The sequence below is a fragment of the Cypionkella psychrotolerans genome, from assembly GCF_001294535.1.
GTDB lineage: Bacteria > Pseudomonadota > Alphaproteobacteria > Rhodobacterales > Rhodobacteraceae > Cypionkella > Cypionkella psychrotolerans.
Map to the genome: position 1 here is coordinate 277815 of NZ_LGIC01000065.1, position 56531 is coordinate 334345.

The 56531-nt window shown below is 60.3% G+C and carries 55 protein-coding genes (1 of these 55 only partly in view); 24 read left to right on the plus strand and 31 right to left on the minus strand.

Going from position 1 to position 56531, the window contains the following annotated elements; all coding sequences use genetic code 11:
* From AKV04_RS14530 to chvE, 7 genes are all read right to left on the minus strand, one after another.
* Positions 1-241 carry the start of an aldehyde dehydrogenase (NADP(+)) gene (locus tag AKV04_RS14530; protein ID WP_054007119.1) on the minus strand. The gene continues 1265 nt to the left of window position 1, outside the view, so 241 of the gene's 1506 nt are visible here — the first part of the coding sequence; it begins with the start codon at positions 239-241; its stop codon lies beyond the left edge, outside the window.
* 73 nt (positions 242-314) lie between these two features.
* Positions 315-1226 carry a Gfo/Idh/MocA family protein gene (locus tag AKV04_RS14535; RefSeq protein ID WP_054007195.1) on the minus strand — a complete coding sequence of 304 codons (912 nt, stop codon included), beginning with the start codon at positions 1224-1226 and terminating at the stop codon, positions 315-317.
* Positions 1227-1237: 11 nt separating this feature from the next.
* The gene (araD, locus tag AKV04_RS14540; RefSeq protein WP_054007120.1) at positions 1238-2980 is read right to left on the minus strand and encodes an L-arabinonate dehydratase; all 1743 of its coding nucleotides are present in this window, start codon (positions 2978-2980) and stop codon (positions 1238-1240) included.
* A 7-nt stretch (positions 2981-2987) separates the two neighbouring features.
* Positions 2988-3980, minus strand: a complete 993-nt coding sequence (araD1, locus tag AKV04_RS14545) for an AraD1 family protein (protein WP_054007121.1) — start codon at positions 3978-3980, stop codon at positions 2988-2990.
* Positions 3981-3992: 12 nt separating this feature from the next.
* Entirely contained in the window at positions 3993-5168 is a 1176-nt protein-coding gene (mmsB, locus tag AKV04_RS14550) for a multiple monosaccharide ABC transporter permease (protein WP_054007122.1), read from the minus strand.
* The gene (gene mmsA / locus AKV04_RS14555; protein ID WP_054007123.1) at positions 5168-6697 is read right to left on the minus strand and encodes a multiple monosaccharide ABC transporter ATP-binding protein; all 1530 of its coding nucleotides are present in this window, start codon (positions 6695-6697) and stop codon (positions 5168-5170) included. The genes mmsB and mmsA overlap by 1 nt, the downstream gene beginning before the upstream one ends.
* A 52-nt stretch (positions 6698-6749) precedes the next feature.
* Complete coding sequence (gene chvE / locus AKV04_RS14560; RefSeq protein WP_054007124.1) at positions 6750-7826, minus strand: multiple monosaccharide ABC transporter substrate-binding protein; 1077 nt, start codon at positions 7824-7826, stop codon at positions 6750-6752.
* 143 nt (positions 7827-7969) lie between these two features.
* On the opposite strand from chvE, the gene AKV04_RS14565 reads away from it, so the two are divergent.
* On the plus strand, positions 7970-8914 hold the full coding sequence (locus AKV04_RS14565; RefSeq protein ID WP_054007125.1) for a LysR substrate-binding domain-containing protein: 945 nt from the start codon (positions 7970-7972) through the stop codon (positions 8912-8914).
* A gap of 191 nt (positions 8915-9105) precedes the next feature.
* Here AKV04_RS14565 and AKV04_RS14570 read toward each other — a convergent pair whose 3' ends face one another.
* Positions 9106-9630, minus strand: a complete 525-nt coding sequence (locus AKV04_RS14570) for a gluconokinase (protein ID WP_215905432.1) — start codon at positions 9628-9630, stop codon at positions 9106-9108.
* A 17-nt stretch (positions 9631-9647) separates the two neighbouring features.
* Positions 9648-10397, minus strand: coding sequence for an SDR family oxidoreductase (locus AKV04_RS14575; RefSeq protein ID WP_054007126.1), 750 nt, complete (start codon positions 10395-10397; stop codon positions 9648-9650).
* Between the two features lie 72 nt (positions 10398-10469).
* On the opposite strand from AKV04_RS14575, the gene AKV04_RS14580 reads away from it, so the two are divergent.
* On the plus strand, positions 10470-11384 hold the full coding sequence (locus AKV04_RS14580) for a 2-hydroxyacid dehydrogenase (RefSeq protein WP_054007127.1): 915 nt from the start codon (positions 10470-10472) through the stop codon (positions 11382-11384).
* Between the two features lie 75 nt (positions 11385-11459).
* Complete coding sequence (locus AKV04_RS14585) at positions 11460-12314, plus strand: ParB/RepB/Spo0J family partition protein (protein ID WP_054007128.1); 855 nt, start codon at positions 11460-11462, stop codon at positions 12312-12314.
* A 651-nt stretch (positions 12315-12965) separates the two neighbouring features.
* Here the strand turns inward: AKV04_RS14585 and AKV04_RS14590 are convergent.
* Both AKV04_RS14590 and AKV04_RS14595 read right to left on the minus strand, forming a co-directional pair.
* Complete coding sequence (locus AKV04_RS14590; RefSeq protein ID WP_054007129.1) at positions 12966-13367, minus strand: group II truncated hemoglobin; 402 nt, start codon at positions 13365-13367, stop codon at positions 12966-12968.
* 9 nt (positions 13368-13376) lie between these two features.
* Positions 13377-15746 carry a DUF1989 domain-containing protein gene (locus AKV04_RS14595; protein ID WP_054007130.1) on the minus strand — a complete coding sequence of 790 codons (2370 nt, stop codon included), beginning with the start codon at positions 15744-15746 and terminating at the stop codon, positions 13377-13379.
* Between the two features lie 120 nt (positions 15747-15866).
* Between AKV04_RS14595 and AKV04_RS26225 the strand changes: the two genes are divergently transcribed.
* The 5 genes from AKV04_RS26225 to AKV04_RS14620 all read left to right on the plus strand — a co-directional run bounded on the left by AKV04_RS26225 (position 15867) and on the right by AKV04_RS14620 (position 21792).
* Positions 15867-16709, plus strand: coding sequence for an EamA family transporter (locus AKV04_RS26225; protein ID WP_156317553.1), 843 nt, complete (start codon positions 15867-15869; stop codon positions 16707-16709).
* 85 nt (positions 16710-16794) lie between these two features.
* A complete protein-coding gene (locus AKV04_RS14605; RefSeq protein ID WP_054007132.1) occupies positions 16795-18045 on the plus strand; it encodes a sarcosine oxidase subunit beta family protein in 1251 nt (416 codons plus the stop codon).
* Positions 18046-18054: 9 nt separating this feature from the next.
* A complete protein-coding gene (locus AKV04_RS14610) occupies positions 18055-18342 on the plus strand; it encodes a sarcosine oxidase subunit delta (RefSeq protein WP_054007133.1) in 288 nt (95 codons plus the stop codon).
* A complete protein-coding gene (locus AKV04_RS14615; RefSeq protein ID WP_054007134.1) occupies positions 18339-21236 on the plus strand; it encodes a sarcosine oxidase subunit alpha family protein in 2898 nt (965 codons plus the stop codon). The genes AKV04_RS14610 and AKV04_RS14615 overlap by 4 nt, the downstream gene beginning before the upstream one ends.
* Positions 21229-21792: a sarcosine oxidase subunit gamma gene (locus tag AKV04_RS14620; RefSeq protein ID WP_054007135.1), complete on the plus strand. Its 564-nt coding sequence runs from the start codon at positions 21229-21231 to the stop codon at positions 21790-21792. Before AKV04_RS14615 ends, AKV04_RS14620 begins: the two co-directional genes overlap by 8 nt.
* A 74-nt stretch (positions 21793-21866) precedes the next feature.
* Here the strand turns inward: AKV04_RS14620 and AKV04_RS14625 are convergent, their stop codons facing one another.
* The gene (locus AKV04_RS14625; RefSeq protein WP_054007197.1) at positions 21867-22871 is read right to left on the minus strand and encodes a GlxA family transcriptional regulator; all 1005 of its coding nucleotides are present in this window, start codon (positions 22869-22871) and stop codon (positions 21867-21869) included.
* Between the two features lie 87 nt (positions 22872-22958).
* Between AKV04_RS14625 and AKV04_RS14630 the strand changes: the two genes are divergently transcribed.
* The gene (locus tag AKV04_RS14630; RefSeq protein WP_054007136.1) at positions 22959-23618 is read left to right on the plus strand and encodes a helix-turn-helix domain-containing protein; all 660 of its coding nucleotides are present in this window, start codon (positions 22959-22961) and stop codon (positions 23616-23618) included.
* A gap of 82 nt (positions 23619-23700) precedes the next feature.
* Here AKV04_RS14630 and AKV04_RS14635 read toward each other — a convergent pair whose 3' ends face one another.
* The 11 genes from AKV04_RS14635 to AKV04_RS14685 form a co-directional block, all read right to left on the minus strand.
* A complete protein-coding gene (locus tag AKV04_RS14635) occupies positions 23701-24741 on the minus strand; it encodes a heme-dependent oxidative N-demethylase family protein (protein WP_054007137.1) in 1041 nt (346 codons plus the stop codon).
* A 10-nt stretch (positions 24742-24751) separates the two neighbouring features.
* Positions 24752-25717 (minus strand): PDR/VanB family oxidoreductase, encoded by a 966-nt coding sequence (locus tag AKV04_RS14640; RefSeq protein WP_054007138.1) that lies wholly within the window; start codon positions 25715-25717, stop codon positions 24752-24754.
* Positions 25714-26328, minus strand: a complete 615-nt coding sequence (locus AKV04_RS14645; protein ID WP_054007139.1) for a dimethylamine monooxygenase subunit DmmA family protein — start codon at positions 26326-26328, stop codon at positions 25714-25716. Before AKV04_RS14645 ends, AKV04_RS14640 begins: the two co-directional genes overlap by 4 nt.
* 125 nt (positions 26329-26453) lie before the next feature.
* Positions 26454-27593, minus strand: coding sequence for an aminomethyltransferase family protein (locus AKV04_RS14650; protein ID WP_054007140.1), 1140 nt, complete (start codon positions 27591-27593; stop codon positions 26454-26456).
* 180 nt (positions 27594-27773) lie between these two features.
* The gene (locus tag AKV04_RS14655) at positions 27774-29546 is read right to left on the minus strand and encodes an APC family permease (protein ID WP_054007141.1); all 1773 of its coding nucleotides are present in this window, start codon (positions 29544-29546) and stop codon (positions 27774-27776) included.
* A 213-nt stretch (positions 29547-29759) separates the two neighbouring features.
* Positions 29760-30032, minus strand: coding sequence for a hypothetical protein (locus tag AKV04_RS14660; RefSeq protein ID WP_054007142.1), 273 nt, complete (start codon positions 30030-30032; stop codon positions 29760-29762).
* Entirely contained in the window at positions 30029-30688 is a 660-nt protein-coding gene (locus tag AKV04_RS14665) for a hypothetical protein (protein ID WP_054007143.1), read from the minus strand. The genes AKV04_RS14660 and AKV04_RS14665 overlap by 4 nt, the downstream gene beginning before the upstream one ends.
* 53 nt (positions 30689-30741) lie before the next feature.
* A complete protein-coding gene (locus AKV04_RS14670; protein WP_054007144.1) occupies positions 30742-32169 on the minus strand; it encodes an APC family permease in 1428 nt (475 codons plus the stop codon).
* Complete coding sequence (locus tag AKV04_RS14675; protein WP_054007145.1) at positions 32156-32344, minus strand: hypothetical protein; 189 nt, start codon at positions 32342-32344, stop codon at positions 32156-32158. The genes AKV04_RS14670 and AKV04_RS14675 overlap by 14 nt, the downstream gene beginning before the upstream one ends.
* A gap of 9 nt (positions 32345-32353) precedes the next feature.
* A complete protein-coding gene (locus AKV04_RS14680) occupies positions 32354-32734 on the minus strand; it encodes a hypothetical protein (RefSeq protein WP_054007146.1) in 381 nt (126 codons plus the stop codon).
* Positions 32735-33025, minus strand: a complete 291-nt coding sequence (locus AKV04_RS14685; protein WP_235815647.1) for a hypothetical protein — start codon at positions 33023-33025, stop codon at positions 32735-32737.
* 265 nt (positions 33026-33290) lie between these two features.
* On the opposite strand from AKV04_RS14685, the gene AKV04_RS14690 reads away from it, so the two are divergent.
* The 5 genes from AKV04_RS14690 to AKV04_RS14710 all read left to right on the plus strand — a co-directional run bounded on the left by AKV04_RS14690 (position 33291) and on the right by AKV04_RS14710 (position 38407).
* Positions 33291-34187 carry a class II glutamine amidotransferase gene (locus tag AKV04_RS14690; RefSeq protein WP_054007147.1) on the plus strand — a complete coding sequence of 299 codons (897 nt, stop codon included), beginning with the start codon at positions 33291-33293 and terminating at the stop codon, positions 34185-34187.
* A 2-nt stretch (positions 34188-34189) separates the two neighbouring features.
* The gene (locus AKV04_RS14695; RefSeq protein WP_054007148.1) at positions 34190-34879 is read left to right on the plus strand and encodes a GltB/FmdC/FwdC-like GXGXG domain-containing protein; all 690 of its coding nucleotides are present in this window, start codon (positions 34190-34192) and stop codon (positions 34877-34879) included.
* 7 nt (positions 34880-34886) lie between these two features.
* Positions 34887-36212: an FMN-binding glutamate synthase family protein gene (locus AKV04_RS14700; protein ID WP_054007149.1), complete on the plus strand. Its 1326-nt coding sequence runs from the start codon at positions 34887-34889 to the stop codon at positions 36210-36212.
* A gap of 63 nt (positions 36213-36275) precedes the next feature.
* Positions 36276-37583, plus strand: a complete 1308-nt coding sequence (glnT, locus tag AKV04_RS14705; protein ID WP_054007150.1) for a type III glutamate--ammonia ligase — start codon at positions 36276-36278, stop codon at positions 37581-37583.
* Positions 37584-37693: 110 nt separating this feature from the next.
* On the plus strand, positions 37694-38407 hold the full coding sequence (locus AKV04_RS14710) for a type 1 glutamine amidotransferase (protein WP_054007199.1): 714 nt from the start codon (positions 37694-37696) through the stop codon (positions 38405-38407).
* A gap of 224 nt (positions 38408-38631) precedes the next feature.
* Here AKV04_RS14710 and AKV04_RS14715 read toward each other — a convergent pair whose 3' ends face one another.
* Positions 38632-39975, minus strand: a complete 1344-nt coding sequence (locus AKV04_RS14715; RefSeq protein ID WP_054007200.1) for an NAD(P)-binding domain-containing protein — start codon at positions 39973-39975, stop codon at positions 38632-38634.
* Between the two features lie 227 nt (positions 39976-40202).
* Here AKV04_RS14715 and speB point away from each other — a divergent pair, with 227 nt between their 5' ends.
* A complete protein-coding gene (speB, locus tag AKV04_RS14720; protein WP_054007201.1) occupies positions 40203-41162 on the plus strand; it encodes an agmatinase in 960 nt (319 codons plus the stop codon).
* Here speB and AKV04_RS14725 read toward each other — a convergent pair.
* Together AKV04_RS14725 and AKV04_RS14730 are read right to left on the minus strand one after the other, a co-directional pair.
* A complete protein-coding gene (locus AKV04_RS14725; protein ID WP_054007151.1) occupies positions 41159-41443 on the minus strand; it encodes a DUF1330 domain-containing protein in 285 nt (94 codons plus the stop codon). The two genes, speB and AKV04_RS14725, sit on opposite strands and share 4 nt — an antisense overlap.
* The gene (locus AKV04_RS14730) at positions 41443-42120 is read right to left on the minus strand and encodes a GntR family transcriptional regulator (RefSeq protein ID WP_054007152.1); all 678 of its coding nucleotides are present in this window, start codon (positions 42118-42120) and stop codon (positions 41443-41445) included. The genes AKV04_RS14725 and AKV04_RS14730 overlap by 1 nt, the downstream gene beginning before the upstream one ends.
* A 106-nt stretch (positions 42121-42226) precedes the next feature.
* Between AKV04_RS14730 and AKV04_RS14735 the strand changes: the two genes are divergently transcribed.
* Genes AKV04_RS14735 through AKV04_RS14755 form a run of 5 tightly spaced genes read left to right on the plus strand, consistent with a single transcriptional unit; the run spans position 42227 to position 47070 of the window.
* Positions 42227-42829 (plus strand): amino acid synthesis family protein, encoded by a 603-nt coding sequence (locus AKV04_RS14735; protein WP_054007153.1) that lies wholly within the window; start codon positions 42227-42229, stop codon positions 42827-42829.
* Positions 42801-43619: an alpha/beta fold hydrolase gene (locus AKV04_RS14740; RefSeq protein ID WP_054007154.1), complete on the plus strand. Its 819-nt coding sequence runs from the start codon at positions 42801-42803 to the stop codon at positions 43617-43619. Before AKV04_RS14735 ends, AKV04_RS14740 begins: the two co-directional genes overlap by 29 nt.
* Complete coding sequence (locus AKV04_RS14745) at positions 43616-44548, plus strand: flavin reductase family protein (protein ID WP_054007155.1); 933 nt, start codon at positions 43616-43618, stop codon at positions 44546-44548. The genes AKV04_RS14740 and AKV04_RS14745 overlap by 4 nt, the downstream gene beginning before the upstream one ends.
* On the plus strand, positions 44545-45582 hold the full coding sequence (locus tag AKV04_RS14750; RefSeq protein WP_054007156.1) for an LLM class flavin-dependent oxidoreductase: 1038 nt from the start codon (positions 44545-44547) through the stop codon (positions 45580-45582). The genes AKV04_RS14745 and AKV04_RS14750 overlap by 4 nt, the downstream gene beginning before the upstream one ends.
* 24 nt (positions 45583-45606) lie before the next feature.
* A complete protein-coding gene (locus AKV04_RS14755; protein WP_054007202.1) occupies positions 45607-47070 on the plus strand; it encodes an aldehyde dehydrogenase in 1464 nt (487 codons plus the stop codon).
* Here the strand turns inward: AKV04_RS14755 and AKV04_RS14760 are convergent.
* The 5 genes from AKV04_RS14760 to AKV04_RS14780 all read right to left on the minus strand — a co-directional run bounded on the left by AKV04_RS14760 (position 47067) and on the right by AKV04_RS14780 (position 52118).
* The gene (locus AKV04_RS14760) at positions 47067-47972 is read right to left on the minus strand and encodes a PfkB family carbohydrate kinase (RefSeq protein ID WP_054007157.1); all 906 of its coding nucleotides are present in this window, start codon (positions 47970-47972) and stop codon (positions 47067-47069) included. The two genes, AKV04_RS14755 and AKV04_RS14760, sit on opposite strands and share 4 nt — an antisense overlap.
* Before the next feature lie 7 nt (positions 47973-47979).
* A complete protein-coding gene (locus AKV04_RS14765) occupies positions 47980-48834 on the minus strand; it encodes a MurR/RpiR family transcriptional regulator (protein WP_054007158.1) in 855 nt (284 codons plus the stop codon).
* A gap of 104 nt (positions 48835-48938) precedes the next feature.
* Entirely contained in the window at positions 48939-49931 is a 993-nt protein-coding gene (locus AKV04_RS14770; RefSeq protein ID WP_054007159.1) for a sugar phosphate isomerase/epimerase family protein, read from the minus strand.
* Positions 49932-50052: 121 nt separating this feature from the next.
* Entirely contained in the window at positions 50053-51444 is a 1392-nt protein-coding gene (locus tag AKV04_RS14775) for a sensor histidine kinase (protein WP_054007160.1), read from the minus strand.
* Positions 51441-52118: a response regulator gene (locus AKV04_RS14780; RefSeq protein WP_054007161.1), complete on the minus strand. Its 678-nt coding sequence runs from the start codon at positions 52116-52118 to the stop codon at positions 51441-51443. The genes AKV04_RS14775 and AKV04_RS14780 overlap by 4 nt, the downstream gene beginning before the upstream one ends.
* An 87-nt stretch (positions 52119-52205) precedes the next feature.
* Here AKV04_RS14780 and AKV04_RS14785 point away from each other — a divergent pair, with 87 nt between their 5' ends.
* From AKV04_RS14785 to AKV04_RS14800, 4 genes are all read left to right on the plus strand, one after another.
* Positions 52206-53261, plus strand: coding sequence for an ABC transporter substrate-binding protein (locus AKV04_RS14785; RefSeq protein ID WP_235815648.1), 1056 nt, complete (start codon positions 52206-52208; stop codon positions 53259-53261).
* A 123-nt stretch (positions 53262-53384) separates the two neighbouring features.
* Positions 53385-54329 (plus strand): Bug family tripartite tricarboxylate transporter substrate binding protein, encoded by a 945-nt coding sequence (locus AKV04_RS14790; protein ID WP_054007162.1) that lies wholly within the window; start codon positions 53385-53387, stop codon positions 54327-54329.
* Positions 54326-54817 carry a tripartite tricarboxylate transporter TctB family protein gene (locus tag AKV04_RS14795; RefSeq protein ID WP_054007163.1) on the plus strand — a complete coding sequence of 164 codons (492 nt, stop codon included), beginning with the start codon at positions 54326-54328 and terminating at the stop codon, positions 54815-54817. Before AKV04_RS14790 ends, AKV04_RS14795 begins: the two co-directional genes overlap by 4 nt.
* Before the next feature lies 1 nt (position 54818).
* Positions 54819-56336 carry a tripartite tricarboxylate transporter permease gene (locus AKV04_RS14800; RefSeq protein WP_054007164.1) on the plus strand — a complete coding sequence of 506 codons (1518 nt, stop codon included), beginning with the start codon at positions 54819-54821 and terminating at the stop codon, positions 56334-56336.
* The last annotated feature ends 195 nt before the right edge of the window (positions 56337-56531 follow it).

Sequence of the window (56531 nt, forward strand, 5' to 3'; positions counted from 1 at the left end):
CGGTGATTTCCGGCCCCCGCGCGTCAATTTCCTCGGCGATCTTGTCCAAGAAAGCCGCCCGCGCCTCACGGCTGAGCGCTGAATAACTGGGATATGCCGCCTCAGCCCCCTGCACCGCCGCATCGACATGCGCCGGCGTGCCGACCGCAAAAGCGAGGGCTTCACCCGTGGCGGGAGAGGACATAAAGGGCGTGTCGCCTGCGACCCAGTTGCCTGCGATGAGGTGTTTGCCTATGAGCATGATGGTCTCCTTGATCGACGGCTGGGGGTTTCACACCCCCAGACCCCCGTGGGATATTTAAGCCAATGTGAAATTAGAAATCAAAAGCCTCGGTTTCAATACGGCGGCCCAAAGTCAGCGCGTCGGCGACGTGGACCATGGGGGCGAGATCAACCTCAGACGCCCCCTGCGCCACCAATTCCGCCATCCGCTTATACAGCGCCGGGTATTCGCCCATGATGGTATTCTCGCCGCCCGCCGCTTTGCCGCCGATCTCCAGCACATTGCCGCCCATCCGCAAAGCCATCGCGCCTTGGTCGGTGTCGACCTCGATATCCCAAGTCTGCGGCCCGGTTTGCCGCCAGTCGAAATCGGCGGTGACATGGCCCGAGAAGGTCAGTTTTGCTGCGATCGGGGTCTGGCGGTTGGCCGGGAACTCCAAACTGGCGGCGGTCAGATGCACCGGGGCGGGCAGGATTTCGGTCAGGATCGAGAGCGCATTGATGCCGGGATCGAACACCCCCATGCCGCCCGGCTCAAACACCCAATCCTGCCCCGGATGCCATTTGCGCACATCTTCACGCCAAGTGATATGGGCGCGCAGAATGGCCTTATCCGCCAGCCAAGCCTTCGCCGGAGCCACCGCATGCGCCATCCGGCTGTGCCAAGTGGTATACAGCGTCAGGCCCTTTGCGCGCGCAAGCGCCTGTAATGCATGAACCTCTGCCAAGGTTGCCCCCGGCGGCTTCTCCAGCATCACGTGCCGCCCCGCCAGCAGCGCCGCCTCGGCATAGTCAAACCGAGGCACCGGAGGCAGGCACAACGACACAACCGTCACATCGGGCCGTGCCGCCAAAAACGCCGCGAAATCGTCAAACGCTTCGACGCCGTCAACCGAGCCCTTGCGCGAAACCGTCGCCGCCAACTCCCAATCCGGCGAGTTGGCGATCGCCGGAACATGCTGATCAACGGCAATCTTGCCGATGCCGACCAGCGCGACTTTCATAGGTTTGGGCATCAGTGCGAATCCTTACCCACCGCATTGCCGCGCGCGCCCTTCAGGAAGTCGAGGTCCGCCCCGGTATCGGCACCTTCAACATGGCGCTGATGCAGCCAGCCGTAGCCGCTTTCATACAAGGGATGGATCGGCACCCATTTCGCCAACCGCGCCGCCAGTTCTTCATCGGAAATGTCCAGATGCAACCGACGGTTCGGCACGTCGAGTTCAATGAAATCGCCGTTCTGCACCACCGCCAAGGGGCCACCAGCGGCGGCTTCGGGCGAGGTGTGCAGCACCACCGTGCCATAGGCCGTGCCCGACATCCGCGCATCGGAAATCCGCACCATATCGGTGATGCCACGGCGCAGGATCTTCGGCGGCAGGCCCATATTGCCGACCTCTGCCATGCCCGGATAACCTTTCGGGCCGCAGTTTTTCAACACCATGATGCAAGTCTCGTCGATGTCCAAAGCCTCGTCATTGATCTTGGCTTTGTAGTCGTCAATATCTTCAAACACCACGGCACGGCCCCGGTGGGTCAGCAAAGCCGCCGTCGCCGCAGAGGGTTTCAACACAGCCCCCTTCGGTGCCAGATTGCCCTTCACCACCACCACGCCACCCGATTGGGCCAAAGCCTTATCGGCAGGCAAGATCACGTCGTCATTGTTGTTGACCACATCCTTGACCTGCTCCCAAGCCGTCTCGCCCGACACCGTCAGCGCATCCTTGTGCAAAAGGCCTGCCTCGCCCAGCCGTTTGATCACCACCGGCAGACCGCCTGCGTAGAAAAATTCCTCCATCAGGTACTTGCCCGATGGCATCAGGTTCACAATCGTCGGCACATCGCGGCCACAACGGTCCCAGTCTTCCAGCGTCAGATCAATGCCAACCCGGCCCGCGATGGCGAGCAGGTGGATAACCGCGTTGGTAGACCCCCCAATCGCGGCATTGGTGCGAATGGCATTCTCAAACGCCTCTTTCTTCAGGATATCGGACGGCTTCAGATCATCCTTGACCATCTGCACAATCCGCCGCCCCGTAAGCTGCGCCATCACCCGGCGACGGCTATCCACCGCCGGAATTGCCGCATTGCCCGACAGCGCCATACCCAAGGCTTCCGCCATCGAGGCCATCGTCGAAGCGGTGCCCATGGTGTTGCACGACCCTGGAGAGCGGCTCATCGACGCCTCAGCCTCGACAAACTCCTCCCGCGTCATCGTTCCGGCCTTCACGGCCTCGGAAAATTTCCACAGATGCGTGCCCGACCCAACCCGCTCATTCTTGTAGTAGCCGTTCAGCATCGGCCCGCCGGTCACCACGATCGACGGAATATCCGTGCTCGCCGCCGCCATCAAAAGCGAAGGCGTGGTCTTGTCGCAGCCCACCATCAGCACGCAGCCATCCATCGGCTGCCCGCGCATGGCTTCTTCCACCGCCATTGCGGCCAGATTGCGGAACATCATCGCGGTGGGGCGGAAGGCGCTTTCCGAGGCCGAGAACACAGGAACTTCCACAGGAAAGCCGCCCGCTTCATAGATGCCATGCTTCACACGCTCTGCCAGATCGCGCAGATGCGCGTTGCAGGGGGTCAGTTCCGACCAAGTGTTCAGAATCCCGATCACCGGGCGGCCATCGAACAAATCCGGCGGGAAGCCTTGGTTCTTCATCCAGCCACGGTGATAGATATTGTCCTTCGACGTGCCGCCAAACCAAGTTTGCGAGCGCAGTTTGCGGGGCCATGCGGCGGGTTTGAAGGTCATGTTATCCTCAGAGTTGCTTGACAGTCACCGCGCCCGACAGGGCAGGGGCAACGGCCAATGTATTGCGCAGCGGCAGACCAAACGCGTCCACCTGAATCTCAAACACATCGCCGGGCAGCACGTTCAGCCCCTCGGCAAAACTCAACGTCGCGGTGCCAAACATATGGACATGCAGATCGCCGGGATGACGGAACAGATCATATTTGAAATGGTGATGCTCCAGGTTCGCAAACGTATGCGACATGTTCGCTTCACCGGACAGAAACGGCTTGTCAAAGATCGCCTTCCCATCACGCCAAATCCGGCTTGAACCGCGCACATCGTTCGGCAGATCGCCCACCAGCAACTCCGGCCCGAACGACGCCTCGCGCAGCTTGGAATGGGCGAGGAACAGGTAGTTGATCCGCTCGGTCACATGGTCGGAAAACTCATTCGCCAAGGCCCAGCCGACCCGCGCCGGGGTGCCATCCGCATCAATCAGGTAAATGCCCGCGAGTTCCGGCTCCTCACCGCCATCCAGCGCAAAACCCGGCGAGGTCAAAGCACTTCCGGGGGCCACCGCCGTATAACCGTTGCCCTTGTAAAACCACTCCGGTTGCACGCCCACCTGACCCGGCGCGGGCCGGCCATCCGCCAGCCCCATTTGGAACATCTTCATGCTGTCGGTCAGCGTTTCGGCCCCGTCCAGTTTCGCATGCATCGCATCCCGCGTGGCAGCCGAGCCCAAATGCGTAAGGCCAGTCCCAGTCAGATGCATATGCGTCAAATCCGGGTGGGTGATCGGCAAAGCCAACCGCCCAGCGGCAGCCAAGGCCACCAGATCCACCGCCTCGCCCAAGCCCCGCGCCGCGATCACTTCGGCCAATCCGCGACCCTGCGCCAAAGCCTCCGACGCCAGTGCATAGGTGCTGACAGCGCCGCGCACAACCGCCGCCTCGGAGCCTTCCCGCGCCACCACGCTGATCGAGCCATCCGCATTAAGTATCTGAGACAACAGCATGATATTTCTGCCTTATTTCGCTTTATTGTATACGTCGAAGATCACGGCAGCCAACAGCACCAGACCCTTGATCATCTGCTGATAGTCAATGCCGATGCCCATGATCGACATGCCCATGTTCATCACACCCATGATCAGCGCACCGATCACCACGCCGACGATCTTGCCCGACCCGCCGGTCATCGACGCCCCACCGATGAACACCGAGGCAATCGCGTCCAACTCAAACCCGGTGCCGGCTTTCGGTGTCGCCGAGTTCAACCGCGCCGTCACCATCATGCCCGCCAAAGCGGCCAATACGCCCATGTTCACAAAACAGGCGAACACCAGTCGATCCGAATTGATGCCCGACAGTTTCGCCGCCTTTTCATTGCCACCTACCGCGTAAATCCGCCGTCCCATCGTGGTGTTTTCGGTGAAAAACGCATAGAGCACGGTCAGCACGATCAGCACCACCAGCACGTTCGGCAAGCCTTTCAGGTAAGCCAACTGATAGCCAACAAAGGCGGTTGCGGCGGCGATCAGCACAGTGCGGCCCATGAACAAAGCCATTGGCTCCGGCTCAATCCCGAACTCAGCATCCCGCGCCCGTGCCCGGAATCCCAGCCAGAATTGCGCGCCAATCGCCAGCACCACCAAGATCACCGTCAACCCATGCGGCTGGCCAATCCCGGTCAAATCCGGCAGGAAACCGCTTGAAATCGCTTGGAATTCTTTCGGAAACGGCCCGATGTTCTGCCCGCCGAGCATCCACATCGTAGCGCCGCGAAACACCATCATCCCCGCCAACGTCACGATAAACGAAGGGATGCGCCAGAACGCCACCCAATAGCCTTGCACAGCACCAATGCAACCGCCGACAATCAGCGTGAGGGGAATTACCACATAGAACGGCAGGCCCAGATTAACCGTCAGATAAGCTGCAACCGCCCCAGTGAACGCCGCAACCGAGCCGACCGAAAGGTCAATATGCCCCGACACGATCACCAGCAGCATCCCCAAGGCAAGGATGATCACATGGCCATTTTGCAAGAAGATGTTGGTGATGTTTTGCGGCTGCAAAAACGTTTTGCCCTGATAGGCGAGCAGCACCGAAAACAGCGCTACAATGGCGACCAGCGCCAACAACATGCCGTTTTCGCGCAAGCGGTCGCCCAAAGCCGAGCTAGATTTTTTCTCTTGTGCCATTATGCAGCCTTCCCTTCGCCCTTCAGGATCAACGCCATGATCTTCTCTTGGCTGGCCTCGGCCCGATCCAATTCCCCCACGATGCGCCCCTCATTCATCACATAAATCCGGTCACACATCCCCAGCAACTCGGGCATTTCCGAGCTGATCATCACGATGGACCGACCCTGTTCGGCGAGTTCCTTCATGATGGTGTAAATCTCAAACTTGGCACCCACGTCGATGCCACGGGTTGGCTCGTCGAGGATCAGAACCTCGGGCTCGGTGAAGAGCCATTTCGACAGCACCACCTTTTGCTGGTTGCCGCCCGAGAGGTTGACCACCTTCTGCTGCACCCCCGGCGTGCGGATCGCGAGCTGCTTGCGATAGCCCTCCGCCACACGGGTTTCGCGCCGCTTGTCCAGTACACCGCGCATCGCCACCCCGGCCAGATTGGCGAGGGTGATATTCTTTACAATCGGTTCCTCAAGGATCAGCCCCAGCCCTTTGCGGTCCTCAGTCACATAAGCAATCCCGGCTTTCACAGCCTTCGGCACGGTGGACACATCCACCTCAACCCCATGCATCTTGATCGAGCCTTTATGGCCCTGCCCATAAGATTTGCCAAAGATCGACATCGCAAGTTCGGTGCGCCCGGTGCCCATCAGCCCGGCGATGCCGACAATCTCGCCCTTCTTCACGTTGAAGGACACATCTTTGATGATCTGCCGCTCGGCCTGTTCGGTGTGCCAGACATTCCAGCCCGCAACCTCCATCAGCACCGGCCCCGGATTGGGCGTGCGTTCGGGATAGCGATGCGCCATATCGCGCCCGACCATATCGCGGATGATGCGGTCTTCGGTGATTTCGTGCTTGTCCATCGTCGAGACCGACGCGCCATCGCGGATCACGGTGATCCGGTCCGCCACCCGAGAAATCTCGTTCAGCTTGTGGCTGATGATGATCTGCGTCACCCCCTGCGCCTTCAATTCCAGCATCAGGTCCAGCAGCTTCTGGCTGTCATTCTCCTGCAACGCCGCGGTCGGCTCGTCCAGGATCAACAACCGCACATCCTTGGCCAAAGCCTTGGCAATCTCGATCAACTGCTGCTTGCCGACGCCCAGCTTTTCGACTTTGGTGGTCGGCAGTTCGTTCAACCCGACCTTCTTCAACAGCCCCTCAGTGCGCTGATAGGCCTCGCCCCAGTTGATCACCCCGTTCTTCGCCACCTCGTTGCCCAGAAACAGGTTCTCGGCAATCGACAACAGCGGCACCAGAGCAAGCTCTTGGTGAATAATGATAATCCCGCGCGCTTCGCTGTCGCGGATGTTGCGGCAAGCCAAAGTCTCGCCGTCATAAATGATATCGCCCTCGTAAGAGCCAAACGGATAGACCCCCGACAGCACCTTCATCAGGGTGGATTTGCCCGCGCCATTCTCGCCGCAGATCGCATGGATCTCTCCCGGCTGCACGCTCAACGACACGTTATCCAACGCCCGAACACCCGGAAAGACCTTACTGATCCCCCGCATTTCCAACAATGCTGTCATGGTTCCCCCCTAAATCCCGTGCCCGCCTCAGAGAGACGGGCACGGAGTTAGCTTACTTCAGCTGATCAGCGGTGTAATAGCCCGAAGTCACCAGCACAGCTTCGTAGTTGGTGGCGTTGACCGGCTGGCTTTCCAGCAGATACGACGGCACAACTTTGACGCCATTGTCATAGGTTTTGGTGTCGTTGATCTCAGGCTCAGCGCCCGACAGCACCGCGTCCACCATCTTGACGGTGACTTTCGCCAGCTCGCGGGTGTCCTTGAAGATCGAGGAATACTGCTCGCCCGCGATCATCGACTTCACCGACGGGATTTCGCAATCTTGGCCGGTGACGATCGGCATTTTCAGATCGCCCGACCCATAGCCAACGCCCTTGACCGACGACAGAATCCCGATCGACAGCCCATCATAGGGCGACAGCGCGCCGTGCAGAACCTTATCGCCGTAGTTCGACGACAACAGGTTGTCCATCCGGGCCTGAGCCACAGCCGCATCCCAACGCAGGGTGCCAACGACCTTCATGCCGGACTGGCCCGACGGAATGGCAATATCGCCCGCATCAATCAGCGGTTGCAACACCGACATCGCGCCATCATAGAAGAAGAACGCGTTGTTATCATCCGGCGAGCCGCCGAACAGCTCAACATTCCAAGGCTTAGTGTCGGCAAAACGCTCTTTCAAGCCTTCAACCAGGCTGGTCGCCTGCTGCACGCCAACCTTGAAGTTATCAAACGTCGCATAGTAATCGACCGAGCCAGAATCGCGGATCAGGCGGTCATAAGCGATGATCTTGATGCCAGCCTTGTTGGCCGCATCCAAAGCGTTCGACAAAGTGGTGCCGTCAATCGCCGCAATCACCAGCGCTTTGACGCCATTGGTGATCATGTTTTCGATCTGGCTCAGCTGGTTCGGAATGTCGTCTTCTGCATATTGCAGATCAGCGGTGTAGCCCGCTGCGGTGAACTGATCCACCATCGACTTGCCGTCCGAGATCCAACGCGCCGACGATTGCGTCGGCATGGCGATGCCGATGGTGCCTTTGTCTTGCGCGAAAGCCGGCAGACCGAACACCGAAGTTGCAGCAGCAGCGCCGCCCAGCGCCAAAAGCGCCCGTCTTGAAACTTGCATTCTATATCCTCCCAAGCAGCACTTTGGCTGCGATAACCCGACGGATCGAAAAGGTAGGCCCTCCCGAGACCGTGCGGCACTCTTGCAACAGCGAAATATATCGGTCAAATGATGAAATCGTATAGACATATGGCGGTATTGATATGCCAAAGCCCCTCAGCGCCGATCTTCTGGCCCAACGCGGCCTGAAACTGAGCCATTTGCGCCTGCTGGCCGCCTTGGCCGACACGGGACAGATCAGCCTCGCCGCAGGTCAGATCGGCACCACCCAACCCGCCGCCTCGCGCCTGCTATCCGAGGTGGAACGCATCGTCGGCCAACCGGTTCACCACCGCACCGGACGCGGCATGTCCCTCACCGCCGTAGGCCAAGCCCTCGCCGCCCGCGCCCAACGCATCCAGATGGAGCTGCGCGACGCCGCCCGCGATATGACCGAAGTGGCCTCTGGCAGCACCGGCCATGTCCGCATCGGTTCCGTCACCGGCCCCGCCATCGACCGCGTGTTGCCGACTTTGCGCAACGCCCGCCTCACCGCGCCGCTGGTGACGGTTGAGGTCGTCGTCTCGCCCTCGGACCTGCTCTGCGAACAACTCCTTGCCGGACGCCTGGATTTCGTCATAGGTCGCCTTCCCGAAGGCCCGACCCGCGATCTGTTCACCCTGACCCCCATCGCCACCGAACCCGTCAGCCTCGTCGTGCGCAAAGGCCACCCGCTTGCCAATCACCCCAACCCCACACCGACAGACCTGATGTCCTACGATTGGGTGATGCCGCCGCCAGACTCGCTGCTGTCGCGCGCCGTCCACGCCCGCCTGCGCGCCAGCGGCATGCCCAGTCCACCGCAGCGCCTCTCCACCGCATCCTTCCTGTTAATCTTCGCGCTGATCCAACAATCCAACGCCATCGCCCCGCTCGCCCGCGCCGTGGTCACCAGCTTCTCCGCCCACCCCGACGCCCCCTACACCGAACTCGCGATTGATCTCGGCATCGAGGTCGAACCCTTCGGCCTCGTCACCCGCGCAGGCAGCATCCTGCCGCCGGTGGCCGCAAGGCTGGCAAGGGAGATTCAGAATATGGTGACTTTATGACTCCGTCAGCGTGGTCAAGATTTTCTTGTACGCTACGCACCAAGCCGCCAACACCGGGGGTTTCACACCCCCGGACCCCCGTGGAGTATTTTCGCCAAGATGAAAGCACCAAGGGGGGAGAGCAGGAGAGGTCAATGCTTAAGCTCCAACCAAGCCCATAAAATTTAACTCAAATTTGCTTTCACATTGGCTTAAATATCCTCGGGGTCTGGGGGAGAGCCCCCAGCCGCCAGCCCAAGACGCTTAAGCTTCCGAACAATCTCCGCCACCACAGCCTGCAGCGGCTGATCAATATCCACGACCACGGCCTGCTCATCCGGCGCGGGCACCTCCAAAGTCGCAAACTGGCTGTCGAGCAAAGCAGGCGGCATGAAATGCCCCGTCCGCCCTCGCATCCGGCCTTCAATCACCGCCCGCGATCCCGAGAGATGCACAAACACCACGCCGCCACCCGCCTCCGCGTCGATCAACTCCCGATACGACCGCTTCAAAGCCGAGCAACCGATAATCCCCGGCGCGCGCAAAGCCTGCCCCACCAGCGCCAGCCAAGGCCAGCGGTCCGCATCCGTCAAAGCCTCGCCCCGGCTCATCTTGGCGATATTCTCTGCCGGATGCAGATCATCGCCATCGCGGTAGGGCAGGGCCAGTGCCTCCCCCAACACCACTCCGACCGAGGATTTCCCGCACCCCGCCACCCCCATCAGAACGATCTTCATCAGCCCTCACCCCCGCCTCACAAACTGGTGGTAATCCCGCCATCGACATACAAACACTGCCCATTCACGAAACTCGACGCCGCCGAGGCAAGAAACACGCAAGCCCCCACCAGTTCCTCGACCCGTCCCCAACGCCCGGCAGGCGTGCGCTTTTCCAACCATTCGGTAAATGCCGGGTCCGCGACCAGTGCCGCATTCAAAGGCGTATCAAAATACCCCGGCGCAATCGCATTGCATTGCAACCCATGCCGCGCCCAATCGACGGCCATGCCTTTGGTCAGGTTCCCCACCGCCCCCTTGGTCGCGGTATAAGGCGCGATCCCCGGCCGCGCCAAAGCCGTCTGCACCGAGGCGATGTTGATGATCTTCCCCGCGCCCCGGCGGATCATATGCCGCGCGCAGGCCTGCCCGACATTGAAAACGCTGGCAATATTCGTCTGCAACAGGCGCTGAAACACTTCCTCCGGGAAGTCTTCCAAGGCCCCGCGATGCTGCATCCCGGCATTGTTCACCAGAATATCAATCGCCCCCACCTCGGCCTCAAACCCATCCACCGCCGCCCGCGCAGCCTTGTAATCCGTCACATCAAACGCCAACCCGCGCGCGCCCGACACCTGCGCGACAGCGGCTTCCAGCCGCCCCGCATCCCGCCCGTTCAGCACCACCGCAGCCCCTGCCTCCGCCAGCCCCTTTGCCAGCGCCAGCCCAATGCCCTGCGACGCCCCGGTGATCAGCGCGCGCTTGCCCGTCAGATCAAACAGCCCCATCCGTTCCCCCTCGACACCCCGCCCGCGCCCCAGTTAGGTAGCGCAAACCCCTGCTGTCAACCGGAGGCCAAAATGCCCAAACCCCACATCCTCCAGATCGCCAGCTACCCCGCATCGGACCAAACCGCCCTCGACGCCGCCTACACCGTCCACCACCTCGACCAAAACCCCGATTTCGGCCTGATCGAAGCCATCGCCACCAACGGCGGGGCAGGGGTCGCCAGCGAAGTGATCCAAGCCTGCCCCAACCTCAAACTCATCGCCATCTACGGCGTCGGTTACGATGCCATCGACCTCTCCCTCTGCGCAGAGCGCAACATCCAAGTCACCAACACCCCCGACGTCTTAACCGGAGACTGCGCCGATCTCGCCGTAGGCATGATGCTCGCCATCGCACGCCAGATCCCAGCCGCCGAGCGCCACGCCCGCTCCGGCGCATGGGCCACCGCCAGCTTTCCCCTCCAGCGCCGCGTCTGGGGTGCCAAAGCCGGCATCCTCGGCATGGGCCGCATCGGCCAAGACGTAGCCACCCGCCTCACCGGCTTCGGCATGGACATCGCCTATTCCGCCCGCAGCGAAAAACCCTTGCCCTACAAATACATCCCCGACGCCAAAGCGCTGGCCACCCACGCCGATTTCCTCATCGTCACCGCCGCAGCCACCTCTGAGACCCACCACATCATCAACGCCGAAACTCTCAAAGCCCTCGGCCCCGATGGCTTTCTGATCAACATCTCCCGCGCCGCCAATATCGACGAAAACGCCCTCCTGCACGCCCTAGAAACAAACCAAATCGCCGGAGCTGCCCTCGACGTGTTCGACAATGAACCCCAGATCAACCCCCGCTTCCTCCCCCTCAAAAACACCCTGCTGCAACCCCACCACGCCTCCGCCACCCTGCAAACCCGCCGCGCCATGGGCCAACTCATGCGCGACAACCTCGAAGCATATTTCGCCAACCGCCCCCTCATCACCCCGGTGATCTGAGCCCCCCACCGCCCGCACCCGCCACCCGATCTTAACCACACCGCGCTCCAATCCCCCAAAGCAACGGAGCGCAACATGCCCCCCCACATCCTCATCCCCACCGCCGAGATCGACCCAGAAGCCCTGCCGCGCGACCGCACCCAACTGGATGAGGACGCCCTGCAAGAGCTCACCACCTCCATCGCCACCACCGGCCTGCGCCAACCCATCGAGGTCTGGAAACTAAGCCAACCCACCGAGACCCACCGCTACGGCCTGATCTCCGGCTTGCGCCGCCTCACCGCCCAACAGCGCCTCGCCACCTTACGCCAAAACGGCAGCTTCACCGAAATCGTAGCCTTCCTGCGCACCCCGGAAACCATCCCAGCCGCGATGGCCGATATGGTAGCCGAGAACGAAATCCGTTCTGAGACAAGCCCTTGGGAAAAGGGAGCCACCCTCTTAGCCGCCTCCCGCGCCGGTATCTTCGACACCCTAGACAATGCCACCCAAACCCTGCACGCCGCCGCCTCTCGTCAAAAACGCGCCCGCCTGCGCAGCTTCGCCGAGGTCGTCGAAGAGCTCGAAGACGCCATCGCCACCCCCGAACGCCTGACAGGCCGCCAAATGCACCGCCTCTCCGCCGCCCTGCGCGCAGGCCTGTCCGAGCTGATCCACCTGACCTTACGCGACCACCGCCACTCCGCCCTGCCCACGCAATGGCAAGCCCTGCTGCCGATCCTGTCCGAGTCGCTAGACCCCACCGAGGAAGCCACCGCCGCCACCCCCGGCCGCCCCAGACGCCTGCTGCATTTGAAGCAAGGATTAACCATAAGACGGGAAAAATCCGGTGACGGCTGGATCATGCGCTTCTGCGGCCCCGAAGCCCGCTCTGGCGCGCTGATCGACGACGTGATGGATCACATAGAGCGCTATTTCCAACCCCAATAACCCCTCACACCGCTTCCACTTGCCCGATTTGTCCCGCGACAAATCGGGCCGCGCCTGCCTGCCCATGGGCAGGCGCGATCCTCGCGCCCACCCAGTCAGGCGCGCGCCGATTTCCCAATTACAAGCCTGCTGCCCCACGCCCCTTGCTCAACGGCCTTCAGCCTTATGAGCAACAAACCAAAAAACGCTCCGCAGGAGCGTTTTCAGATTGGTTTGAAGAAAAGCCGCGAGCCGCTGACCTGTCGGGAAATGAAATAGATCACTAATAGGAAATATTCATTTTTTAGGGGTCTGCCATGCACTTATCCACTCAATTATCTGAAGAATTATTCCAACACCAAACGCGAGTGGAGTTAAGTAATGTGATAAAAAATGAAATACATATCTTTGACCGTCGCGGAGATGCGTAAAAACATTGAAGGTATCAATATATAGAAATGCCAGCTGAAGTGCGACTAGCGCCAAAAATAATCTTACAGTGTATTCCTTAGAATGCATTCTGCTACGGCACCTTCCACATGTCAAAAGATCAAGCGGCGATCCGATCACTATATGGCTGATGTTGGACCAATAAAACCTTAAAATTCCCTTAACGATCCCCACCTAACCCCTTGAAATTCCTAACCTCAACCCCCTGTCCACACGTGGACACTACTCTGCAACCGAGCCGGCCTCCCGGTTGATCAGCGCCCGGGCGGCCCGCTGGAAGGCCCCGAAAACCTGCCCCCTAACCGGCTCGGCCACCCCCACGTCCTGCAAAGCCTGCCCCATTAAAGTCAGCCAATCCTCGGCATCCTCGGGCCGGATCGGAACATGGGCGTGCTGCTCCTTCAAACTCAGCGCCCCCACCCGTTCCATATAATCCCGCCGCCCACCCAGAAAGCCGCACAGAAACTCAAACTGCGCGGCCCTGACGTGGGCAATCCCGTGCCCCCGGAAATGCAGGTGCAGGATCTGCCGCCCCTCGGGCACGGTCTCGATCAGATCATAGAACCGCTCCACCAGCGCCCGCACCGCCGCCTCGCCACCGATCCGATCGATCACCGAGGACATGCCCACCCCCTACGATTGCGGACGGGTTTTCTTCGGATCGTAAGCCGAGGTTGCGGTAATCACCGCAGGCAACCGTTTCTGCTGCCCGTCGAGTTTGCCGACCTCAACCGCCGTTCCGACCGCCGCATGGGCCATATCAACGCGGGCGAGCGCGATATTCTTGCCCAGCAAAGGTGAGCGCATCGCCGAAGTCACCACCCCAATCTGCGCGCGACCAATATGGATGCAGTCGCCGTGCCCAACATCCACCGCCGCATCAATCTCCAGCCCGACAAACTTGTCGCGCGGGTTTTCCTTGCGGCGGATCAGCGCGTCGCGCCCGATGAAATCATCGGTTTTCGACTTCAACGGCACGGTAAAGCCGATGCCAGCCTCGAACGGATCGGTCTGGTCGCTGAAATCGTAGCCCGCAAAGATCAACCCGGCTTCAATCCGCACCATATCCAACGCCGCGAGGCCCATTGGCCGCAGGCCCTGATCGGCACCATTCTCCCACACCGCATCCCAGACCGCCGCCCCGTCTTTCGGATGGCAGAACACCTCAAAGCCCAACTCGCCGGTATAACCGGTCCGCGACACCACCAGCGGCACGCCGTTCGGCCCACCCAGACGCGCAGGCGTCAGGCGGAACCAGCCGAGTTCTTCAATCGTCGGCTGGTGCGGCGCTGTCCAAACCATCCGCTTGATAATCTCGCGGCTGTTCGGCCCCTGCACCGCCAGATTGTGTAGCTGATCGGTGGAACTCCGCACCATCACCTTCAGACCCAGCTTTTCAGCCTGCTCACGCAGCCAAATCCCCGAGTAATCATCGCCGCCAATCCAGCGGAACTGATCCTTGCCCAGCCGGAACAGCGTGCCATCGTCGATCATGCCGCCATGCTCGTAGCACATCGCGGAATAGACCACCTGACCCACCGACAGCTTCTTCACATCACGCGTCAGGCAATAGTGCAGCAACGCCTCGGCATCCGGGCCGGTCACTTCGAATTTGCGCAGCGGCGACAGATCCATCACCACGGCCTTTTCGCGGCAGGCCCAGTATTCCTCAATCGCGCCGTTCGAGGCATAGGTCTGGGGCAGCCAGTAGCCCTTATATTCCACCAGATTGCGGGTTTTCTCGGCGATCTTGGCGTGGAAAGCGGTCTCTTTGGTCATCACAGGCTCCGATGTCGGGGTGGGGCGGTAGGCGATGGACCGCTGGAAAGTTTCGGCACCGTCATAGGTGCGCACATGAATATCCGAGAGATACCAACCATTTGCGGGTGAGGTATCGTCGGGGCAGGCGGAATTCACGCAGACCAGATCGGTCAGAGCACGCAGCAGAACATAGTCGCCGGGACGCGACCACGGCTCGTCGGTGACCAGCACTCCATGCGCGTCAATCGCGGTGTTGAAGAACAGGTTCACCGCCATCCAACCCGGGCGGGCGGTGACGCCGTGCGGGGCGAGGACAGCGTTGAAATTGTCCGAGCAGTTGACATGGCCGGGATAGCCGATGTCGTCATAGTATTTTGCCGCACAGGCCATCGCAAAGGCGTCGTGGCGGCCCACGGTGTCCTGAATGACCTCGACCAGCGGCAGCCAATCCTGATCGTAGTATTTCGCGTGCAGACCGGGCATGGAATAGGCATGGCCCATCAGTGTGCGCGAGGTGGTCACATCCAACGGATGCTCCAGCCCCTTATCCAGCTTGCGGGCGGAAAAGCATTGAAAATCCGTGCATTGGCGACCTTCTACGTCAATGATCTGGATATAATCGCCAGCCTTGACGAAATAACTTTCCGCCGTTGCCGACTTCACTCGCAGATCCAGCACTGGGGTTGCCAACGGATCGGGCAGCTCAAACTTCTTAATCCCGAGCAGGGTGGAGCGCTGCACCCGCACGCCGATCGGGGTGGCGGTGTCTTGTGCCTCGGGCTGCATCGCGGCACCCGGAGCGGCGATGATCAACACACCGTCGCGGCTGGCAGTGAAGCTTTCCTCATCCCCGGCGGGCGAGGCTTCGCCAAAGCAGGCAATGGCTTGCGCCGCAGCAAGATTGATGCCGCGCCGTTCGATCCCCAGTCGCAATCCCACCATGCCGGATGCGGTGCCAGCCGCCAGCAGCGCCTTCAGCCCCGCCGCATCCGAATTGCCGCTGGCACCCAGAATCCCCGGATCGACCCGGCCTTGATCATCGGCAGCGACCAACTCGGCGCGCTGACCGCCCTCAAGGTTGATCACCGTCACGCGGTCGCCCGCGCCCAAGGCGATCAGCCAAGCGCCACCGCCCGGAATCTCAAACTTCTCCAACCCTGCGCGCGCGCCAAAGGGTTCGGGCGTCAGAATCTGGCTGGGACGCGGCGGGCCGGGGCGAACAGTCGGGTATGAGTCGAGCATCAGAGCCTCACTTTTTGCATACACGGCAAATTTGTTTCTTTTAAAGAATATCGCAGATAGGGATTTGCGCAAGAGTTTTACGCGGCTAGTTTGCCGCAGGCCACAAACCGGAGGAATGTTGTGCAATCGCTGATGCTTGGACTTTTGGCGGCGCTTCTGTGGGGGCTGCATGACTTCACCGTGCGCAAGATCGGGCCGAAAGCTGATGCGGCGGCGCTGTATCTGATCGTGTTGGTGGTGGGGGCGGCTTTGCTGGCACCTGTGGCGATTTTCGCGGGCGGCTGGGCGACACTGACCGCGCCAGTGCTGCGGTTGACTCTGGCCGCGGGTCTGGCGGCGGCCTTGGCGGGCTATGGCTTGTATCGGGCGTTTGCGATTGGTCCGGTACGATTGGTCGCGCCGATTTGCGGCGCATTTCCGCTGCTCTCGGTCGCTTTCGCTGTGGTGCGCGGGGCCGAGGCGGGGCCGCTTGTCTGGCTGGGCGTGGCTGCTGTGGTGGGTGGTATTGCCATCGTGGCACGGGGAGAAGACGATGGTACTGCGGGCAACATGCGGGCCGCCGTGGCGTGGTCACTGCTGGCCTGCGTCAGCTTTGCCGCCACATTCGGTCTGCTGCAATGGGCGGCAGAGCAGGGAGCGGATTTGCCAGTTTCATTGGTGGCACGGCTCGCAGCTTGTGGCGCGATGCTGATGTGGGTCGTCATGCAACGCATTGATCTAAAATTCGCTTTTATATTCTTGCCGCAGCTTGCGTTGATGGGGGCCTTGGATGTCACCGCGCTGACCGCCGTGACCATTGCGGGCGGGTTTGCGCGGCCCGAGTTCGCCTCGGTGGCCGCGTCGATCTTCGGTATTGTCACCATCGTGCTGGCGTGGCGCTTTCTGGCTGAGGCCATGAAGCCGCTGCAATGGTTTGGCGCAGTGATTGTCTTTGCAGGCATCGCCGCGTTGGGCCTTGTCTGAAACGAAGGGCTGCTTGTCGGGAATGAAAGCACACCACCCGCAACTTCGCGCCATATTCAGCCTCAGCAGGACATAGGAACACCACATGCGCTATTCGGGTTTTAGGGTGATTGCCGAGGCTTTGACCGGGCATAAGGGCTGGAAACCAGCGTGGCGCGATCCGGCTCCGCAAGCCTCATATGACTATATCATTGTCGGTGGTGGCGGGCATGGATTGGCCACCGCCTATTATCTGGCGAAGGAGTTCAAACAGGCGCGGATCGCGGTGCTGGAAAAGGGCTGGATCGGCGGTGGCAACGTGGGGCGAAATACCACGATTGTCCGCTCGAACTACCTGCTGGATGGCAACGAGCCGTTCTACGAATTCTCGATGAAGCTGTGGGAGGGGTTGGAGCAGGACTTCAACTACAATGCCATGGTTTCTCAGCGCGGCATCATCAACCTGTTCCACACCGATGCGCAGCGCGATGCGGCGACCCGGCGCGGCACTGCGATGATCATGCACGGCGCGGATGCCGAGTTGTTGAACAAGGATCAGGTGCGGGCGATGTATCCGTTCCTGAACTTTGAGAACGCCCGCTTCCCGATCAAGGGCGCTTTGATGCAGCGGCGTGGCGGCACGGTGCGGCATGATGCGGTGGCTTGGGGCTACGCGCGCGGGGCGGACAGTCGCGGCGTGGACATCATCCAGAACTGCGAGGTTTTGGGGATGCGGATTGAGAATGGCCGCGTGCTGGGGGTGGACACCTCGCGCGGGTTCATTGGTGCGAAAAAGGTTGGCGTGGCGGTGGCTGGATCGTCTTCCAAGGTGATGGCCGGGGCGGGGATGCGCCTGCCGATGGAAAGCCATGTGCTGCAAGCCTTTGTATCCGAAGGGCTAAAGCCGCTGATCGACGGCGTGATCACCTATGGCGCGGGGCATTTCTATGTCAGCCAATCCGACAAGGGCGGCTTGGTGTTTGGCGGCGACATCGACGGCTATAACTCTTACGCCCAACGCGGCAACCTGCCTGTGGTCGAGGATGTGGCCGAAGGCGGCATGTCGCTGATGCCAATGATTGGCCGCGCCCGCCTGCTGCGGATGTGGGGCGGCATAATGGATATGTCGATGGATGGCTCGCCGATCATCGACAAGACCCATATCGACGGGCTCTATTTCAATGGCGGTTGGTGCTATGGCGGCTTCAAGGCGACGCCTGCGAGCGGCTTTGTCTTCGCACATCTGTTGGCCAAAGATATCCCGCACAGCACCGCCACCGCCTACCGATTTGATCGTTTCGCCAAGGGCCTGATGATCGACGAAAAGGGCCAGGGCGCCCAGCCGAATTTGCACTAGGAGCAGACTATGATCATCAATCATCCGCTTTTGGGGCCTCGGGATTCGCAAGAATTCGTCTACCTCGGCGATGCCGCTTTGATCCACCGCCCGGATGGCATGGCCGAAGGTGCTTTGGATAAGTTCATTGATTACACCTACTTGCGCGATAACCCCGCCGGGACGCATCGCGAACTCTGGTATCACGAACAGGGCGACCGCTCTTGGCTGGTCGTCACCCGCAACACCGTGACCCACGAAATCACCGCCGTAGAACTGGCCCGCGACGTGGCCCGCACAGAAGGTCGCAGCAAATGAGCCGTATCTCTGGCGGTCAGATCGACCGCAGCAAAACCCTGCGCTTCAGCTTTGATGGCGTTTCCTACAATGGCCATCCCGGCGATACTTTAGCCTCGGCATTGCTGGCCAATAACGTCCGCCTGATGGGCCGCAGTTTCAAATACCACCGCCCGCGCGGGGTGATTTCGGCGGGGTCCGAGGAGCCTAACGCGATTGTCGAGTTGCGCACCGGCGCGCGGCAAGAACCCAACACGCGGGCGACGGTGATTGAGTTGTTCGATGGCCTCAGTGCACAAAGCCAGAATCGCTGGCCGAGCCTCAAATTTGACGCGATGGCGATCAACGACCGCCTGTCGCCGTTCTTCGCGGCAGGCTTCTACTACAAAACCTTCATGTGGCCGGCCGCGTTCTGGGAAAAGATTTACGAACCCATCATCCGCCGCGCTGCGGGCCTTGGCAGCCTGTCCAAGCAAGACGACCCTGATGATTACGACAAAGGCTTCCTGCACTGCGACCTGCTGATCATCGGTGCTGGCCCCGCGGGTCTTTCCGCCGCTTTGACCGCCGGACGGGCAGGGGCGCGGGTGATCCTCGCCGATGAAGATTTCTGCATGGGGGGCAGACTGAACGCCGAAACGCTGGAGATCGGCGGCGTTGCCGGGGCGGATTGGGCGGCGAAAACCGTGCTGGAACTCGCAGCCCTGCCGAATGTCCGCCTGATGACTCGCACAACCGTGATCGGCGCTTTCGATCACGGCATCTATGGCGCGGTTGAACGTGTCTCGGACCATCTCGCGCAGCCGCTTCCCGGTAAACCCCGGCAAATCCTGTGGCGCATCTATACCGCTCGCGCCATCCTCGCCGCCGGAGCAACCGAGCGCCCGATTGCGTTTGAAAACAACGATCGCCCCGGCATCATGCTGGCGGGTGCCTTGCGCGCCTATGCCAACCGCTGGGGCGTGGCGGTGGGCGAAAAGGTTGCTGTGTTCACCAACAACGACGATGGCCTGCGCACGGTTTCTGATCTGAAAGCCAAGGGCCTTGATGTCACCCTGATCGACGCCCGCAAAGGCGATGAAGTCATTGATTCCGCAGGCCGCTTGGGCCTGAAATCTATCACGGTCCGGCGTGGCAACGGCCAAACCGAAACCCTGCAAGTCAGCGCCCTCGGCGTCTCGGGCGGCTGGAACCCCAACCTCAACATCGCCTCGAACCATCGCGGCCGTCCGATCTGGGATGACAGTATCGCCGCCTTCCTCCCCGCGCCGGAAAGCATCGCGGGCCTGTCCTGCGTGGGCGCTGCGGCGGGTGCCATGTCCACCCATGCTGCCCTCACCACTGGGGCTGAGCAAGCCGTGGCCATACTCGCCGACCTTGGCATCAAAGCCAGTGCCGATGTGCCAAAGGCCGAAGACGCACCCCTCAACCTGTCCCCCGCATGGTATGTCCATTCCGGCAAGGGCCGCGCCTGGGTCGATCAGCAGAACGACGTGACGGTCAAAGATGTGAAGCTGGCCAAGCAGGAAGGTTTCGTCTCGGTCGAACACCTGAAACGCTATACCACCCTCGGCATGGCGACCGACCAAGGCAAAACCGGCAATGTGCTGGGCCTTGCGGTGATGGCCGAACTGACCGGCAAGACCATCCCACAAACCGGCACCACGATTTACCGCCCGCCCTATACGCCCGTCGCGATGGGCGCACTCGGGGGGCGAGCGCGCGGCCATGATTTCAAACCCACCCGCCACGCGCCCAGCCATAAATGGGCCACCGAGCAGGGGGCAATCTTTGTCGAGGTCGGCTACTGGCTGCGCGCGCAATGGCTGCCCCGCCCGGGCGAGACCACATGGCGGCAATCCGTCGACCGTGAGGTGCTGCAAACCCGCAAATCGGCGGGCATCTGCGACGTGACCACCTTGGGAAAAATCGACATCCAAGGCACCGATGCGGGCCTGTTTCTGGATCGCGTCTACGCCAACACCTTCGGCAGTCTGGCTGTCGGCAAGGTCCGCTACGGGTTGATGCTGCGCGAAGATGGCATGGTGATGGACGATGGCACCACGGCGCGGATGGGGCAAAACGAATATGTGATGACCACCACCACCGCCAATGCCGTACCGGTGTTCCGCCATCTGGAGTACTGTCGCCAAGTGCTGTGGCCTGATCTGGATGTGCAACTGATATCGACGACTGAGGCTTGGGCGCAGTATTCCGTCGCAGGCCCCAACGCGCGGAAACTTCTGGAAAAACTGGTCGATCAGGATATCTCTGACGCCGCCTTCCCCTACATGGCTTGCGGCAATATCACCGTGCAAGGCACTCGCGCGCGGCTGTTCCGCATCAGCTTCTCGGGCGAACGCGCCTATGAAATCGCGGTGCCGACCCGCTATGGCGACGCGATGATCCGGGCTTTGGTTGAAGCTGGGCGCGAGTTTGACGCGGTGGTTTACGGCACCGAAGCTTTGGGCGTAATGCGGGTTGAGAAGGGCCATGTCGCGGGCAATGAGCTGAACGGTCAATCTTCGGCGCTGAACATGGGCCTTGGCAAAATGGTGTCGCGCAAGAAAGACAGTATCGGCATGGTGCTAAGCCAACGCGAGGGCATGACCGCGCCCAATGGCTACCGCCTTGTCGGCGTCAAACCGGTTAACCCAAGCGATGCCCTCACCGCAGGTGCGCATTTCTTGGCCAAAGGTGCCGAAGCGGTGGCGGCGAATGATGGCGGCTGGCTCACCTCGGTGGTCTATTCGCCGCATCTGGGCCATTCCATCGGCCTCGGCTATCTGAAATCCGGCGATAATCGCAAGGGCGAGCGGATGCGCAGCGTCAACCTGCTGGCGAAAACCGATGTCGAAGTCGAAATCATCAGTCCGCATTTCTTTGATCCTGAGGGGGAGCGTCTCCGTGGCTAATCCATTGAAATCCCTCACCCCGTTGGGTCATGACAAACCGATCACCGAAATCATCGGCGCGGTGACGATCATTGAGAACGTAGGCACTGCGCTTGCCTCGCTGGCGTCCCGTAGGGGCCGCGAAGCCGAAGTGGCAGGCGCCGCCCAAACCGCAGGCATCCCGCTGCCCGGCCCCGGTCGATCACAAGCTGCCGCGACCTACAGCGCAATCTGGCTCGGCCCCGAGCAATGGATGATTGAGGCCCCCTTCGCCACGCATGAAGACATCAGCGCTATCCTGAAACCGATCTTCGGCGAGGCGGCTTCGATCACCGAGCAGACCGACGCCTGGGTGCGCTTTGACCTCACCGCCGCCGACCTGCCCGCGCTGTTTGAACGGCTGTGCAACTATGATCTGGGCCGCGCCGGGGTAGGGGCCGCCACCCGCACTGTGATCGACCACTTAGGCTGCTATGTGGTGCGCCGCAGCGATGTCGAAGTCTCCATTATTGGCCCGCGCTCATCCGCCCACAGCCTGCATCATGCACTGACGACCGCGGCGAAATCCGCGTTCTGATCGGGCTGCAGAACTTTATCCGAGAGGGGGGGGCGGGGGATGCGTAATCCCCCGCCCTTTGCGCAAATCACGCCCTAGTCGTTCGGTGGCATCGCCCCTGCCAGTCCCCGCAGGCCGACCAACCTACGGCGCTCGTCATTCGGATTGACGCCAAACGCTTCAGCGTAATGCTTGGTCATCGGCGTCGAGCTGGCATAGCCGACCGATTGCGCGATCTCGCGGATGCTTTGCGTGGAATACAGCACCCGCTGCCGGGCTTTGCGCAGCCGCATCAGGCGGTAGTATTTCAGCGGGCTTTGCCCCGTCGCCTGCTTGAAGCAGCGCTCCAGATGCCGCTCTGACATCGCCAAAGCCTCGGCCACGTCAGCGATCTGCAACGGGTCTTCGATATTCTCGCCAAAAATCGCAATCGCCGCGCGGACCGTATCTGGCAGCAGATCATCGGTGCCGCCCTGCTTTTGCACCGGCACCTTCTGCGCCGCATCTTCGGTGCGCACAAACGGATGCTGAAACCAGCAGGCCACCTCTGTCATCGTATCACGGCCCAACCGCTCCTCGATCAGCCGCAGCATCAGATCGAACACCGCGCCCGCGCCCGACGCCGTATAGCGCCGCCGATCCCGCAGGATCACCGCCTGTGACGCCACTGTGTCGGGAAACTCGGTCTTAAACGCCGCCTCATAGCACCAATGCACCGACACCGCATGGCGCTCCATCACGCCCGAGCGCACCAGTGGAAAGATCCCGCCGGAAAATCCGCCCAGCACCACGCCGGAACGATCCAGCCAACGCACCTGCGCATTGCCGCGCTTGGGGTTCTGAAACTGCGCGGTCGGGGCTGAGAGGAAAAACAGGTAATCCAAGCCCACCGCATCACTCAACGTCACATCCGGGTCAAACCGCACCTCGGCTGATGAGCGGATCGGGCTTGCCGCCTCGCCGATCAGCTTCCAGCTGAACTCTTTCCGCCCAGTGATTTCATTCGCCGCCCGTAAGGGTTCGATCGCCGAAGTCAAACAGGCCATCGGAAAGCCAGGGAACAGCAAAAACCCCAAAGTCGCAGCGGTATCGCGGTGCATATTCATCGTCGGGAATTTTCTGTTGAGTGAGAATCTGTTTCACGGTAGTAAACAAGAGCAAGTGTCATAGCGGATGGAGCCTTATTGATGGACATCGAAGCTGACGAACCCAACCTGCCACGTTCGAAACCGGCGTTTGACCAAGATCCGCACCGGGTGCGCGAGTTGTCCGAGCGCAATCTGGAGATGGCGATTGGCCGCTCGGTCCGGGCTTTCCGCCGTGCGCAGGGCATGACGGTGGCCGATTTGGCAGGCGTCACCGGACTGTCGATTGGGATGCTGTCAAAGATCGAAAACGGCATCACATCGCCCTCGCTGACCACCCTGCAAATCCTGTCACACGCGTTTTCCACCCCGGTCACCTCGTTCTTTCGCGGCTTTGAAGAACGCCGCGAAGTGCAGCATGTCAAGGCCGGCGACCACATTGAAATTGAGCGGCGTGGCACCCGCGCAGGCCATCAATACCACCTTTTGGGCCATATCGGATCGAATGATTCGGGTGTTTTGGTTGAACCCTATCTGATCACCCTCACCACCGAATCCGACACCTTCCCGGCTTTCCAGCACGACGGAATCGAACTGCTCTATATGCTGGAGGGAGAGGTCGAATATCGGCATGGCGATCAGCTTTTCCATCTGAAACCGGGGGATAGCTTGTTCTTTGACGCCGACGCCCAGCATGGGCCAGAGGTTCTGGTGAAACTTCCGGCCCGCTATCTGTCGGTGATTTCTTACAAACAGGCGTAAGGCGCTTTGCAACTTCGGCCCTCGCACGCGCCCGGAGATTGAGCGCATACGAAGGCGGTATTTGTTCGGAACACGAACCCCATCAGTCCGGCGCAAACCCCAGCGAGGTCGGCTGTCCGTCGTCAAATTGCGCCAGATAATCCAGCATCAGCGGTTTGTTGCGCAGAAAACCCTTATAGGTCGCCAATTCATCCGGGATATCCCGCACCACCCGGTGCAAACGCCGCGCCCATTTCGGCACCGTCACCAATTCCTCAAACCGGATCAGATAACAGCGAATCGGGAACACGATGGCATTAGAGCGCGGCAAACGGTGCAGCGTCTGCAACTCCACCCGCAGATGCTGGCGGTGACCGATGGTTTCCGGCGTCATCGTGGTTTTCGACGGGCCCCATTTCGGGTAATTCTCGGGGCTGGTGTCCAGCAATGGGTCGACGGTCATCGTCCAGTTGAACCGCCGCACGGGTGCGCCATGCTGCAGCTTCAGCAGGAATTTCAACGCGCGATCAAAGATCCCCATTTGGCCAGCCAAAGGCACCGGCGCGTGCCATTGCTTGAAGCTCATGCCAATGTCGAAATCCAACGACCAGTCGGCTTGGGTGGTCACCATCCCGGCCTCAATCCACAGATCATCATCGCGCTGATCTTGCAGCGTAAAATCGCCTTGCGTCTGCCGGGTGATATATTCCAGCGGCCCGTAAGGCAGGGTGGAGGCATCCATGAAGGTAAAGCGCTGCTCGATCTGCAGCGGCTTGTTGATCCAATGCCAGTTGTTGCCATCCTTGTGCAACTCGAACCAATGCGGATAATCCCGCGCCTTGCTCTCCATGATCAGTTCCAGCAAGTCCCAGCCCGCCAGTTCCATGTGCGGCAACGACTGGCAACGCAGCGGATCGTCCGCCAGCACCTGCGCGCGGTCGCGCATTTCCGCCACATAATGCTCGTCCACGTCGAACATATGCTCGAAAATGCTGCCCACTGGTCCGGGCACATGCGGCTCCATATTCACCGAATACATGTAGCTGTCTTCGGGGAACGGAAACGGAAAGCGCTTGATCGCTTTTGCCGAATTCTTGAAGGTATAGTCGCCCCGAAAGGTTTCGTCGTTGAAATCCAGTGACATAGGCTCCCCCCTATCGGTCGAGGATCAGGGCAGCGCCCCGAAACCGCGACACGCATGGCATGATTTTCGTATTCGCCGCTTTCTGATCATCGGTCAGCCAGTGATCGTTATGCTCGATATGGCCGTCGCAGCGCAGCACTTCCGTCTCACACTGCCCACAAGCGCCGCCGCGGCAGAGATAAGGCGCCTCCACCCCCGCCGCCTCAATCGCCTCCAGCAAGGATTGGTTCGGCTGCACGGTGAATGATTTGCCCGAGGCCGCAAGCTGCACGTCAAAGGCCAGACCAACCGGAGGTGCCAAGAATTCCTCGGAATGAACCGCGCGATCCGGCCAACCCATCGCCTTTGCCGTGGCATGGACCCAACCGATCATCCCTTTGGGGCCGCAGACATAGATATGGGTGCCAAGCGGTTGCGATTTCAGCAGGGTTTTCAGATCAATCTGCTGTCTAAGCTCGTCAAAATAGACATGCACGCGCGGGCCATAATGCTGTTGCAAGCGGTCCACATAGGCCCCCAAAGCAGGTGATCGCACCGAATAATGCAGCTCAAACCGCCCGCCCATCGTCTCAACCTGCGCCATTTGTGCGACAAACGGCGTGATGCCAATGCCACCCGCGATCATCAGATGTTTCTTCGCGCGCGCATCCAGCGGGAACAGGTTGACGGGCTGGCTCAGCACCATCTCCATGCCCGGCTTCACATGATTGTGCATATAGAGCGAACCGCCCCGCCCGACCTCGTCCCGGCGCACTGAGATTTCATAACCCATCGTGTCGGCAGGATGGCTCATCAGAGAATAGGGGTTCATCCGGCGGGTGCCGTGGTCGTCCATCTCAACCACCACATGCGAGCCGCCCGAGAAGATCGGCATCGCGGCACCATCGCGGCGCACAAAGCGGAAGCGTTTGATCAGTTCATTAACTTCGACCACTTCGGCCACAACAACGGGGATTTTGGGGGCACCAACACTCATTTGAACCGCTCCACCGAAGCCGGAACCAATCCGGGGTCTTCCGCATCAATATTCACGCCCTGAAACGCCGCAATACGGCGCGAGAAGTGATCGCGCACGAACAGGCTCAGGCCGCAATGGCTGCACACGAAGGGATCAAGCGTGACATTCTCAGTCACCCCCTTGCAATGCACGCATTGCACCCGCCGCGCGAGGCTGCCGCGATGCTCCATCTGCACCGCCTCATAGGGCAGGCCAGCCGCTTGCGCCGCCGTCGCCACCTGCGCCATCAGCCCTTCGGTGCCTGCCGCATAAACCTGCAATCCCATATGCGCATCGGCCAACACCTTGGCCAATCGTGGCTGTGCGGAGGCAAAACTGGGCGCGCGGTAGAACTGCGCCACCCCCAAAGCCTGCAAAGCCGCAGACCTATCGCAGCCATTCGCCCCCGGCATATAGATGATGTGGCTGGCCGATTTCATCTCGGCTGCCTCAGCCTTGGCAAACAGATCGCACACTGCCTCTGCGCCCTCACCATCAGCGACAAACAAATGCGCCGAGCCCACGCCGGGCGAAAGCACGCCGTAAACCGGGCGGCTGGTGATGGAAGGCTCGAACATCGTCTTCGTCATAGTTCCGTCAATCCCTGAACGATCTGCCCTGCACGATTTCATCTTGGTCCAAATACTCCCGCCTGAGGCTGCTTCGGCTACTGCCGGATGCCTCCGGCGGGAGTATTTTTGCCAAGATAAAAGCCTTAGCCCTTCGCCGTCCGCCGCTTTTTCTCGACATCAAAGAACGGCATCGCATGTGTGGTGGCGGCAATCTCGCCATGCGTGGCGCTGTTGACCACCAGTTTGGTGCCGTTGTTGGCGCAGTCGACGGGCAGGCGGGCGATGGCGATGGTCCAGTCGTTCAGCGGCGAATACATCGCTTGCGTCACCACGCCGACCTTGTCCTTACCCTTGAACACTGGCGCGCCATTGCCCGGTACATTCTTGCCTTCCAGCTTCAGCCCCCAGATTTTGAAGCGCTCGCGTCCTTTCAGACGGTAATGCTCCTCCGCACCGCGGAAGCCGGTCTTGCCTGGCGATACGGTGAAATCAAGGCCCAGTTCCCACAGGGTGTCGCCGGGGCCTTCGTTCTCAAACGGATACATTTCCGAGTTATCGAACGGGAAGAACAACAGATAGCTTTCGGTCCGCAGCATGTCCAAAGTGGTAAACCGGCAGGGAATGATTCCCATCGCAGCACCTTCCTCCAGAATCCGATCCCAGATCATCGGCGCGTCTTGGCCCCGGCAGAACAGCTCATAGCCGCGCTCGCCGGTATAGCCAGTGCGCGAGATCATCACCGGCTTGCCGAACAGCGAGGTCTGCATATGGCTGAAATACGCGAGGTCCCGGATGCCCGGCACATGCTTCGCCAGATAATCCACCGCCAGCGGCCCTTGCAGCGAGAGGTCATGCAGGTTGTCGTCAAACCGTACCGAGACATCGCGCCCATGCGCCGCCATCGTCAATTGCTCAAAGCCGCCACCCGAGCCATGCACCACCATGAACGCATTCGGCCCGGTGCGGTAAATCACGCAGTCATCGACGAACTTGCCCGCGTCGTTCAGCATCGCCGCATAGACCGAGCGCCCCGGCATCAGCTTCTCAATGTTCCGCGTCGTCGCGCGCTCGATCACATGGCTGGCGCCGTGCCCGGTGATATGCACCTTCTTCAGCCCCGACACGTCCATCAATCCGGCTTTGGTGCGGATCGCCATATATTCGGCATCCGGGTCGCCCTTCTCATAGGACCAAGCCGTACCCATGCCGGACCAGTCTTCCAGATTGGACCCCAACGCACGGTGACGGTCTGCGAGCGTGGAGAATCGCCAGGAATTTGTCATGTAGCCCCCCTAGAGCGGATAATTTTCTGGCAACAGTCTGCGACCGGTAAATGTTAAAATCAACCTTCTTGTGCAAAATTATTTCCTGTCAGGGAATTTTTTCGACCTTTTCTTGCGTGCGGGCGGGGAAATACAAACGGGCGGCCCGAAGACCGCCCGTTTGCACAATTTAACAGCAGTTCAGGCCGCGACAGGCAGCACGAAGAACCAGTTCGCCCACAGCACCACCGCAACCCCGGCAACCAGCGCCAGATAGGGCAGCATCCCGGCCTTGCGCGGCCCCAGATCGCCGTGATCTGTCAGCCCCAGGTCCTCCATCGCTTCCTTCGGGAAATGGCCCTTGTCCTGCACGTAATGGCGGAACCAGAACACCGGCAAGATGAAGGCGGCAAACACCGCACCCGACCACAAGGCGTTTTCATAGCCCCAGACCTTAGCACCCGCGCCCAAGAACAGAGCGTTCACAAAGGCCAGCACGGTGTTGACGCCAATCAGCCAGTTTGGCGCTTTCCACGGACGGTTCAGATGCCCCGAGTCAATCCGGTGAATCCAGCCTGCATTCAGGTTGAGGAAGTTGAAGATGATGTAGCCGACGTTGGAAATCGCCAGCACATAGAAGTAACCGCCGATATCCGAAGCCAGTGCCAGCAGGATCACGTTAAAGCCGAAATCCGTCCACATCGCCCCGACAGGCGCGCCGTGGCTGTTGGTTTTGCTCAGATACTTCGGCAGCCAGCCATCACGCGAGCCTTGATACAAAGTCCGCGAAGACCCGGCCATTGCGGTCATGATCGCCAGAAACAGCGCGAGGATCATCAGGATCACGAAGATCTGGATGAAGATCGGGTTCGAGCCAACCATCGCACCCAAAGCCTCTGCCACCCCTGTGCCGTCGATCACGCCGGGGGTCAACATGCCGCTCAGGCCGTAAACACCTTGGAACGAGAACGGGATCAGGAAGAAGAACACGATGCACAAAAGCCCCGAGTAGAAGATCGCCCGGAACGTATCGCGCTTGGGGTCTTTCAGCTCGGCGGTATAGCAAACCGCAGTCTCAAAGCCGTAGGTCGACCAAGCGGCAATATACATGCCACCCAGAAACAGCGTCCAGCCGCCGACATTCCACTCACCATTTACCCCAGAATAGCTGGAAGTTGGCGGCACGATGCCCGTCACGTTCATCGTATTGATCTCGCCGGTCAGGATCGGGATCAAGCCCACCAACAGCAGCGGCACCAAGACCACCACCGCCAGCACCTTTTGCGCAGATGCCGTGGTGGCAATGCCGCGATGCTGGATCGCCAGCATGATCAGCATCAGCACGACGCCGATCACGAAGGTCGAGTTGAAGTGCAGCACACCCAGACCCGGAACGTTCAGCGCGTAAGCCTCCCAGACCCGGAAGGCGGGGGTCAAGGCCGCCACGCCATCGGCAGAAGCCACGGCTTGAATCGCAGCCTCGGGCGTAGTGCCTGCGTTGGCCGTGATATAATCGACGACTGCGGGCGTTGCCGCGGTGTAATCCGCCAGATGCGCCGCGACCCATGCCACCACTTGCGGTGCCGTATCGAGGGGGATCGGGAACAACGCGTTCAGGATATAGCCTGCCGCGATGGCGCAACCCAAAGACAGCACCGGCGACCATGCAAACCAGTTGCACCAGACCGACAAAGGCGCGATCAGTTTGGAATAGCGCAGCCAAGCCGTCGCGCCATACACGCTTGTGCCGCCCGACTTGTTGCCGAACATCCCCGCCATTTCGGCATAGGTGAAGCTTTGCGAAAAGCCCATGATCATCGACAGCATCCAAACCACGAATGCGGCTTGCCCAGCCACCCCCGCGATACCGCCGATGGAAAACAGTACAAGGGGCGGCACCCCTGCGGCGACCCAGAAGGCGCCCTTCCAATTCAGCGTGCGATGCAGATCGCCCGCTTTGCTTTCTGTAGACATCAAGTGTTCCTTTGTCCCTGTTGCTGTCTGGCCTTGCTCTGGCCTGATCGTTTGGTTGTGCCGGATCGGTTGCTTTAGATTGCGACACATTGAAGCGGCGCAGGCCAAGCGCAAAGCGATTTTTCACCTGCGAGGAATAATTTTTAACTTTTGATCCGATTTGGATTTGATTTTCCGAGTCTCGCATACAAGTTCTGCTGCATAATCGGGCGATCAACCGGGTTTGCCATGCCGCCAAACCTCGAATCGGACGCGGGCGGTTTTGTACGCATCCATCATCGCCAGCGCCCAAACGAACAAACCGCCCGCGAGTTTGCCGACCAGTGATACGTCGGGGCTTGCGGTTTTCAGGGTGAAGGCACCCAGCAGGATGATGAAGAACACAAACGTCAGCCCCCGGATCGGCTGACGGTTCAGCACTTGGCCAGACCCCGGCAGGATCGTCGCGGCCAGCAAGACCAGACGGGGATTCAGAGGTTGGCTCATGGCAACTCCTTCAGATCATCGCGCAGCGCCAGCAATGCGGCCAGCAAAGGTTCTAACAGGGCAGGGGCCAGCGGCACTTTGCCCATCTCCGCATCACGGAAGGCCAGATAGCGGGTGCGGTCGGCTTCCTCGGCCAGCCACACCAGCCGCAGACCTTTAGGCGAGATCACCAGCTCTTTCAGCAAATCCGCATCCAGCCGTTCCAGATGCTTCAGCACCAATTCAGCAGGCGGCGCAGCCTTTGGCGCATCGCTGCGAATGGCACAATCCTCAGGAAACCCCGGCGGAGTGGCAATCTGCACCGCCAAATCCCGAAAGTTGCTGAACGGCTCCACCCCACGCGGGCGCAGCATCACATCCAGCGTAGCACGGACAGGGGTGGGTTCCGCCAGCGTCACCAATAGCCACAGCGCAGGCAGTTTACGGTAGGTTAGCGTATCCGGCACCACTTGCAGATCAAACAGCGCGCCCTGATAGCGGCCAGAGAGGCGGGGAAATCCGGTCGGGGCAAGCGCGACAATCGGCGCATCAAACAACGGTTCAACAGCCGCGAAATATCGCCCGCGCACGGCAAACCGCTTGGCGCTCTGCCCGCGCAACCGCACCGCAATGCCGCAGCCGATCGCAATCACCAAAGCCCAGATCAGAAATTTCATGCTTTATCCCAAAAATGATCCGGCCCGCCGATCAGGGCGGGCCGGAAGCTGTCTCAATACCCGCGCGGACGTGGCCACGGCATGGTGAACTGATCGGCGCGTTTTACAAAGCGATAGCGCCAGAAGTGGAACCACAGGCTGACCACGATATAGAACCCGATCATCGCAATCAGCTGCGTGCCATAGCCGAGGAACACCGCAAAATACGTCACCGAACACAAAGCCATCAGCGAGATCGCTGGCAGCGGGTGCAAAGGATGCTCATAGCCGCGCTTGATCGTATCCAGCGGCCATTTCTTGCGGAACATGATCATGTTGATCGGCATGAACGTATAGCCCAGCAACCCCGACAGGATCGAGAAGGTGATCACCTGATCCAAAGGTGCGCCCAAAGCAAAGATCAGCGCGATCGGCACCAGAAAGATGATCGCGCGGTAGGGCGTGCGATAGACCGGATGCACCGCGCCAAACCACGCGGGCAGATAATGGTCGCGCCCCATCGAGAACCAAGCGCGCGAGGCATCATTGATACAGCCGTTCGCCGATGCCAAAGTCGCAAACAACGTCCCGATCCCCAGCAACCAAACCAAGGCCGACGACCCGGAAATCTGCGCCGCCGAGAACAATGGTGCCACAGCCCCGTTCACCCCGTCACCTAAGTATTCCCACGGCATCAGCCCCGAGCAGATATACCAGGTCAGCGTCGCGGCAATCAGCAGCGTCATGATCCCGGCCAAGGTGCCAAACGGCAACGACCGCGCAGGCGAGCGTACTTCTTCCGCCGCCTGCGTCGTCCCCTCGATGCCGAGATAATACCACAGACCAAAGTGCATCGCGGCCAAGATCCCGAGCCAGCCGTAAGGCAATGACGCCTGACCGCTCATCAGGTCTTTGTGCAGCATCTCGCCCGCCCCCAACAACGGCGAGGTGGCCAAGAAAATCGTGATGATCGCGCAAAACGCAATCGCGGTGATCACAAGGTTGAACGTCAGCGTCGCTAGCACCCCGCGATAGTTTAGCCATGCCAGAAACATGATCGCCAGCACGATGAATGGCCGTTGATCTAAGCCGCCTTCATGCCCGGTCATCCCCGCCACGGTATCCACCAAGAACCCCAAGGTGATCGCGTTGCCCGCCTCCAGCATCGTATAGGCGAACACCAGATAAAGCCCGACGTTAAACGCCATCAGCGGCCCGATGATATGCTTGGCCTGCGTATACTGGCCCCCAGCGGCGGCCACCGTCGATGTCACCTCCGAGTCAATCATCGCCACGCAGGAATACAAGATCCCGGCGAACCAGCAGGCGATCAGCGCGGCATAAGCCCCGCCCTTACCCACCGCAAAGTTCCAGCCCATATACTCGCCGACCAGAACGATGCCGACGCCAAGCGCCCAAACATGCGCCGGGCCCAGCACCCGCAACAGCCCCATCGATTGGCCATGTGCGGTATGGTCAACGTCCGTATCAGATTGTGCCATCTCCGCCCTCCAGCTTATGTTTCTCGGTCATCGCTTCCAACACGCCTTCGCGCGACGAGGTCAGCATTTCTTCCGTATAGGTGGTGTCGATCTTGATCCAGTCGATCACGATCAACAGCCCGAACAGCGCAGACAGTGCCCAGGCGCCGTATTCGATGTAATTCCAGGTATCCATCTTGCGCCCCTATTTCTCGCCAAATTTCTCAGCGATCACTTCGCGATATTCGATGTCGGAAAACCGGATCATCATCACGAAATAGCCGACGATCACGATCACCATCACCGCGAGGCTCACCCAGCTGAAACTGTAGTCATAGCGCGCGGTGATCATGTCATGCGCCGAGGCCGCATCTGGAAAGCCCAGCTTGTTCCATTGCTGCACCATCACCGGGTTCTGACCCAGACTCTCCCAAGTCGGGTTTTCTACCGGCACCGGAAGCTTGGCTGATCCTGCAAGCCCCAGCCACAACGGCAAGAACAATGCGCCGACCGACAGCACCACCAGCACGATGACGTCGATGATCTGGCCCAATTTGCTTTGAACGGGGGGAATATAGCGCGCCATCTATTTCCCCTTCGCGGCGCGGGCCGCATCCATGAATTGGATGTCCAAGCCATACATAAAGTCGCGGTCCTCGCGGTAATGCCGCAGCATCGCCATGATCGCGGCGGTGTTATAGATCAGCACCAAAGCACCGCCGATCAGCAGCATCACCCGTGCGCTGGGTGAGGGCGCGAGATCCCAAGTGCCATAGGCCACAAACCCGATGGCCAGCCAAAGGCCGATGACAAAAGCCCACGCAATCCGCGTGTCGCTTCGATGCATCGCCTCGATCCGTGTGTTCAGATCAGACAAGATTTCCTCCCAGGGCCCCCTCCACCTGACCGCGCCTAGGGCCATAGCGCGGCAGTCGCAGCGGGTTATTGCCCCGCTTGATTTCTGTGCGTGAATTTTATTTTCTGACAGGAAACACCGCCTGCGACATTCTGTCAAAGCATTTGATGAGAAATTAGGCGAAATGAAAATCATTACCCACGGTGAAAAAAAGTTTCTTCACAGTTGACGGAATATTTTGCCGTGATAGCGTAACGGCATATCCACACGACAAGGAGTCGTCGCCATGTGCGGAATCGTCGGGCTTTTCCTGAAGGACCCCAAATTACAGCCTCAGTTGGGCGCAATGCTGACTGATATGCTGATCACCATGACCGACCGCGGCCCCGACAGCGCCGGAATCGCAATTTATTCCCAAGGCAAGGTCGGCCACGGTAAGTTGACCGTACAGTCGGCCACGCCCGAGGTTGATTTCAAAAACCTCGACGCGGATCTGAAAGACGCGCTGGGCACCCCGGTGCTGATGCTGGTGAAATCCACCCATGCGGTGCTGGAAGTGCCCGCAGGCCAGTTGGATGCAGCGCGTTCGGCTTTGGCTAAAATTCGCCCCGGTATGAAAATCATGTCCTCTGGTGAAGGCATTGAGATTTATAAAGAAGTCGGCCTGCCGAAAGACGTGGCGGCCCGCTTTGAGGTTGCCAAAATGCACGGCACCCACGGTATCGGTCACACCCGCATGGCCACCGAATCCGCTGTGACCACCATGGGTGCGCATCCGTTCTCCACAGGCCCGGATCAGTGCTTGGTCCACAACGGCTCGCTCTCCAACCACAACGGCGTGCGCCGCGAATTGAAGCGTCTTGGCATGACGTTTGAGACCGAAAACGACACCGAAGTTGGTGCGGCCTTCGTTAGCCACAAGCTGCAACAGGGTGAAACCTTGGGGCAGGCGCTGGAAGCCACGCTCACCGATCTCGACGGTTTCTTCACCTTCGTGGTCGGCACCAAAGATGGCTTCGGCGTGGTCCGTGACCCAATCGCCTGCAAACCCGCCGTGATGGCCGAAACCGACCAATACGTCGCCTTCGGTTCTGAATACCGCGCCCTCGTCAACCTGCCGGGCATCGAATCCGCCCGCGTCTGGGAACCGGAACCCGCCACCGTTTACTTCTGGGAACGCTGAACATGCAGACTTTCGACCTTGAAGCGCAGGGCCTGCGCGCGCTGAACCAAGCGCTCCACAACCTCAAAGGCCAGACCAACGAGACTTCATGGGAAGTGGTCAACCCCAAGGGCAGCCACGCGATTGCCGTCGGCGTAGACGCCCCGATCGACATAACCGTGCGCGGATCAACCGGCTACTACTGCGCCGGGATGAACAAACAAGCCACTATCCGCGTCAAAGGCTCGGCTGGCCCCGGCGTGGCGGAAAACATGATGTCCGGCACCGTGATCATCGACGGCGACGCCTCGCAATACGCAGGCGCTACCGGGCGCGGCGGCCTTCTGGTGATCAAGGGCAACGCCTCGTCGCGCTGCGGCATCTCGATGAAAGGCATCGACATCGTCGTGCATGGCAACATCGGCCATATGTCCTGCTTCATGGCGCAATCCGGCAACATCCTTGTCTTGGGTGACGCAGGCGACGCGCTGGGCGACTCGCTTTATGAGGCGCATCTGTTCGTGCGCGGTTCTGTGAAATCCCTCGGCACCGACTGCATTGAAAAAGAAATGCGCCCCGAACACCTCGCCATCATCGCCGACCTCTTGAAGCGCGGCGAAGCCGACCACCTCGCCAAGCCTTCGGATTTCAAACGCTACGGCTCCGCCCGCAAACTCTACACATTCAACATCGACAACGCGTCGTCGTACTGAGGCATATATGAGCGATTTTCCCCATACCCCGCCGAAGCAAAGCTGGACCTATTCCAACGACGTGAACGCCGAAATCCGCCGCGCCGCAGCCACCGGGATTTACGACATTCGCGGCGGCGGTTCCAAACGCAAACTGCCGCATTTCGATGACCTGCTGTTCCTCGGCGCGTCCATCAGCCGCTACCCTCTCGAAGGCTACCGCGAGAAATGCGCCACCGACGTCTGGCTCGGCACCCGCTATGCCAAGAAACCCATCCACCTCGACATTCCCGTCACCATCGCAGGCATGTCCTTCGGCGCGCTCTCGGGTCCGGCCAAAGAAGCCCTCGGGCGTGGAGCTTCCGCTGCTGGCACCTCCACCACCACCGGTGACGGCGGCATGACCGAAGAAGAACGCGGCCATTCCAACACCCTCGTTTACCAATATCTGCCCTCCCGCTACGGTATGAACCCAGACGATCTGCGCCGCGCTGACGCCATCGAAGTCGTGGTCGGCCAAGGTGCCAAACCCGGCGGCGGCGGTATGCTTCTGGGCCAGAAAATCTCCGACCGCGTTGCCAAAATGCGCAACCTTCCCAAGGGCATCGACCAACGCTCCGCCTGCCGCCACCCCGATTGGACCGGGCCGGACGATCTTGAAATCAAGATCATGGAGATCCGCGAGATCACCGATTGGGAAAAACCGATCTACGTTAAGATTGGCGGCGCACGCCCCTATTACGATACCGCCCTCGCCGTCAAAGCCGGTGCTGACGTGGTGGTGCTCGACGGTATGCAAGGCGGCACCGCAGCCACCCAAGACGTGTTCATCGAAAACGTCGGTATGCCGATCCTCGCCTGTATTCCGCTCGCCGTGAAAGCCCTGCAAGACCTCGGCATGCACCGCAAAGTGCAACTGATCGTCTCGGGCGGCATCCGCACCGGCGCTGATGTCGCCAAAGCCATGGCGCTGGGCGCAGACGCCGTCGCCATCGGCACCGCCGCCCTGATCGCTTTGGGCGATAACGATCCGAAATGGGAATCCGAATACAACAAACTCGGCACCACCGCAGGCGCCTATGATGACTGGCACGAGGGCAAAGATCCCGCAGGCATCACCACCCAAGACCCGGAACTTTTCAACCGTTTCGACCCGATTCTCGGTGGCCGTCGCCTGAAAAACTACCTCAAGGTGATGACGCTGGAAGCGCAAACCATCGCGCGCGCTTGTGGCAAGAACCATCTGCACAATCTGGAACCCGAAGACCTCTGCGCGCTGACCATCGAAGGCGCTGCTATGGCGGGCGTTCCACTTGCGGGCACCTCATGGATTCCCGGCAAGAACGGGTTCTAACTCATGGGCCGGTCTGAACATTCAGACCGGCTTTTACCTTACAGACGACAGGGAGCGACCTAAATGGTCAAAGATCTAGCCGCCTATGCCAAGGAAAAAGGCGTCAAATACTTCATGATTTCCTACACCGACCTGTTTGGATCGCAGCGCGCCAAGCTGGTACCGTCGCAGGCGATCAACGACATGGCCGTTGCGGGCGCGGGCTTTGCAGGTTTTGCCACTTGGCTCGACCTCACCGCCGCCCACCCCGATATGATGGCGGTGCCGGATGCCTCCTCGGTCATCCAACTGCCGTGGAAAAAAGAGGTCGCATGGCTCGCCTCTAACTGCGTGATGGAGGGTCAACCTGTCGCCCAAGCCCCGCGCAACGTGCTGCGCAAACTGGTCGATGAGGCTGCGCACGAAGGTCTGCGCGTCAAAACGGGCGTCGAGCCGGAATTCTTCCTGCTGACCCCGGAAGGCGACAAGATCGCTGATCCCTATGATAACGCCGAAAAGCCCTGCTACGACCAGCAAGCCATGATGCGCCAGTATGACGTGATCGCCGAAGTGTGCGATTACATGCTGGAGCTCGGCTGGGAGGCCTACCAGAACGACCACGAAGACGCGACCGGCCAGTATGAGATGAACTGGAAATACGACGACGTCTTGCAGACCGCCGACAAGCACAGCTTCTTCAAATTCATGATGAAATCGGTGGCAGAAAAGCACGGGCTGCGCTGCACCTTCATGCCAAAGCCGTTCAAGGGCCTGACGGGCTCCGGCTGCCACGCCCACATCTCGGTCTGGGATTTGGCAGGCAAAAAGAACGTATTCTCCGATGATTCCAAAGAGTTGGGTCTCTCGGATCGGGGCCGCAACTTCCTCGGCGGCATCATGAAACACGCCAGCGCTTTGGCCGCGATCTGCAACCCGACAGTGAACAGCTACAAACGCATCAACGCGCCGCGCACCTCTTCTGGCGCCACCTGGGCTCCGAATACCGTGACTTGGACCGGCAACAACCGCACCCACATGGTGCGCGTCCCTGGTCCGGGCCGGTTCGAGCTGCGCCTGCCCGATGGCGCGGCCAACCCCTACCTGATGCAAGCCGTGATCCTTGCGGCTGGCCTTGACGGCGTGCGCACCAAAGCCGACCCCGGCCCGCGCTATGACATTGATATGTATACCCAAGGTCAGACCGTTACCGGTGCGCCGAAACTGCCGCTGAACCTGCTGGATGCCCTGCGCGACTACGACAAAGACACCACCTTGAAGGCCGCGATGGGCGAAGAATTCTCCGCCGCCTACCTGAAACTCAAGGCCAAAGAGTGGGACAGCTACGTCAGCCATTTCTCAAAATGGGAACACGATAACACCCTCGACATTTAACCAAACCAAAGGGAGTGCCGGGCCATCCTCCGGCACTCCCTAAACAATTTCATCTTGGCCTAAATATCCCCGCCGGAGGCTCCTCCGGCGTTCGCATGCGCGGGGTTCCCATGAAAATCCTGATCTTCCAACACCTCGCCTGTGAGACTGCCGGGATATTCATCGAGCTCTGGACAGCTGACGGCCACAGCCTTCACGTCATAGCTTTAGACGAAGGCGACCAAATCCCACCCTTGGAAAGCTATGATCTGCTCGCCGTCATGGGCGGCCCGATGGATGTATGGCAGGAAGCCGAGCATCCGTGGCTGATCGCCGAAAAAGCCGCGATCAAACATTGGGTGCAAACCCTCAATCGCCCCTATTTCGGCATTTGCTTGGGCCACCAACTGCTCGCCGTATCTCTTGGCGGGGAAGCTCGCCCGATGCCGCGCTCGGAAGTCGGCCTGACCCAAATCAGCCAAACCGGGGCAGGGCGCTCTGACCCGATCTTCGCCCACCTTCCCGCCGAGATGACCACCCTGCAATGGCACGGCGTCGAGGTCACAACCCTGCCGGCCGATACCGTCGTTCTGGCCTCCAACACCGCCTGCGCCGTGCAAGCCATGCGGGTGGGCCGCCATGCTTATGGCGTGCAATACCACCTCGAAATCCTACCCTCTACCGTCATAGATTGGCAAACCATCCAGGAATACCGCGCCGCCCTGCACGCCGTGATTGGCGCAGATGCCGCCCAGACACTAGAGGCAGAAGTCGCTCCGCATCTGCCCGAGTTCCGCAGAATTGCCGTGCAGATCAATCAGGGTTTGAAGGCGCTGATCGTCTAAAATTTCTCGCGCTGGGTTTGCTGCGACGTGGATGCCTCCGGCTACCCGGAATGCCTTGGCATTCCGGGCTGGATATTTGAGCACAGAGGATGACCCAAGCGAGCAGATTCGTTAATTTTTCCTTACCGCGGCATCTTAATACATTGAATATAATAACAATAAAAAAGGTCCCGAGTCGGGACCAGCAAAAAGGCCCCGGAAACTCCGAGGCCTTCTTTCTTTGATCAGTTCCGAAGGTAAGCCTCCAAACTATCCTCCAAAGCGTCCTTCCAAGGCGTGTGATGCACCGGGGCCATCGATCCGGTAATCACCGACCGATACGCGTGGTTGCGGAAGGTCATGATCCCGGCTTTCTTGTGGTCCTTCCACTCAAAGAACGCCTCGCAGGCCCCATCCACGTCAAAGCTGGGATAGTCGGTCTCAGCGATCAGTTCCTTCACATAATCGCCCTGATAATGGATCGCATCATGCGAGTCCTGCCCCGCATCCTCGCGCGCGACCCTGTCCACCACATCGGACAGCAGCACCGCTTTATCCGCAGGCACCGCAATCCGCCCCAAGATCACATCCCGCACCCACCACGCCTGCGCGTCAAACATGTTAAAGGTGAACCACTGGTCCTGCATGCCGACATAGAACAACTTCGGGTTATTCACCCAAACCACCCCCTTGTAGAGATCCGCTGCAGCCAAACGGTTCGCGGTTTTCAGCCGCAGATCATCGGGCAGGAACGGGAAGTGATGCTTATACCCGGTGCACAGAATGATCGCATCGACCCGTTTGCTGGTGCCATCTTTGAAATACGCGGTGGTCTCATCCACCCGCACCAGCGCAGGCACCTCGACGAAATTCTCCGGCCAATCATAGCCCAAAGGCGCATTCCGGTAGGCGACGGTGATCGTCTTCGCGCCATATTTCCAGCACTGTGAGCCGATATCTTCCGCCGAATAGCTCGACCCCAGCAGCAGGATATCCTTGCTGTTGAACTCCATCGCGTCGCGGAAGTCATGCGCGTGCAGCACCCGCCCGCCAAATTTATCAAAGCCGGGATATTCTGGCACGTTGGGGGTTGAGAAGTGGCCAGAGGCGACGATGACGTTGTCAAATTCCTCCTCATACATCCGGTCGGTTTTCATATCATGCGCGGTGACGGTGAAATTGCCCTTGTCTTCATTGTATTTCACAAACCGCACCGGGGTCGAAAACCGGATCCAATCGCGCACGCCCGCCTTCACCACCCGGCCTTGAATGTAGTCGAACAACACGGCGCGGGGCGGATAGGAGGCGATTTGCTTGCCGAAATGTTCCTCAAAGGAATAATCGGCGAATTCAAGACCTTCCTTCGGGCCATTCGACCACAGATAGCGATACATTGAGCTGTGAACCGGCTCACCATTCTCGTCCAACCCGGTGCGCCAAGTGTAATTCCACAAGCCGCCCCAGTTGGATTGCTTTTCAAAACAAACAATTTCGGGGATTTCTGCGCCCTTCATCTTGGCCGATTGAAAAGCCCGCAGTTGGGCCAGACCAGACGGCCCTGCGCCGATCACTGCCACACGTTTTGCCATGTCTTCCTCCGAGTTGTCCGCGCCCGGTTCGGGCTGCATTCCTGTTGGAAAACAGGCTAGCGATACAGGCGCGTTGCTGTCAAATTATTTTCCTGTTGGGAAAAAGATGAAACAGATGAATCTTTCGGCCTGCCTGAAAAATCGGCAAAGCCGTGGCAGACAAAGCCCTTTCCACGGATCGCGGCTTGCGGCTAAGCTGGACGCAAGCTTTGGGAGAGATCGCAGAAATGTCCAAATTCAATCAACCGCTTGGCGGCAATGAGATGGCGCGCTTTGGCGGCCCAGCCACGATGATGCGTCTGCCGACGCAAGACACCGCAGCCGGGCTGGATGTGGCTTTCATCGGAATTCCGATGGATATCGGCACCTCGAACCGTTCGGGTACAAGGCATGGGCCACGCCAAATTCGCGACGAATCCCGTATGCTGCGGCCGTTCAACATGGCGACGGGGGCTGCGCCGTTTGACCATCTGCAAGTCGCCGACATTGGCGATGTGCCGATCAACACCTTTGATCTGAAAAAAACGGTCGATATCATCACCGACTATTACAACGACGTGCTGGCGCATGGTGCCTTGCCGTTGACTCTGGGCGGCGATCACACGCTGACGTGGCCGATTTTGCGGGCGATTAAAGCCAAACATGGCCCGGTGGCGCTGATTCATGTCGACGCTCATGCCGATGTGAATGACACGATGTTTGGTGAGAAAGTCGCGCATGGTTGCCCGTTCCGGCGAGCTTGGGAAGACGGCTGTTTGCAGAATGATAAAGTTTTTCAAATCGGTTTGCGCGGCACCGGGTATAGCCTTGAAGACTTCGACTGGGGCCGCAAAAACGGCTGGACCGTGGTGCAGGCCGAGGAGTGTTGGTACAAGTCTTTGAAGCCACTGATGGCGGAAATTCGCGCGAAAATCGGCGACGCGCCGGTGTATCTGAGCTATGATATTGATAGCCTTGATCCCGCCTTCGCGCCGGGCACTGGCACGGTGGAGCCGGGCGGGCTTACCATCTGGCAAGGCCTTGAAATCGTGCGCGGATGTGCGGGTCTGAACATTGTCGGCGGCGATCTGGTAGAGGTTTCGCCGCCCTATGATCCGTCGGGCAATACCGCGCTGATCGGGGCGAATTTGCTTTATGAAATGCTCTGCGTTTTGCCGGGCGTGCCGCAGGGAAAGCACATTGGCTAAAGCCCTTCGACCATGGTGATCATCACGCGCGCGGCACCGTCTCGCTCGGCTTTAGCGGCGCTATATTCGGGCGAGGCGTAGCAGGCGCGGGCGGTTGCCAGATCGGGAAATTCGATCACGACATGGCGTTCAAATCCGGCGCCTTCGGGGTTGTCAGACGCCCCGCCACGGGCCAAAAATTTTGCGCCAAATTTCGCAAAAGCCAGCGGGGCGAGGGCTTGGTAGCCCTTGTACCGCGCGGTGTCGGTGACGGTGACATGGGCGATCCAATAGGCGGGCATTACTTGGCCTCTTTCAGCAGGCGGTGGGCGATTTTGGCGGCTTCATCGAGATGATCGCAGACGGCTTGCGCGGCGCTATCGGGGTCATTGGCGCAGATCGCCGCACAAATCCGCGCCATCCGCACCGGGCCAGAAACGCGGCGGTCGGTGGTTGCCAAAGTCATCGCGCGCAGGCGGCTGATCCGGCCGTTCAGCCGCTGCACGACCTCCCACGCGATCTGATGCCCTGCGGCGGTGAAGATGATCTCGTAAAACCGGGTTGTGGCGGCAATCAGAGCGGGGTTTTCGTTGGCGGCAGAGGCGGCCTCGATGGCATGGGTGGCCGCTTGTAGCTTGGCTTTCACTGTGGCGTCAGCGGCTTGAGCGCAGGCAGCGGCAGCGTTTTGTTCCAAAAGTAGCCTGATTTCATAGATTTGCTCGGCCTGTGTCCAATCCATCCGGGCCACCATTGGGCCTTTGTTCGGCATGATTTCGACCAGACCTTCGGCCTCAAGATAGCGGATCGCCTCGCGCACCACTGACCTGCTGACGCCGAGTTGGTCGCAAAGCGTGCGTTCGACCAACCGTTCGCCAGAGGCAAAGCGGCCTGACAGGATCGCGCTGCGCATCCGCTCCAGCACAATCTCGCGCAAGGTCTGCGGCGGGTGGGTGATTTTCAGGTCATCAAGCGGGTTCATAACCAGACTGTAGCGAAAGCACAGTATCACCGCAACTGGTTCTTGACATGTGGTCACATGGTATACCAACATACCATTAGAGAAACCCAGCGATTCTGAGGCCCCAATGCCAGCCGTTATCCGCAAGACCCTGCTCCATGTTGAAACCACGCTGATCGAGGGCGGCAAAGCGGCCCCGGTGCCGTTGAAGCTGATCGCGGCGGCGGCGGTGGTGAAAAACCCTTGGGCCGGGATGGGCTTTGTTGAGAACCTCAAGCCCGCGATCCATGATGTTGCCCCCGATCTGGGCGCGCTGCTGACCGCGATGATCCTAGAGGCTGCGGGTTCGGGTGAGGCGATTGAGGCCTACGGCAAGGCCGCGATTGTCGGCCTGGATGGCGAGGTTGAACACGCCTCGGCGCTGATCCACACTTTGCGGTTTGGCAATCATTATCGCACGGCGGTCGGGGCGAAATCATATCTGGCGTTTACCAATATCCGGGGTGGCGCGAATACCCCGGTGATGATCCCGCTGATGGATAAAAACGACGAAGGCCGCCGCTCGCATTACCTGACGATCCATTTCGCCATGCCGGATGCCCCGGCGGCGGATGAGATTGTGGTGGCACTGGGGGCTTCCATTGGCGGTCGGCCGCACCATCGGATTGGTGATCGTTATCAAGACCTTAAGGATCTGGGCCATGACGCTGCAAACCCTGCGGCTGTCTGACGGACAGCAAATCAGCTATCTGGAGTTGGGCCAGGGCGAGCCGTTGGTTCTGCTGCACGGCGTCGGCATGTGTGCCGAGGCTTGGGGGCCGCAGATCGCGCATTTCGCCAAAACCAACCGGGTGATAGCGCTCGATATGCCGGGGCATGGGTTGTCAGATTTGCTACCGGGGCAACCGGATCTGAAGGATTATGTGGCTTGGGCGGCGAAAACCCTGCGACAGTTGGGCTGTAGTTTTGTCAATGTCGCGGGCCATTCGATGGGGGCGCTGATTGCGGCGGGGTTGGCAGTGGATCATCCTGATCTGGTGCTGCGGCTGGCGGTTTTGAACGGGGTTTATCGCCGCACACCCGAGGCGCGGGCGGCGGTGCAGGCGCGGGCTGCCGCTTTGGCCAACGGCGCGAATGACATTGACGTGCCGCTGACGCGCTGGTTTGGCGACACCGCGGCGGATCAAGCGTTGCGCGCACAGGTGGCGGGTTGGCTGCGTATGGTTAAATTGCAAGGCTATGCGGCGGCTTACCGCGCCTTTGCCAATGGCGATATGGACTATGCGGAGGCTTGGCCGAAAATCCATAGCCCCGCCTTGGTCTTGACTGCTTCGGGGGATGCGAACTCTACCCCTGCGATGGCAAAAGCGATGGCGATGGCGGCGCCGATGGGGCAGGCTGTGGTGATTGAGGGCCACCGCCATATGGTCAATCTGACGGCCCCGGCACAGGTTAATGCGGCGCTTGCGGCTTGGCTTGCGGTGCCGCTGCTGGCCGCTAAAAAGGGGATACGCGCATGACATTGGAAAACCGCCGCCTGCTGCGCGATGCGTTTGGCACCTTTATGACCGGCGTGACCGTTGTGACCACGCTGGATGAGGCGGGCGCGCCGATTGGCTTTACCGCCAATTCGTTTTCCTCGGTGTCGCTGGACCCAGCCCTTTTGCTGGTGTCCATCGCTAAAACTTCCAGCAATTATGCAAGGTTCATGGCGGCAAAAGGATTTGCCATCAACATCTTGTCGGAGAGCCAGAAGGATGTGTCGAATACCTTTGCCAAGCCGGTCGAGGATCGTTTTGCCAGCGTGCAATGGCAACTTGGCCCGCATGGCGCGCCCATTCTACACGGGGTTTCGGCTTGGTTCGATTGCCGTCTGCATCAGGTGGTCGATGCAGGAGATCATGCCATTCTGATCGGTAGGGTTGAGGCGTTTGAGGCATCGGGGCAGGCCGGTTTGGGCTATTATCGCGGCTCGTATTTCACCCCGGCACAAGCGGGCGCGGCTTTGGCGAGTGGGCCTGCGGTGGTCGTTTCGGCTTTGATTGAGCAAGACGGCCATGTGCTGTTGCAAGACGATGGCCGCGGCGGGCTAAGCCTTCCGACGGCGCGCGTTGGGGCGAACGGGGCGACGGCGACCTTGCAGGCGCTAATCGAGGCTGCGGGCGTGCAAGCGGTGCCGGGCTTTATCTATTCGGTCTATGAAGATGTCGCGGCGGGCCAGCAGCATATTGCGTTTCTCTGCCCCAGCACGGGCGGCACCCCCAGCATGGGTGGCTTTGTTGAACTTACCCCCAACGGCTTTGATGACGTGACCGATCCCGCCATGCGGATCATGCTAGAGCGGCTGGCCGATGAGGCGCGTGTCGGCGATTACGGCATCTATTTTGGCAATCAGAACTCTGGCCGGGTTGCCCCGGTTGCGGCAAAAGGCGAAGGAAAAAAGCCATGAAATTCTCACTGTTCGTGCATATGGAGCGGGTCAGTGCCGATGAGCCGCAGCAGCGGTTGTATGAGGAAATGCTGGAACTCTGTCGGATCGCTGACGAAAATGGCATGCACGCGATCTGGACGGGCGAGCATCACGGTATGGATTTCACCATCGCCCCGAACCCGTTTCTGAACCTTGTTGACCTCGCGCGGCGCACCAAGAATGTGCGGCTTGGCACTGGCAATGTGGTGGCACCGTTCTGGCACCCGATCCGCTTGGCGGGCGAGGCTGCGATGGCCGATATCATCATGGATGGCCGACTTGATCTGGGCATCGCGCGGGGAGCCTACACCTTTGAATATGACCGGATGAGCCCCGGATTGGACGCTTGGACCGCTGGCCAGAAAATGCGCGAGCTGATTCCGGCGATCAAGGGCTTGTGGGCCGGGGATTATGAGCACAACGGCGAGCATTGGCAGTTTCCGAAAACCACTTCGGCCCCGAAACCCGTGCAGCAGCCGTTTCCGCCGATCTGGGTGGCGGCGCGCGATCCGAACAGCCACGATTTCGCGGTGGCCAATGGTTGCAACGTGCAGGTGACGCCGCTGCATCTGGGCGATGAAGAAGTGGTCAGTCTGATGGAGCGCTTTAACACCGCCTGTGCCGCCCACCCGGAGGTGCCGCGCCCAAAGATCATGGTGCTGCGTCATACCTATGTGGCGGATAGCGAGGCGGATGCCGATCTTGGTGCGGAAGAATTGAACTTGTTTTACAACTACTTCGGAGCTTGGTTCCTGAACAAGCGCCCGATCTCGCAGGGTCTGATTGAAACACTGACACCCGAAGAAGTGGCGGCGCATCCGTTCTATTCAGCGGCTGCGATGCGCAAGAACAACATCGTCGGCCAACCCGCCGAGGTGATCGCGCGGATCAAAAGCTATCAGGATTTGGGCTATGATGAGTTTAGCCTGTGGATCGACTCTGGCATGAGTTTTGCGCGCAAAAAGGCGTCACTGACGCGCTTTGTGCAGGATGTTATGCCAGCTTTCGCCTGACCAAATTTCGCCCAAGGGGATATGATGCAGCGATTCCAACAGTATATCGGTGGGGTTTTTGAGGATGGCGCTGCCAGCTTTGAAAGCCTTGATCCGGCGACGGGTCAGCCCTGGGCGGTGATGCCAGAGGCTTCCGCTGCCGATGTGGGCCGCGCTGTCGATGCCGCGTGGGATGCGTTTTGCAGCACTGCTTGGGCGGGTTTGACCGCCTCGGCGCGGGGGAAATTGCTGTATAAGCTGGCGGATCTGGTACAGGCAGCGGCCCCACGTTTGGCCGCTTTGGAAACCCGAGACACCGGCAAGATCATCCGCGAAACCTCTGCCCAGATCGCCTATGTCGCGGAATATTATCGCTATTATGCGGGTCTGTCTGACAAGATCGAGGGTGCGCATCTCCCCATAGACAAGCCGGATATGGAAGTCTGGCTTAGGCGCGAACCTATTGGCGTGGTGGCGGCGATCGTGCCATGGAACAGTCAGTTGTTTCTGTCGGCAGTCAAGCTTGGCCCTGCTTTGGCTGCGGGCTGCACAGTGGTGTTGAAGGCGTCCGAGGACGGTCCCGCGCCGATGCTGGAATTTGCAAAATTGGTGCATGAAGCGGGTTTCCCGCCCGGAGTGGTCAATATCCTCACAGGTGGCCCAGCGGCGGGTGCAGCCCTTACCACCCACCCGAAGGTCGCCCATATCGCCTTCACTGGTGGGCCGGAAACCGCGCGGCATGTGGTGCGTGGTTCGGCGGAGAACCTTGCCTCGATCTCGTTGGAGCTGGGCGGCAAATCGCCGTTCATCGTGTTTGAAGATGCCGATCTGGACTCGGCGGTGAATGCGCAAATCTCGGGTATTTTCGCGGCGACCGGGCAGAGCTGTGTGGCAGGATCACGCCTGATCATTCAGGCTTCGGTGAAAGACGCGTTCCTCGCCAAGCTGAAGGCCAAGGCGGAAGCCATTCGGATTGCTGCCCCCGATCAGATGACCACCGAGGTCGGCCCGCTTTGTACCCAGCGGCAACGCGTGCGGATTGCCGACCTGGTGGCGCAAAGCCTAGGGCAGGGGGCCAAATTGGTAACGGGCGGCGTGGTGCCGGAAGGCCCCGGTTTCTACTATCCGCCGACAATCCTTGATTGCTCTGGCCTGCCAGATGTGGCGGGGTTGCGGCAAGAATTTTTTGGCCCGGTGCTATCGGTGATCAGTTTTGAGACCGAAGCCGAGGCTTTGGCGCTGGCCAATGACACGGTTTATGGATTGGCTTCGGGCGTATTCACTCGCAGCCTGACGCGTGCGCATCGGATGATCCGAGGCATTCGCTCGGGGGTGGTTTGGGTGAACACCTATCGCGCGGTGTCGCCGATTGCCCCTTTTGGCGGCCACGGCATGTCTGGACATGGTCGGGAGGGTGGCTTGGCGGCGGCGTTGGATTACACCACGGTCAAAACGGTGTGGCTGCGCACCTCGGATGATCCGATTCCTGACCCATTCGTGATGCGCTAACGCGGGATCGCCACCGCAGGCCGCCCCGCCACATGCTCGGCGGCAGCGTGCGAAGCCGCAGCACAAGCCTTCTTGAACCTCGTGTCGCCCACCAGACAAGCCGCCAGCGCGCCAATAAACGCATCGCCTGCGCCGTGCGAGCTGACCACTTCGATCTTCTCGGCGGGGATCGAGAAATGCTCATCCTCAGCGCTCCACGCGGCCAGTCCCAGCGAGCCTGCGGTGACGATCACGCTTTCAAACCGATCCGCAAGTATTTTGGCGGCTCCCGCGGCGGCTTTCAGGCTGGTGATGGGTGCCGTGCCCATCATCATCTCGGCTTCCACCGCGTTGACCACCAACACGTCGACCAAACGAGCGAACGCTAGCGACATTGGTCGGCTCGGAGCGGCGTTCAACAGGGTGCGGATGCCACGCGCGCGCGCGGCTTTCGCGGCGGCTAGATTGATTGCTTCGGGCACTTCATTTTGCAGAACCAGCAGGCGGACATCCTGCCAAACCTCGGGATTTTGCAGGGTTTCGGGGAGGATATGCAGGTTTGCGCCCGACACAATCGTCGCCGCATAATCGCCGCTGGCGTCCATGATCGCCACGCTCATGCCCGATGCCACCCCGTCGCAGGTGGCGACAAAGCGGTGATCGACGACCGAACTCTGCAACCGTGCCCGCAGGAACGCGCCGAAATCATCCGCCCCCACCGCCCCCAGCATCCGCGCAATCGCGCCATGCGCCTGCGCCGAGACCGCCTGATTGCCACCCTTGCCGCCGAACTTCGGATACCAGCGCGATCCCACCGCTGTCTCATCTTTGCGCGGCAAATGATCGGCCTCGACCATGATGTCATAATGCAGGCTGCCGACCACAAGGACGGTATTTCCGGTCTGGCGGATGGGCTTGGTCATCTTGGCCTCATTGTCTGCGTTTCGACTGCACGGCGCGCATGGTGCGATCCAGATTTTGATCGGCGGCGGCGCGGTCGCGCTGTGCAGTCGCCACAAACAGCGCATCCAGCAGGTTCAACTGCGCGATCCGCGCCGTGGCGTTTTCGCCGAGCAGCGGCGAGTTCTGCGCGGTCGAGCACAAAACCACATCGACCAACCCGGCGAGGGGGCTTTCGGCATAGTTCGTCACGGCGATGATCCGCGCGCCATTGCGCCGCGCCAGTTCCACCGCGTCCAGCACCGACGCCGTGGTGCCGGAATGCGAAAACGCCACCACCACGTCATCGGGGCCCAGCAGAGCCGCCGACATCATCATCATATGGGCGTCATCGAACACGCTTGCCCGGATGCCGATGCGCAGAAACTTATGCGCTACATCGCGGGCGATCTGTGCCGAGCCGCCAAGGCCGTAGAAATCGCGTTGCGTGGCACGGTGCAGGTAATCCACCGCCCGCTCAAACGCCGCCAGATCAAGGATGGCAAAGGTTTCCTCTAGCGCCTGCATCGCGGTGCGAAACACCTTCTGCACGATTTCGCTAGAACCGTCTTGCTCCGAAATTTCAGAATGCAGGGCGGCGGTGTCAGATTTGTAGTAGTCGACAAGACCCTGACGAAACTCGCGAAATCCGGCAAAGCCCAGTTTTTTGGCGACCTTCACCACCATCGCATCTGAGACAGCCGATTTCTCAGACACCTCCCGCAAGGGTGTTGATGCGTCAATATCCTTGCGCGCCAGAATATCGCTGGCGACTTTGCCTTCCAGCGGCGTCAGGCTGGGCAGCTTCATGCGGATCTGTGCGGCCACGGCTTTTGGATCGCCCATATTTCCCTCGGATTTCCACCACGCGTTCCATCCGCTTATCGTGCACAGGACTGTATTCAGGACAACACGATTCAGCACAAGTCCACGTATTTTTGTAAAGTTAATCAGATCACTGTCTTACCCGCCAGCGCAAGCCGGGCGATTTCTTGCGCTGCAATCGGGTCTTGGCGGCTTTGCGCATCGGCGAGGCGGTTGTCACCCGCCATCACATCCACCGCTGCCAGCATCCGCCGCACGGTGCGGATATTGGCGGCACATTCCGCCACCGGATCAAGGCCAGAGGCATCTGGGAAAGTGTCAAAATAAATCGCGCCATCAAAGCCGCCGCGTTTGACCTCGCGCAGCAGTTCCAGCGTCGCTTGTTCGTGTACTGCGGCCACCATCAGGCCATCATCGCGCTTGGCGTAGCCGTCGTTCAGGTGCAAGCCAAGCAGGCGGCTGTGGCGCTGGATCAAAGCTGCGGCAAAGGCGGGCTGTTCATCGGCGTAAAGCGCATGGGCGAAGTCGATGGTGACGCCAAGGTTTTTAGCGCCCACCTCTTTGATCGCCAACAGCGTGGTCGCAGCATCAGGAAGAACGCTGTAAGCCCTTGGTTCATTGGGCTTATACTCGATAGAGATCGGGCAATCCGCATCATGTGCTGCGACTTCAGCAATGCCTGCAATCTCATCTTGCCACAGTGCGGCGTAGTCGCATTGGAAGGTATAATCAAAGCCATCCTGCCCCAACCACAAAGTCATCATCGGTGCCCCGATGGCGCGGGCGGTATCAATGCCGCGCTTGGTCAGATCAATTGCCTCGCGCCGCACCGCGCGGTCGGGATTGGTAAACGCGCCGCGTTTGAAGGCTGGGTTGGTGTAATAGCGCATCGCCAGACCGCTGACTGAAAGCCCGCAATCCGCCACCACTTTGGCGATTTCCGAAGGCTTTGCACCGACGTGATCGGGGTAGTTGAGATCCAACTCGGTCAGCCCGTCAACCGTCGCCGCGCGTTGGATGATTTGTGCCAGCGAGGGCTTTTCTGTCAGCGCAGGCCAGTAATCCGAAGCCCCTGAGGCAAACGAATTGATCCGGGTTGCGAAACGGCTTCCGAGCATGTGATTCTCCTCTTACTTCACAAATACTATATTTTTTATAAAGCATGAAGTGAATTTATCCCTTGCACACGCACGGATCGCCTCGGATTTGCGGTGTTCGGCTTGCCGCGTGCACCACGCCTCACGCCAGCGGCGGAAATTTCACCCGGACCAGCAGACCACGCCGCTCAGCCCCGCGCTGCAACTGAATTTCGGCGTCAAACAGCGCGGCGATTTCGGCGGTGATCGCCAGACCCAAGCCAAAGCCGGTTTCCTGATCAGCCGACAGCGCGCGAGCAGGGGCATTGGTGCCGCGTTTGCGCAAGACCGCGCGCTCGGTCTGCTCGGGCGTCAGGCCGGGGCCGTTGTCTTCAACTTCAAGCACCACGGCATCACCCAGCCTCTGCACCCGCACCGTCACCACCGCGCCGACCCCAGCATAGGCGATGGCATTGGTCAGCAGGTTCTTCAACAATTCGGCCAGCAGCACCGGCTCGGCCAGCGCCGTGGCTTCCGTCGCGCCCTCATAGCCTAGGTCGATGCGATGGCTTAGCGCCAGCGGCACCATTTCGGCGGTCAGATCCTTGGCGACCGCGACGATATTGACCCGTTGCAGAGCTGCGGCCCCCGTTGCGGCATCGACCCGCGCCAACACCAATAGCTGCGCCAGAACCCGCTCGGCCCGTTCCAGCGCAGTTTTCGCCTTATCCGTCGCCGCAGTGGTTTGCGCAGGCGTTGCACTGCGGTCAATCAGCGCCAGTTGCGTGCGAACCACGGCGAGCGGCGTGCGCAACTGGTGGCTGGCATTGCCGGTAAAATGCCGCAGAGCCTCCAGCACTGTATCCAGACGTTTCATGAAAGAGTTGATCGCCAGCACCAGCGCCTCGACCTCTTGCGGCGTATCGGCGGTCACTGGGCGCAGATCGTCGGGCGAGCGTTCGGCGATGGTGGCACCAAGCCGGTCCAGCGGGCGCAGCGCCAAAGTCACCGCGATCCAGACGATGCAGGCGACGCCAAGGATCAACACCGCCAGCCGCAACGCCGAGCGTAGCAGAATCGCGCGGGCCAGTTCCGCCCGCGCCCGGGTTGATTCTGCAACCGTTACACTGAAAGCAATCGAGCGCGCCCCGGTGGACACTTCGCGCATCAGAGTGGCGCTGCGGATACCTACCGTGCCGTGCATACCATCCGCAAAGGCCACCCCGCCCGTAGGTGCCGGGTTGACCGCCAGATCGTCATAGCCGGTCAGAAAGTGGCCGATCGGGCCATCCACCCGGTAAAACACCTTGTCCTGTGCGGTTGAGGTCAGCATTTCCAGCGAGGAATACGGCAGATCAACCTCTAACTCCCCAGTTTCATCCACCGTCACCCGTTCCGCAATCGCCAAGGCCGAGCCGACCAGCACCCGGTCTGACACGCTTTGCGCGGTGCGCAGCGCCTCGCGCCAAGTGTCCAGCAGGGCGATCAGCCCCAGCAGAGCCGTCGCCAGAAACAGCCACAGCAGCAGACGACGGCGCAAAGAATAGGGTTTCATCGGCTGTCCGGGGTTTTTTCCAACAGATAGCCAATGCCGCGCACCGCCCGCAGCCCTAGGCCAAAGGGCGCAATGCGGCGGCGCAGACGTGAGATATATTGCTCGATGGCATTGTCCGACAGCATATCGTCGAGTGAGGTTAGCGATTGCACGATGGCCTCTTTCGTCACCACTTTTCCGGCGCGGGTCAGCAGCAGTTCCAGCAAAGCCCGTTCGCGCGGGGGTAGGTCAAGCGGTTGATCTGCCGCTGAAAACTGTCGTGTGGTTAGGTCCAAGGTGACAGCCCCCAAAGTGACGGTGGCTGAACGCAGGCCCGCCTGACGCCGCAACAGCGAGCGCACGCGGGCCTCAAACTCGCGCACATCGAAAGGTTTGGCCATGTAGTCATCCGCGCCCAGATCAAGGCCCCGCACCCGGTCTTCGGCGGCACCCCGCGCGGTCAGGATCATCACCGCCGCCGGATTGGACCGCGCCCGCATCGCGCGCAGCAGCGACAGCCCGTCCATCTGCGGCAGGTTGAGATCAAGGATCACCAGATCAAACTGTTCCACCGCCGCCAGCGCCTCCGCAGACGCGCCATCATGCACGCAATCCACCGCATAGCCGGACGAGGTCAACAACGTCACCAAGGACTCCGCCAACGGCAGATCATCTTCAACCACCAGTAAACGCATATCCGGCCTCCCCCACGCATCAGGCTAGGCGGAAAGCGCCCAGTTGTGAACGCAAGTTGCATCAGGCAGAGTGAAATGATGCGAAGAATGTTCGGTTTGGCCCTGTTTTGCGCTGCGATGGCTGGCCCGATCTGGGGCGAGGTGGTGAACTATCCATCCCAAGACGGCATAGCCACGGCAGAATTGGTGATTTATTCGACGCTGGACAACCGCTTGGCCGCGCCGCTGATTGCGGCGTTTCAGGCTGGGCATCCGGGAGTGTCGGTGCGCTACGAAGACCTGCTGGCGGGGGAAATTTCGGCGCGGGTGGTGGCGGAGACAGAGGCCGGCCAGCCCACAGCGGATTTCGTGTTCTCCTCGGCGATGGATATGCAGATCAAGCTGGCCAATGACGGCTATGCGCAGGCGGTCGAAGTGCCCGCCGCGCGCAACTGGCCGGAATGGGCGAATTGGCAGGACACGGCTTTTGCGATGACGTTTGAGCCGGGGGTGCTGGTCTACCACAAGCCCAGCTTCCCGAATGGCCCGCCGCAATCGCGGCTGGAGTTGATGGATTGGCTGCGCCACGCCCCGCCCGCGATGCACGGCAAGATCGGCACCTATGATATTGAGCGCTCTGCGGTGGGTTATCTGTTTCTCGCCCGCGATACCGAGCATTTCCCCGATATCTGGTCTTTGCTGCGCGAGATGGCGCAGGCCGGGTTGCAAACCTATCCGACCAGTCAGGATATCATCGACCGGGTGGCGGACGGCCGATTGGTGTTGGGGTATAACATCTTAGGCTCGTATGCCGCCGATCAGGCCCGCAATGCGCCCGATCTGGGGTTGGTGCTGCTGCGGGATTTCACCGTGGTGGTGTCGCGCGTCGCCCTCGTGCCACGGGCTGCCGCTTCGCCTGAAATGGGCGCGGAGTTTCTGGATTTTCTGATGAGCAAGCAGGGCCAGACCCTGCTGTCGGAAAAGCTGCGGATGCCTGCGGTAAGCCTAGAGGTGTCGGGGGCCAACAGTGGCCGCGCGATGCAGGCGGCTTTGGGCGATCAACTGCGGCCGGTTTCGGTCAGCCCCGGCGTGCTGGTCTATCTCGATCAAGCCAAGCGGCAGCGGTTGTTCCGGCTATGGCGCGCGGCTTTGGCCCTAAAGTAGACGCGCAGGGCCACTGTCAGCCAGTTGACAGGATTATGTGCTGAAATTCTAAGCAGGGACGGCACGAGGAGGTGCCGCCCAGAAGAAATGGCACAAAATCCGTGCCTTGGGAGGAGAATCAGAATGAAACACACGCTTTTGAGCGCGTTCTTTGTCGCGGCCTTGGCGGCTCCGGCGTTTGCGACCGATTATATGATTATGGCACCTGCCGCACCGGGGGGGGGCTGGGACAGCACCGCGCGTTCGATGCAAGAGGTGATGCAAGCCGAAGGCATCTCGCCTTCGGTTCAGGTGCAAAACGTCCCGGGCGCGGGTGGCACCGTGGGTCTGGCGCAATTCGCCTCGACTGCTGCGGGCGATCCCAGCCAGTTGATCGTTGGCGGTTATGTGATGGTCGGCGCGATCCTGACCAATGAATCGCCAGTGACTTTGGCAGATGTCACCCCCATTGCCCGTCTGACCGGCGAAGCCGAGGGTATTGCTGTTTCCGCCTCGTCGCCGATCCAGACCATTGGCGAGTTGGTCGAGATGATGAAGGCTGATCCCGGCTCGGTGTCTTGGGCAGGCGGCTCGGCAGGCGGGGTGGACCATATCACCGTCGGCCTGCTAGCCAAAGCCGCAGGCATTGATCCGACCAAGATCAACTATGTCGCCTTCTCGGGCGGTGGGGAGGCACTGGCCGCGATCCTTGGCAATCAGGTCACCGTTGGTATTTCCGGCGTGGGCGAGTTCCTGCCGCAAGTCGAAGCTGGCACCATGCGGATGTTGGCCGTCTCGACCGCTGAGAAATGGCAGGGCACCGATGCGCCGACGCTGATGGAATCGGGCTATGATGTGAACGTGCAAAACTGGCGCATGGTTGCGGCGGCTCCGGGCCTGTCGGCGGAACAAAAAGCAGCGGTTGCGGCGGATATCGACAAGATGGTGAATTCGGCAGGCTGGAAAACCCTGTTGGAGACCAAAGGCTGGGCCAACACCTACCTTGCCGGTGCTGATTTTGACGCGCAACTCGCCAAAGAAGTCGACTCCACCACGGCTGTCCTGAAGGACATCGGTCTGGTGAAATGAGCGAATTTTACACAGCAACCAAGCGTCGCCCCAATGGGGCGGCGTTCGTCGTCGCAGGCGCGCTAGCGGCCTTAGGGGCCCTGCTGATCTGGCAAGGCTTCGCCATCCCCGACAAGGGCGGCTATGCGGGTATCGGCTCGGGCGCGTTGCCGAAATTCGTCGGCTACGGCCTGCTGGTGTTGGCAGCACTGCATGTGGTTTCTGGCCTGCGCGATGCCGCCCCCGCCATGGCGCGCCCGCATTGGACCCCGGTGCTGTGGATCCTTGTCGGGCTTGCGCTGCAACTGATCTTGCTGAAGCCGCTGGGGTTTGCCATCGGCTCGGCTCTGCTGTTTGCCTGCACGGCTGCGGGTTTTGGCAAGACCAAACTGGTGCTGACCGTCCCCATCGGCCTTGCGCTGTCGTTGCTGATCTATGGCGTGTTTGACCAGCTGCTGCGGCTGAAACTGCCAGCGGGCGTGCTGGAACACCTGATTTTCGGGGGCTGAGATGACGACATTCGACTTTCTGCTACACGGTCTTTCTGTGGCGATGGACCCGATGATCCTGTTTTACGCGCTGATTGGGGTCACGCTTGGCACCGCCGTGGGCGTTTTGCCCGGCATTGGTCCGGCGCTGACCGTGGCGCTGCTGCTGCCCGTCACTTATGGCCTTGATCCCGCGGGATCATTGATCATGTTCGCCGGGATTTACTATGGCGGGATGTATGGCGGCTCCACCACCTCGATCCTGCTGAACACGCCGGGAGAAAGTGCCTCGATTGTCACAGCGCTTGAGGGCAACAAGATGGCGCGGGCAGGGCGGGGTGGTCCGGCTTTGGCCACCGCTGCGATTGGCTCGTTTGTGGCGGGATTGCTCGCCACCCTCGCGCTGGCCTTCCTTGCGCCCTACGTGGTGAAACTGGCGCTGGTGTTCGGCCCGCGCGAGTATTTTGCGCTGATGATGCTGGCGTTTGTCACCGTCTCAGCGGCGTTTGGCGACAGCGCGATGAAGGGGCTGACCTCGCTGTTCGTCGGCCTTGCTTTGGCACTGGTGGGCATTGACCAGTTGACCGGGCAGGCGCGGCTGTCGTTCGGGGTGCCCGAACTGTTGGACGGGGTAGAGGTGACCACGCTTGCGGTTGCATTGTTCGCCATCGGCGAGGCGCTGTTTGTCGCCTCGCAGGGCAACACTGGCGTCGACAAGATTGAGGCGGTGAAAGGCTCGGTCTGGATGACACGCTCGGATTGGGCGCGTTCGTGGAAGCCGTGGCTGCGCGGCACTCTGATCGGTTTTCCGATCGGCGCGATGCCCGCAGGTGGCGCCGAAATTGGCACGCTGCTGTCTTACGCCACCGAGCGGCGGCTGTCGAAGAACCCCGAGGAGTTCGGCCACGGCGCGATTGAGGGCGTAGCTGGCCCCGAAGCCGCCAACAACGCCTCGGCCGCAGGCACTCTGGTGCCGTTGCTGACGCTGGGCCTGCCGACGTCCGCCACCGCTGCGATCATGTTGGCGGGGTTTCAGCAATTCGGGCTGCAACCGGGGCCGCTGTTGTTTGCCACCTCGCCCGATTTGGTATGGGGTCTGATCGCCAGCCTGCTGATTGCCAATGTCATGCTCTTGGTGCTGAACCTGCCGCTGGTCGGCTTGTGGGTGAAATTGCTCACCATCCCGCGCCACTGGCTTTACGCCGGGATCTTGCTGTTCGCCACGCTGGGCACCATCGGCATGAACCCCTCACCGGTCGAGCTTGGCATGTTGCTGATCTTCGGCATCATGGGCTTTATGATGCGGCTTTACGGCTATCCGATTGCCCCGGTGGTGGTCGGTTTGATCCTTGGCCCGATGGCCGAGCAACAGCTGCGCCGCGCGCTGGCGATCTCACAAGGCGATTGGACAACGCTGGTGGCAACCCCGGTGTCTGCAGGTATCCTGCTGGTCGCAACCTTAGCGCTGGTGGTGCCGCTGATCATGCGGATGCGCGGTCAAGGCGCTGTGCTGTCCCAGATCGCCAGCGACGAGGATTAAACCAAGGGGGCTGCGTTCGCGCGGCCCCGTTGGTGTGTGATCGGCACTGATGCATGACGCATGCTCTCGGTCGGGGCCAGAGATCGGGGCCAGAGATTTCGGGCAAGAGCGGTTTGTGCCATCAGCACAAGCCCATCCAAACCCGCAACCATTCAAGGATTTAAGTGGTGCCGGAGACGGAATTGAACCGCCGAA

Bases quoted from the DNA above. Each gene is read 5' to 3' on its own strand.
- AKV04_RS14535 (WP_054007195.1), bottom strand. From the start codon at position 1,226: ATGAAAGTCGCGCTGGTCGGCATCGGCAAGATTGCCGTTGATCAGCAT.
- araD (WP_054007120.1), bottom strand. From the start codon at position 2,980: ATGACCTTCAAACCCGCCGCATGGCCCCGCAAACTGCGCTCGCAAACT.
- araD1 (WP_054007121.1), bottom strand. From the start codon at position 3,980: ATGCTGTTGTCTCAGATACTTAATGCGGATGGCTCGATCAGCGTGGTG.
- mmsB (WP_054007122.1), bottom strand. From the start codon at position 5,168: ATGGCACAAGAGAAAAAATCTAGCTCGGCTTTGGGCGACCGCTTGCGC.
- mmsA (WP_054007123.1), bottom strand. From the start codon at position 6,697: ATGACAGCATTGTTGGAAATGCGGGGGATCAGTAAGGTCTTTCCGGGT.
- chvE (WP_054007124.1), bottom strand. From the start codon at position 7,826: ATGCAAGTTTCAAGACGGGCGCTTTTGGCGCTGGGCGGCGCTGCTGCT.
- AKV04_RS14565 (WP_054007125.1), top strand. From the start codon at position 7,970: ATGCCAAAGCCCCTCAGCGCCGATCTTCTGGCCCAACGCGGCCTGAAA.
- AKV04_RS14570 (WP_215905432.1), bottom strand. From the start codon at position 9,630: ATGAAGATCGTTCTGATGGGGGTGGCGGGGTGCGGGAAATCCTCGGTC.
- AKV04_RS14575 (WP_054007126.1), bottom strand. From the start codon at position 10,397: ATGGGGCTGTTTGATCTGACGGGCAAGCGCGCGCTGATCACCGGGGCG.
- AKV04_RS14580 (WP_054007127.1), top strand. From the start codon at position 10,470: ATGCCCAAACCCCACATCCTCCAGATCGCCAGCTACCCCGCATCGGAC.
- AKV04_RS14585 (WP_054007128.1), top strand. From the start codon at position 11,460: ATGCCCCCCCACATCCTCATCCCCACCGCCGAGATCGACCCAGAAGCC.
- AKV04_RS14590 (WP_054007129.1), bottom strand. From the start codon at position 13,367: ATGTCCTCGGTGATCGATCGGATCGGTGGCGAGGCGGCGGTGCGGGCG.
- AKV04_RS14595 (WP_054007130.1), bottom strand. From the start codon at position 15,746: ATGCTCGACTCATACCCGACTGTTCGCCCCGGCCCGCCGCGTCCCAGC.
- AKV04_RS14605 (WP_054007132.1), top strand. From the start codon at position 16,795: ATGCGCTATTCGGGTTTTAGGGTGATTGCCGAGGCTTTGACCGGGCAT.
- AKV04_RS14610 (WP_054007133.1), top strand. From the start codon at position 18,055: ATGATCATCAATCATCCGCTTTTGGGGCCTCGGGATTCGCAAGAATTC.
- AKV04_RS14615 (WP_054007134.1), top strand. From the start codon at position 18,339: ATGAGCCGTATCTCTGGCGGTCAGATCGACCGCAGCAAAACCCTGCGC.
- AKV04_RS14625 (WP_054007197.1), bottom strand. From the start codon at position 22,871: ATGCACCGCGATACCGCTGCGACTTTGGGGTTTTTGCTGTTCCCTGGC.
- AKV04_RS14630 (WP_054007136.1), top strand. From the start codon at position 22,959: ATGGACATCGAAGCTGACGAACCCAACCTGCCACGTTCGAAACCGGCG.
- AKV04_RS14635 (WP_054007137.1), bottom strand. From the start codon at position 24,741: ATGTCACTGGATTTCAACGACGAAACCTTTCGGGGCGACTATACCTTC.
- AKV04_RS14640 (WP_054007138.1), bottom strand. From the start codon at position 25,717: ATGAGTGTTGGTGCCCCCAAAATCCCCGTTGTTGTGGCCGAAGTGGTC.
- AKV04_RS14645 (WP_054007139.1), bottom strand. From the start codon at position 26,328: ATGACGAAGACGATGTTCGAGCCTTCCATCACCAGCCGCCCGGTTTAC.
- AKV04_RS14650 (WP_054007140.1), bottom strand. From the start codon at position 27,593: ATGACAAATTCCTGGCGATTCTCCACGCTCGCAGACCGTCACCGTGCG.
- AKV04_RS14655 (WP_054007141.1), bottom strand. From the start codon at position 29,546: ATGTCTACAGAAAGCAAAGCGGGCGATCTGCATCGCACGCTGAATTGG.
- AKV04_RS14660 (WP_054007142.1), bottom strand. From the start codon at position 30,032: ATGAGCCAACCTCTGAATCCCCGTCTGGTCTTGCTGGCCGCGACGATC.
- AKV04_RS14665 (WP_054007143.1), bottom strand. From the start codon at position 30,688: ATGAAATTTCTGATCTGGGCTTTGGTGATTGCGATCGGCTGCGGCATT.
- AKV04_RS14670 (WP_054007144.1), bottom strand. From the start codon at position 32,169: ATGGCACAATCTGATACGGACGTTGACCATACCGCACATGGCCAATCG.
- AKV04_RS14675 (WP_054007145.1), bottom strand. From the start codon at position 32,344: ATGGATACCTGGAATTACATCGAATACGGCGCCTGGGCACTGTCTGCG.
- AKV04_RS14680 (WP_054007146.1), bottom strand. From the start codon at position 32,734: ATGGCGCGCTATATTCCCCCCGTTCAAAGCAAATTGGGCCAGATCATC.
- AKV04_RS14690 (WP_054007147.1), top strand. From the start codon at position 33,291: ATGTGCGGAATCGTCGGGCTTTTCCTGAAGGACCCCAAATTACAGCCT.
- AKV04_RS14695 (WP_054007148.1), top strand. From the start codon at position 34,190: ATGCAGACTTTCGACCTTGAAGCGCAGGGCCTGCGCGCGCTGAACCAA.
- AKV04_RS14700 (WP_054007149.1), top strand. From the start codon at position 34,887: ATGAGCGATTTTCCCCATACCCCGCCGAAGCAAAGCTGGACCTATTCC.
- glnT (WP_054007150.1), top strand. From the start codon at position 36,276: ATGGTCAAAGATCTAGCCGCCTATGCCAAGGAAAAAGGCGTCAAATAC.
- AKV04_RS14710 (WP_054007199.1), top strand. From the start codon at position 37,694: ATGAAAATCCTGATCTTCCAACACCTCGCCTGTGAGACTGCCGGGATA.
- AKV04_RS14715 (WP_054007200.1), bottom strand. From the start codon at position 39,975: ATGGCAAAACGTGTGGCAGTGATCGGCGCAGGGCCGTCTGGTCTGGCC.
- speB (WP_054007201.1), top strand. From the start codon at position 40,203: ATGTCCAAATTCAATCAACCGCTTGGCGGCAATGAGATGGCGCGCTTT.
- AKV04_RS14725 (WP_054007151.1), bottom strand. From the start codon at position 41,443: ATGCCCGCCTATTGGATCGCCCATGTCACCGTCACCGACACCGCGCGG.
- AKV04_RS14730 (WP_054007152.1), bottom strand. From the start codon at position 42,120: ATGAACCCGCTTGATGACCTGAAAATCACCCACCCGCCGCAGACCTTG.
- AKV04_RS14735 (WP_054007153.1), top strand. From the start codon at position 42,227: ATGCCAGCCGTTATCCGCAAGACCCTGCTCCATGTTGAAACCACGCTG.
- AKV04_RS14740 (WP_054007154.1), top strand. From the start codon at position 42,801: ATGACGCTGCAAACCCTGCGGCTGTCTGACGGACAGCAAATCAGCTAT.
- AKV04_RS14745 (WP_054007155.1), top strand. From the start codon at position 43,616: ATGACATTGGAAAACCGCCGCCTGCTGCGCGATGCGTTTGGCACCTTT.
- AKV04_RS14750 (WP_054007156.1), top strand. From the start codon at position 44,545: ATGAAATTCTCACTGTTCGTGCATATGGAGCGGGTCAGTGCCGATGAG.
- AKV04_RS14755 (WP_054007202.1), top strand. From the start codon at position 45,607: ATGCAGCGATTCCAACAGTATATCGGTGGGGTTTTTGAGGATGGCGCT.
- AKV04_RS14760 (WP_054007157.1), bottom strand. From the start codon at position 47,972: ATGACCAAGCCCATCCGCCAGACCGGAAATACCGTCCTTGTGGTCGGC.
- AKV04_RS14765 (WP_054007158.1), bottom strand. From the start codon at position 48,834: ATGGGCGATCCAAAAGCCGTGGCCGCACAGATCCGCATGAAGCTGCCC.
- AKV04_RS14770 (WP_054007159.1), bottom strand. From the start codon at position 49,931: ATGCTCGGAAGCCGTTTCGCAACCCGGATCAATTCGTTTGCCTCAGGG.
- AKV04_RS14775 (WP_054007160.1), bottom strand. From the start codon at position 51,444: ATGAAACCCTATTCTTTGCGCCGTCGTCTGCTGCTGTGGCTGTTTCTG.
- AKV04_RS14780 (WP_054007161.1), bottom strand. From the start codon at position 52,118: ATGCGTTTACTGGTGGTTGAAGATGATCTGCCGTTGGCGGAGTCCTTG.
- AKV04_RS14785 (WP_235815648.1), top strand. From the start codon at position 52,206: ATGTTCGGTTTGGCCCTGTTTTGCGCTGCGATGGCTGGCCCGATCTGG.
- AKV04_RS14790 (WP_054007162.1), top strand. From the start codon at position 53,385: ATGAAACACACGCTTTTGAGCGCGTTCTTTGTCGCGGCCTTGGCGGCT.
- AKV04_RS14795 (WP_054007163.1), top strand. From the start codon at position 54,326: ATGAGCGAATTTTACACAGCAACCAAGCGTCGCCCCAATGGGGCGGCG.
- AKV04_RS14800 (WP_054007164.1), top strand. From the start codon at position 54,819: ATGACGACATTCGACTTTCTGCTACACGGTCTTTCTGTGGCGATGGAC.